The following is a 57,671-nucleotide window of genomic DNA, read 5'->3' as shown; positions in this document are numbered from 1 at the left end:
CGCGTTCCAGTGCCGTCAGGCGCGGTTCATCGAGGTGCTCGATCACTTCCGTAAGGGCGGCGGCGTCAAAACCAGCTATCCGCGCATCGCGGTAAGCCAGCGAGCCTTGTATCAGTTGAATGCGCTCCTGTTGGCGGGGCGGCATACGGTCCGTTTTTAGTTTATCCTTTGCGATTTCAAGGCTGCGGTAACTCACGTCCATGCCTAATACGCGCGAGAACTGTTTTTCTTCCAGGAGCAGCCGGAGCAGTTTGCCTTCGCCACAACCCAGATCGGCCACGGACGAGGCGCCGCACGCTAGCAACGCATCCCTTACCGCCATCAACCGAATGTCGTGGATTTTGATTTTCTCCGGCGGTATCTGCGCGACTTCCTCTTCCGTTTCTTCTCCTTCCTGCTCCATCAGCACCGCCATGACACCGGAGGCAAGTTTCCGCTGGTGTTTCAGGTAACGCATGATGATGAGCTCACGCATGGGGTGGGCGCCCAGCCAGTCCTGTCCCTTGGCAAGCAGTTTCGATACCTCTTCGCTGCCTACGAAATAATGTTTATCGTTATCGCACACCGGTATCAGTACATACAGCTGGCTCAGCAATGTACTGAGCGCGATGGTGTGGCGCAGTTTCACGGAAAAATAGCGGCTCTGGCCCCATTCGGGGAACGCGGGGTCGACGGGGATGCCGGAGGCTTCCACCGTATATCCCAGCGGCTCGAAAAGCTGCCGGAGCACGGTTTCTCCGCCACGCACGGGCAATACATCGAGCGTCACTTCGAAAGGCCAGGCTTCACCGGCCAGTTCGGGCTTGTCTTTACACCGCCCGTTCATGGCGGATGAGAAGGCCTTGGCAATCGCTCCTGACATAAATGAACTGGCTACGTAAGGCCGGTCGTTGACGTATTGTTCCAGTGCGAAATCGTTACCGGCGGGCCGGCGTACGAGCGACACGGGATCGATATCAAGCAGTAAAGCCGCGGTACATTTCTGGGGCGATACTTCGGTATAAAAAATATGTGCGATGCCGCCGGGGATGTCGGCCTCCTGTACCCGGGCGGGGTGTTTATGCAGCAGGAAGCTCAGATCATCTGCAGGGTAACGGGTTGTGCTGATCGTTAAAAGCATGGATGTAAGTATAGGCGATAAATATAAAAAAAGGGGCTGACAACTGCAGCCCCTTTGGTCGTTAATTTTGTTGCTGCCTGTTCCCCGGCCGGCTGTGCCATTTCGGTTTGTTGTTCCTTTTTTTAGCGGAAATCTGTTGTGAAGATGATTGCCGCATCTGCACCGCCGGAGCGGGTTTGATGGCTATTGCCGCCTGGCTCGCCGGGAACGGATGGTCCTTCACCACCGGAATTTCCTGCGCGATCAGTTTGGTGATATCCTTTACGTACGGAACTTCTTCTTCTTCACAGAACGACAGCGCAATGCCGCTGGCGCCGGCGCGGCCGGTCCTGCCGATGCGGTGCACGTACGTTTCGGGCACATTGGGTATTTCGTAGTTGATCACATATTCCAGGTTATCCACGTCAATACCGCGCGCGGCGATGTCGGTGGCTACCAGCACGCGGATGCGGCCGGATTTGAAATCAGTGAGCGCACGCTGGCGGGCGTTCTGCGATTTATCACCATGGATGGCGCTGGCGGAGATCTGGGATTTGTTCAGCTCTTTCGCCACACGGTCTGCCCCGTGTTTGGTTCTGGTAAATACCAGCGCGCTGGTGATGGACGCATCCTTCAATACGTGCACCAGGAGGGAACGTTTGGCGCTTTTATCCACGTGATACAGGCGCTGCTCCACTTTCTCCGCGGTGGAAGAAACCGGCGTAACGGCCACTTTCACCGGGTTGGTGAGAATGGAGTTAGCCAGGCCGGCGATCTCAGCGGGCATAGTGGCGGAGAAAAACAACGTCTGCCGTTTTTCCGGGAGTTTGGTGATCACCCTTTTCACATCATGAATAAAACCCATGTCGAGCATACGGTCTGCTTCATCCAGCACAAACTGGCGGATGTTGCGGAGGTTGATATGCCCCTGCTGCCATAGGTCAAGCAGGCGGCCGGGTGTGGCGATCAGGATGTCGGGACTGTTCCTCAGCGCCTGGATCTGCGTTTGGGCGGATACGCCGCCGAAGATCACGAGGTGTTTAAGGCCGGTATGGGCGCCATAATCACGGACGTTTTCGGCGATCTGGATGGCCAGCTCGCGGGTCGGCGTCAGGATCAGTGTTTTAATATGCCTGTCCGGCGCCTGCGCTGTCTGTTTCTCCTGGTACAATAACTGCAGGATGGGAATGGAAAACGCGGCGGTTTTACCGGTGCCGGTCTGCGCACAGGCCAGCAGGTCTTTCTTTTGCAGCACTACCGGGATGGCCTGCTGCTGGATAGGTGTAGGCGTATGATAGCCCTGGGTTTCAAGCGCACGCAATATCGGCGCAATGAGACTTAATTTCTCGAATGACAATATGTTTTGTTTTATGCTAAAATGATGCTAACAATCCTGAGCTTGATGAAAAGAGAAGGATGGCTAGATTGTATATCCACACATCATTTTAATGAACCTAACTGCAGATTTGCGGAGAGGGGATATAAAAAATCTATGCAAAGGTACGGAATTTCCCGCAAATAAGAAAACCCGCATGGATTGCGGGTTTTCAGTTTCCTCCGATAGCTGGAGAAATCAGTTGAAATTGGTGGCTGCACCCAGCTGCTGCCAGCCGTTGAGGTCGTTTTCCACGGCTACGATCTTTTGCCGGGCGAGGTCGTACGCGTCCGGGCCGAGGAACAGGTGCAGCGGCGGATGCTCCGCGTTGGCGGCGGCCAGTATCACATCGATCGCTTTTTCCGGGTCGCCGGGCTGCGCACCGTTGATCTGCTGCGTATGCAACTGCTGCGATTCGCGGGTGCTGGTGTACTCGGCGATCGGATTGGAGGGTACGGCCAGGGAACCGGATGCGAGGAAATTCGTGCGGAAATAGCCGGGGCTTACGATCACCACCTTGATCCCGAAAGGCGCCGCTTCGGCTGCGAGGGATTCTGACAAGCCTTCCAGCGCGAACTTGGTGGCGCAATAGCTGCCGAAACCGGGGAATGAACCGGTAAAGCCGGCAATCGAGGAAATGTTGAAGATGATGCCACTGCGCTGTGAACGGAGCACAGGCATCGCGTGGCGGATAACGTTCAGCGGGCCGAATACGTTGACGTTGAAATTGCCGCGGACTTCTTCGTCAGACAGTTCTTCGAGCGTTCCGAGCAATCCGTATCCCGCATTGTTCACCACCGCGTCGATGGTGCCGAAGGTTTTCACGGTTTCGCGGATGGATTGCTGCACGCTCTGTTCGTCGGCCACATCCGTTTGCAAAGGGAGGAAGTTTTCATGTTTGCCGATAGCTTCGGTGAGCGAAGACGCCTTGCGCGAAGTGGCGGCTACTTTATATCCCTGTTGCAGCAGTTTTTTGACGAGTATCAGGCCGAATCCCTGTGAGGCGCCTGTGACATACCATACTTTTTGTTGTTGTGCCATACTTGTGTGTTTTTGATAACACAAAGCTATTGCAGCAGCACGCCACGGCTGTTAATGAATTCAAACGAAAAATTGCAAAAATCAAACTGCCCGGAACGAACGGGGTGTAACCTGCGTTTTTTTCTTGAAAAAGTTATTGAAGTGAGCGGGCTCCTGGAAACCAAGACAGTAGCCGATTTCAGATACATTCCAGTCGGTATGCCGCAACAGCATTTTGGCTTCCTGCACAATCCGGTCGGCAATGAGCTCGGAGGTGGATTTGCCGGTGGTGTCTTTCAGGGCCTTGTTCAAATGGTTAACGTGTACCGATAGCTGGTTGGCAAAGTCGATGGCGGTGCGGAAGTTTACCTGCTGCACGGTGGATTCGATGGGAAACTGGCGTTCCAGCAGATCGGAAAACATCGTAGAGATACGGCCGGCGGCGTTGGTGTGGGAAGAGGTGCCGGCAATGGGCTGCAGCTTGAGGCCGGTATGGATCAGCTCCAGTGCGTAGTTGCGCAGCAGGTCGTATTTATACGTGTAATCCGATTGTTTTTCCGCCAGCATTTTCTCGAAGAGGTCGCGCACCGCCTGCACCTGCTCTTTGGGGAGGTGCACCACGGGTTGGCCGCCGGGTTTGAATACCGGGTAATCGAGGAGCCGGATGGAAGTGAACTGACGGAAAAATGCATCCGTAAAGATGCAGAAATAGCCGCCCTGGTCGTCCGAAAGATGCTCGCACTGATACGGCACTTGCGGATTGGCGAACAGGATGGCGTGCTCTTCCACTTCAATCACCTTATCTGCATAAGAATAGCGGTTTTTGCCGCTGATGAGGGCTACTTTGTAAAAATCCCTGCGGCTGTAGGGAAGTGGCTTCGGGGCCAGGCCTACAAATTCGTCCGCCTTGAATACGTTAAAATGACCGATCTCCTTCTCCAGTCCATCCGGTACCTGGAGCTGTTTGGCACGGTAAAATTCTTCCAGGGTCTGGGTCTTTTCCATATACCAAATCTACGAAGAAATGTTTTTTGACATTTTTTTTGAAAAGGAGGTGATATTTGTAATGTTTCCGGTACTATATAATAAAACCCTTCAATATGGATTGGATAACAGCTTTATACAGGGACGCCTTTCCGCATGCGGCGCGTATTGTCCGCCAGCTGGGAGGCGACCCGGAAACGGCCCGCGATTTTTTTCACGATGCCATGATCATTTACCTGGAAAAGAGCCGGAACGGCACCCTCCAGGTGGAAGTGTCGCCCAGGGCATACCTGCTGGGCATTACCAAGATATTGTGGTTGAAACAGCACCATAACCGGTATGTTCCGCTGAGCATGGCGGAACATAACCTCTCCATTCCCGCCGATTTTTACACGCCGCCACAACACCAGCCGCTGCTGGAGCGCCTCAAATCCGCAGGCGCCAAATGTATGCAGCTGCTGCAGGCGTTTTACTACGACCGGCTGAACATGACCGAGATTGCGGAGCAGTTCCGTTACAGCAGCCCTCATTCCGCTACCGTACAGAAGCACAAATGCCTCGAAAAGGTGCGGGACCAGGTGCAAAAAACCGAAGTATATGAGGAAACCGTTGCATGATATCGCTGAAATAGACCGCTATCTGCTGCATGCCATGCCGGAAGCGGAAAAGCGGCAGTTCGAAGCGGAATGCGCCCTGCGGCCAGATCTCCGGCGCCAGGTAACGCACCAGCGGCAGGCGCACCGGATGGTGCGCTGGTTTGCACGTGATGCAAGGCGGGAAAAATTGCGCGACCTGCATGAAGTATTGCTGACCGAGCCGACATTCCGGCAAACCATCGAAGAAATCTTCCGGTAACCCATTGCCGGTGTTATGTACTTATCGTGGATGCCGCCCGGCATCCGCTCAAACACGTATTGTATGTCTATCATTCCCACCGTGATCGACAGTTCCTCGCGGGGAGCTTTCGACATATACAGTCTTTTGCTCAAAGAGCGCATCATTTTCCTCGGTACTGCCATCGATGAAAACGTAGCCAACCTCATCGTAGCGCAGTTGCTGTACCTCGACAGCGAAAATCATTACCCGATCCGCCTTTACATCAACAGCCCGGGCGGCAGCGTGTACGCCGGCCTGGCGATTTACGACACGATGCGCATCTGCAAATCGCCGATCTCCACCGTGTCTGTCGGTTTTACGGGCAGCATGAGCACCGTATTGCTGACTTGCGGCACACGCGGCCAACGCTACGCCCTGTCACACGCCACCGTACATATGCACCCCACCGGAGGCGGTGCGCGCGGATATACGGAAGACGTACGGATCGCCTACCAGGAGCAGGAAAGGCTGCAAAACCAGATTTTCCGGCTGCTGGAGCGCAATTCCAATCATAAAAGGGAAGAAATCGAGGAAATGTTCCGCCGCGATAAATTCATGAATGCCCTCGAAGCAAAGGAATACGGTTTTGTGGATGAGGTGTTGGGCGATGTGAACGACCTAGTGGCCATTCTGCAACCGCCCGTGGTGGGCGACGGAATACCGGTTCAGGGATGATCGTGGATGAACTGGAAGGCCCTTCTTTCCGACCAGTAGTGTTTGCCTGAGAAGGTCACAAAACCCACATGGCCGCCGGTGGCGGGTGTTTCGAGATGGAAGAAGGGATTCTGTTCCGCCTCCTCGTACGGAAAGCTGCCCCTGCCCAGGAACGGATCATCGAGTGCGTTGATGAGGAGCGTGGGAATGCGGATGTCTGGCAGGAATTGCCGTGAGCTGTTTTTCGCCCAGTATTCTTCCGCATCTTTGAAACCGTGAATGGGAGCGGTATAGCGGTCGTCGAACTGCTGGAAGCTGCGGATTTCACCGAACCGGTCCAGCGAGATTTTTTCAGGGTAACGTTGTGCTTTAGCTTCGAGTTTGGCGCCCAGCGAGCGGATGAACCGTTTCATGTAAATGGCGTTGTGGCTTTTCTCCAGTTCGAGGGAGCTGTCTTTCAGATCGCAGGGGACGGAGATGGCTACGGCGGAACGTACGATGGACGGAATACCTGCGCCCTGTTCGCCAATGTATTTGAGGGTGACGTTGCCGCCCAGTGAAAACCCGACGAGATGGATCTGCTGGTACTGGCCGGAAGCGATGATGTGATCGATCACGGTTTGCAGGTCGCCAGTTTCGCCGCTGTGATAAAAACGCAGCGCCTCGTTGCTTTCGCCGCTGCAGCCGCGGAAGTTCATGGCGGCGGTGTCGTACCGGCCTTCATTGAAAATATTCACCATGCCGGTGACATATTGCCGGCGGGAATTGCCTTCCAGTCCGTGCAGGATGATCACGAGCCGTTTGCTGTTCACGCTGCTGATGTCGAGATCGATGAAGTCATTGTCCGCGGTGCGGATGCGCCGGCGGGTGTACTGCGCTGCTTTCACTTTCCTGAACAGGGAAGGGAAGATCGTGAGCAGATGGCGGTTCCGCAGCAGGAAGGGAGCTTTGTAATCGGTATGATGGAGAACCGGCATTTTTACGCAAAGGTAAGCAATTTGCGGCCGGGCGACGATGGGGTCCTGACCGCAAATGACATCGTATAAAAAACAGGGGAAATATCCTGGCCACCGTTTGTGGCATACAATATCCGGCACATCGCCTTGGAAGACGGCATCGCGGGATCGGACAGGCAAAGCGCGTGACATGCTCCGGACGAAATCCGGCGATCTTCAAGGCACGGCCATTGGCGGAAGAGCAACAGCAAGCGGCATGGAGTGAATTGCATACAGCAGCACCTGAAATCCCTACGGAGCCGGGATAAACGTGAACATCCACTTCACCGGGTTCTGCCAGTCGCGCCCCTCAAAGCTGCCTACGGGCGCTTTTACTTTGATGATGTTCCAGCCCTTTTGCAGGTCAACTTTCGTGGGGACCCTCGACTCATATCCTTCATCTTGAAGCGGGATTTCGGAATTCCCCTTTTGGCCCGCTTTTTTCCAATGGGGCGGCGGCACCGCGATGCCATTTACCCATACGGCGCTTTTCTTTTCATCCCATTCATTCGCGGGCGGCGAATCCGTGGCCGGCGAACGGGAGAAATTGTTGAACCCGACCCAAAAATCTTCGGTGCCTGCTTTATCGCGCCAGATTTTTGTAACGGCATACCAGGTGGTGTTCTCTTTCGGGTCGGGCAGCACGCCAGTCACCAGCGGCGCCCACCAGTGACGGAGAACGATGGTGCCTCCCACGATTTGCAGCACCGGCGCAGCATTGGTATTCACCGTGAATTCCTTTTCCAGCTGGCCACCATTATCGAACGGCCCGTACAGATTCCAGACGATGGAAGACTGTGCAGCGTAGGGGAACGGCTTGCCTGCGAAATAGGTTCCCCGGTGCTGCATCAGCCGGCTTTCGAACTCGCTGAATTCTTTTGTTTGGACAGCTCCCGGTGCCCCGATGGCAGCCAGCATGCCGTTGTGCCCGCCGCCACGCCAGGTGCGTTCGGCAAATGCGGGAATGCCGGGGTATACCGCGTTCATTTGCAGCAGATCGCTTTCATGGGCAATCTTCCGGTCGTGCCACAGGCAGAGCGTTGCTCCCAGCGTACCGGCATCGATCTTCCGCAGAAAAAGCGTGACGGGTGTTTCCAGCGGGTCGATGTGATTGAGGTACATATGCCGGGAATCTATGTACTGCAGGTTCTTTTCTACGGCGCCATCGCGCATCCACAACTGCCGGATGGTTTGCTGATGCAGGTTGCCGCCGGGGCTCCAGCCGATCGTTTTTTTACCCAGCGAATGCAGGAGTTCCGTTACCGCGGGCAGGAACTGCGGGTTGGTGATATGTACTTCGTCGCCGCCGATGTGCACATATGGCAGGTCGTAAGTGGCAACCACTTCCCGAAGAATATTTTTGACGATCGCCAACCCGCTATCTGACTGCATATCGGTTTTCATGGCGCGTTTGAAGGCGGCACTATGCCCGGGCATGTCTATCTCCGGCACGAAAGTAATATGGCGCTCGCGGCAGTATGCGATGAGCGCCTGCACCTCCGCTTCCGAGTAAAATTTTCCGTGCTGGCGAAGCATGTGCTCCGGGGCCGTGAGCTGTGGATACTGGCGGATAGCCAGCCGCCACGCCACATCTTCCGTGGGGTGGAAATGGAAGATATTCAGTTTGTAGCGTGCCATCACATCGATCTGTTGTTTCAGCAATGACATCGACTGGTAATTCCTCCCCACATCCACCATGTAGCCGCGCCATGGAAATGCCGGCCAGTCGGTAATCCGGCAAGCGGGAATGTCTTTCCTCCCGTCCATCAGCTGTTGGAGGGTCTGGATACCGTAGAACGCCCCCGCCGCATCCGCTGCGGTGATCACGATACTGTCGCGGTGCACTGAAAGGGTGTAACCTTCGGGTTTGGTGGGGCCGCGGCGGATAGCCAGGTAGCCGCCGCGGGATACCTGTTGCACACCGGCATGAGGAAACAGGGCCAGCAATTTTTTTCCTTCTTTTTCGAATGCCGCATCCATCGGGAGCAAAGCCTTATATCCGGTTGGCAGACAGCTTCCCTTGCCCCATACAACTTCCTGCGGCTGTGGAATCAGCGCGGGCTGTGCCGCGGCGGTAAAGGGTAACAACATCAGCAATAAAGAGCGCATCATCGTATATCTATTTTTGCGAGGGTAAAAATAACGGTGGAATAGCTATCTTTTTTATGCAATACGCCTATTATGTTGCGGGATATTCGCACGATAGCCGGATAAGTGGTTGCCAGGCCTGCCGTCATCGTGTTATCCCATTTCCAGGTTTTTCCCCAATCAGCGCTGATGCGCAGGGATACGGTATGCAAATCACCTCGAAAAACCATTTTACCCGCCCTGTTTGATAATGGCGCCCGCTTTTATATTTTTGGGCCAAGACAAAACGACTCGTCCGATGAAGCGATATTTTTTTACAATTGTTATGTCCTGCTGTATCGCCTTTGGTGCCACCGCACAGCAGCGGCAAACCGCAGGCTGGTTCGCGGCATTCAACACTTTCCGCATTCCCGCCAGCAAGTTCAGTGTATACATGGATGTCCAGGTTCGCACTACCGACAAATTCGAAGCGTTGCAGACGCTTATCGTGCGGCCCGGCTTAAATTATCATGTACGCAAAAACATGATCGCCACGGTGGGTTACGCCTGGATCCGGCTGCGTTCCATGTACAATAGCGCGGCCAACCAGATCGAGTTCGATTATTTGTCGGAGCACCGCATATGGGAGCAGTTCATCGTGAACCACCAGGTGGCTTTTGTTCCACTGCAGCACCGCTTCAGGCTGGAGCAACGTTTCCTGCCGAAGAGCGTGGTGGAGGAAAATGACCTGAAAAATGACGGCTTTGACCTGGCACACCGCTTCCGGTATTTCCTGCGAGGGATTGTGCCGATAGATGGCTCGAAAGCATTTGAGAAAGGCCTCTTTGTAGCCGCGCAGAATGAATTGTTCCTCAACTACGGCGACCCGACCCGCACCAATGGCAAGGTATTCGACCAGAACCGTGCTTACCTGGCCGTAGGCTACCGCCTCAGCCCGAAGTTCGATGTGGAAGGCGGTTATCTCAACCAGTTCATATCCGGCCCCGGTAGCGCAAGAATCACCTATCATGTGGCGCAGATCGCAACGTATGTGCGGTTGTAGGAGGGATAATCCAGCCGATTGTGAAGTGTGGAAGCGGATATCCAATCGGTTCATACCCGGCCGTGGCAGCGCGAGAAGCACCTATCATGTGACGCACGGTTGTAGAAGGGATAATCCAAGCCGGTTGTGAGGTGTGGAAGGCGGCTATCTCAATCAGTTCATATCCGGATCCGGCAGCGGGAGAAACACCTATCATTTAACGTACGCTTGTAGGAGGGGATAATTCGCACCGGTTGTAAAGTGTGAAGGGGGCTATTTCAACCAGTTCATTTCCGGCTCCGGCAGCGCAAGAATCACCTATCATGTGGTGCAGATCGCAACGTAAATGCGGTTGTAGGCGGGATAATCCGGCGATGATTGTGAAGTATGGAGGGCTGTGAAAGCTTTGGGTTTGCTCCACATCCGATCTCACAGTTTACTGTGGCACTTCAGCCCGCTATTGGCTGTGCGCGGAACATCGTTATAAAACAAAAGGGGGATATCAGCTGATGATATCCCCCTTTTATGTTCGTTATTCTTTTATCAGGATTTTCTCTTCCCTTCAATATTCGGCAAAAAGCCCGTGAGCAGGCCGATCAGCGGCAGGTAAGCACACACCTGGTATACGTAATTGATACTGGTGCGGTCTGCCAGTTCGCCCAGCAGTGCAGAACCTACGCCCGCCATACCAAAGGCAAACCCGAAAAACAGTCCCGCGATCATTCCCACTTTACCCGGCACCAGTTCCTGCGCGTACACGAGGATGGCGGAGAAGGCGGAAGAAAGAATCACGCCGATGAACACGCTCATCACCACCGTCCATACCAGGTTCACATGCGGCATCAGCAACGCAAACGGTGCCACCCCGAGGATGGAAATCCAGATCACGTATTTCCGGCCGATGCGGTCGCCGATGGGGCCGCCGATAAAGGTGCCCGCGGCAATGGCGAACAGGAACACAAACAGGTATACCTGGGAGTCCTGTACCGATACATGGAACTTGTCCATCAGGTAGAAGGTGTAATAACTGGTGAGGCTGGCCATGTAAAAATACTTCGAGAAAATGAGCACCAGCAGGATGAACAGCGCAAACGCCACACGGCCTTTGGACAGTTTCATCGTTTCCGTCTGTACCGTTTTTTTCTTCGGTTTGATGCGGTGCGGATTATTGAGATACCAGCGGCTGATGCGCAGCATCACCACAATGGCCAGCAGCGCCACCAGCGAAAACCAGGCGATGTGCAGCTGCCCGAAGGGCACAATGATCGCCGCCGCCAGCAAAGGCCCCAGCGAGCTGCCGGTATTGCCGCCCACCTGGAACAGCGATTGTGCCATGCCATGTTTGCCGCCCGAGGCCATGTAAGCCAGACGCGATGCTTCGGGGTGGAAAATGGCCGAACCGACGCCTACCAGCGCTACAGACAGCAGCACCATGGCGAAGCTGTGCGACAATGAAAGGCACACCAGTCCCAGCAGGGTAAATCCCATGCCGATGGCCAGGGAATAGGGCTGCGGCCGTTTGTCGGTGTACAGGCCCACCAGTGGCTGCAGAATGGACGCAGAGAGCTGGAAGGTGAGGGTAATCAGGCCTACCTGGGAAAAGTTCAGGTGCAGAGAATCTTTGACCAGCGGGTAAATGGCCGGAATGAGCGACTGGATGGTGTCGTTCAGCAGGTGTGTAAAACTAAGCGCCAGCAGTACGGAGAAAACCGTTTTTTCTGCCACATTGCGGGCCGAAGTGGCTTTGTCTTCGGCCTCCAATACAGTTTCCATTTTGTCAGATCATCTGATGTTTAAGTTAAAAAAATTATTTCACGCCGCTGCTGATACGGGTAGCCCATATGAGCGCCTGCGCGGAGTCTTTGTCTATAATGCTGTCCAGCAGTGCCTTGTGCAGATGCTGTGATTCCAGAAACGAGACGGTATCTGTATATCTGTCTTTAAACGATTGTATCAGATGGGTGGCGATGGTTTTATACAGGTCCACCATGATTTCATTCCCCGATGCCACGGCCACGGCGGTGTGAAAATCCACATCGGCGCGGCGGCAGGCTTCCACGTCATTCGCTTTGGCGGCTTCGTGCCGCTTTTTGAGGAAAGCCTTCATTTTCACGATATCTTCCTTGGTGCGGTGGATGGCGGCTTTTTCCGCGATTTTCACTTCGAGCAGCAGCCTCACTTCATTGAGGTCCTGAAAGTGGGCCCGGTTAAACCGTTGTGCCAGCGGCTCACCCAGTGCCTGCTGCGAGATCACGAAAGTGCCCAACCCCTGCTGTACCCGCACCAGCCCCGCATTCACAATCAACCTGACGGCCTCGCGGATGGTGGAACGCCCCACCCCGAACTGTTGCATCAGTTCGGGCTCGGTCGGCAACTGCTGCCCTACGGCATACGTGCCGGAACCGATCAGCTGCCGCAATTGCGCAGCCACTTCGTCCGCAAGGTTTTTACGTTGTAGAGGTTGAATGTTCTTCATCATATCATCTGATGTTTGCAAAGGTAACATAAACTTCATCAAAAAATAAAATCATTCTTTTAGATGGAGAAGTGATGAAAAGCTGCTTCAAAAACCGGCATAAAACATTAAATTTGTAGTCCTTTGTAGTCAAATAAAAATTGTTATCCAATGGCATTACCTAAATTCATGATTGCAGATGACCCGGTAACGGATCCGGATAATGAATACATCTTCCATACGGAGAAGCCGCGGTTTTTCGCCAAGCGGGTGGAGGAAGATGAGGAAGTAGCCTACATCGATATTGTAGAGGAAATTGACAACGTGGAAGAATATTTCCACGGTGAGCCCGAAAAGAAACAGGAGCTGCTGGATGAGCTGGAGGACTGGTATTATTCCTACATGGAGTGGCTGGAAGAAGACGAGGATGATGAGGACGAGGATTGAGCCGTTTTCTTTGATCTACTTTTTGAGCAGCCTGTTCCCCCTGTCAACAGCCGGGTTCCTGAGATAGTACCCGGTGGTATGGGTGCAAGCCGCATTATTTGACGCATCCGCCAGATGGGTGTCCTGCTGAATGGCGCGGACCGGATTACTCCGGTTGCATCTTAGCCAACCCTGCTTACGGGTGGCAACTCTGGCATTTAAGCCTCTTTGGGGCAGTATGATTATTGGATGTAATACTCCCCTTGTTGTTGCACATTTCCTTTTGGATTGTTGGAGCCAGTGGACACTTCTCTATAACCAACAGCGCCTTTTACTCCCGCATTGTTCCCGTTATTACGGTCATTGCCACCCAATGGCAAGCTTCGTTCAAGCCGGCGGAACGCTTTTGCTGCCGCAAATCTCCTTCCGGGGATGATTGGACGTGGGAGGGCAACCTCGTCATAACCGATAGTACTCTTTTGCTCCCACATAGTTCCCGTTGTTGAGGTAATCGCCCCCCAATGGCAAGCTTTGCTCAAGCCCGCGAAACGCTTTTGCTGCCGCATATTCCCCTCCGGGGATAATTGGACGTGGAAGGGCAACCTCGTCATAACCGATAGTACTCTTTTGCTCCCACATAGTTCCCGTTATTGAGGTAATCGCCCCCAAATGGCAAGCTTTGCTCAAGCCCGCGAAACGGTTTTGCTGTCGCATATTCCCCTCCGGGGATAATTGGACGTGGAAGGGCAACCTCGTCATAACCGATAGTACTCTTTTGCTCCCACATAGTTCCCGTTATTGAGGTAGTCACTCCCGAATGGTAAGCTTTGTTCAAGGTAGCGAAACGCTTTTGCTGCCGCATATTCCCTTCAGGGATTGTTAAACCCTGGAGGCAACTTCGTTGCCACCAACGTAATAGTTCCCGTTATTGCGGTAATCGCTCCCAAATGGCAAGCTTCAATCAAGCCGGAAGGCTTCGGTTGCCGCATCCTTCCGGTCATTGTCCGAATAAAGCACTGCCTTTCCGTGCAAGGGTTTTAATTTCTCCGCATCCCACGTCATTCAAATATTACACCCGCGAGTTATTTCCCCGATACCGCTTCACAAGCCGTAAATTTGTAACCAATACACATCCCGCTGTGTTAAATATTGAATATGATCCAGGAAAAAGAAAACAACCGTGGACTGCATCGCTGGCAAATGCAGCTGCATGAGCTGATCTACGAATCGGAGAAACCGGCAGGCAAAGCCTTCGACGTGGCGCTGCTCGCCTGCATATTACTGAGCATCGTAGTAGTGATGCTGGACAGTGTGGCCTCCCTGCACGACCGTTTCGGCGGATTTTTCTATGCACTGGAATGGATATTCACCGGCCTCTTTACCGTGGAATACATCCTGCGCCTTATCTGTATCCGGCGCCCGCAACGGTACGTATTCAGTTTCCTGGGTATCATCGACCTGCTTGCCATCATTCCCACCTACCTGAGTATCCTGTTCGTGGGCGCCCAATCCCTGATGGTGCTGCGAGCGTTGCGGCTGCTGCGCATCTTCAGGATTTTCCGCCTCGTGCATTTTATCTCCGAAATGCGATTCCTGACCGTGGCGGTCATGAACAGTATGCGCAAGATCAGCATCTTTATTTTGTTTGTGCTGACGGTGGTGGTGATCCTCGGGTCGGTGATTTACCTGGTGGAAGATGAGAATAGTGGATTCACGAGTATCCCGCAATCCGTGTACTGGGCCATTGTAACGATCACCACCGTGGGGTACGGCGATGTGGCACCTGTTACCACCGCGGGCAAAATGATCGCCAGTTTTATAATGCTGCTGGGTTACGGCATCATTGCGGTGCCTACCGGTATTGTGACCACCGAAATGGCCATCGCAGCGAGAAACAGGTCGCATTCCAACCAGGCCTGCCCGTCGTGTGGCAAAGAAGGCCACGACCATGACGCCCGCTTCTGCAAATATTGTGGGTCTGTCCTGTAGCCGTTAATTACACTGACCAAGGGCGAAATAAATGATTACAAAAACGAGCACGGTGCCCAGGCAGCCGCCTCCCAGTTTCTTGGCGCCATAACCGGCTATAATGGCTCTCCAGAATTTGTTCATATGCGCGATGTTTTTGTTTCTTTAATGTAACACTTTTTCCTGGCTTTTGATCACTTGCCGGTTTCACTATGCGGTGCATCCACCGGTTTTGATTCGGGAGAACCCCATTGCCGGAGAAAAATTGACAAAACGATAATGGAGCCCACCGCCAGAAATTCACTCTGCCAGTTCTGGAACGATTCGAACCAGAATTTCGAATTGAGCAGGTATTCCGATACGGATGCCGGCGGTTCGTGCGCCGCCAGCTGTTCGATGTTGTAGGTGCCTCTGCTGCCGATAAAATGCAATACGAACGAAACCGCGAAGAGGAAAAAAAAGGCCAGCGACAGGGAATGTTTGTAAAGCCTCAGCCACCAGCCGCCCTTGTTCACGGGCCAGGGCGCATCTTTCCCGGGTTTCGGTTCCCTGTCTACCGCCTCTTTTTTATCCAGGTCTTTGGATTCGGCAGATCCTTTCTGCCGCAATATCACCGTCAGTATCACATACATCCCCATCTGGAGAAACTCACTTTCCCAGTTTTCGAAGGTGGCCTCAAAAAAATGAGGGCTACCAAGGTATGGGCCAAAGCGCAGCGGCTCCATCCCTTTTTCTTCGAGTTCCTTGTTGAACTGCAGCCAGCCGGTATAAGCCTGCCCTATCCAGCAGATCAGCAGGATGCCGAAGAATACGATCGACAGCCCGTTGCGGTAAAGAAACGAATGTTGCTGTTTCATATCATTTGCAGATGTGGGCGGATCTGTATTTCAACAAGGTCGCATCGCTGCGGCTGTGTCAGTACGTATAACACGCATGCGGCAATGTCTTCCGCCTTCAGCATTTCCAGGTTGGTTTCTTTTTCACGCTGCTCTTCGGGCGACTGCGGCTGCATATCGGTGCCCACCGCGCCGGGCTCGATGAGGGTCACCTTAATGCCCAACGGGTTCACTTCCTTGCGCAGTGATTGAGACAGCCCCTTGATGGCGCTTTTCGTGGCCACATACAGGGAACTGCCTTTTTCTTTCGTTTCGGCGCTCATGGAGCCGATGTTGATAATGTGCCCGCTGCTGTTGCGGCGCATACGCTTGATGGCTTCGGCGGCGCAGGCGACGTACCCGAGCAGGTTGGTGTTGATAATGTATTGCCAGTCGCTGTAATTGCCTGACATGATACCGGCATACCCGAGTGCGGCGTTGTTGATCAGCACGTCGATGTCGCCGAGCGCCTCGTCTGCCTTTTCAAAAACGTACGCTACATCACTTTCCCTCGACACATCGGCGGTGATGCCGGTGATGTTTTTCTCCACGCCGGCCTTGCGGGCATCGCTCAGGGTATCATTCAGCTCATTTTCGTGCCTGCCGAAAATGAAAACCTTCGCGCCCTTCGCTGCCAGCAGCAGGGCGGTAGCGCGACCGATACCGGTGGTGCCGCCGGTTATCAGGATGTTTTTCTGCATATTTTCCATGATCAATGTTTTTTGTGTTTCTGGCGATGGGCCCGATGAATTCACCTACACACGTTTCCCGGATTATAAGTGGGAAAAGTAAAATCATCACATTGGTGCTGCTGTATCGGAGGACGCGCTACGGGTAATGATAAATGTTGCACTTTGGCCAGCATTCCTGGAGAAATCCCTGTCATATTCAACGGTAATTATTGTCTTACTTCATAAAAAATGATGCCATACGGCGCACGGCTGTTTTCCGTGGCATATGATTTGGACTTTTTCTCACAGCACTAAACCCATGATTATGAATACAAGAGACGGACGCTGCGTCAGCCTTTGGCAAAACAGCTCAAGCATATACCAGGCACGGCCCGTTACGGGCGACAATAGCTTTTATGACGTCATCATTGTAGGGGGCGGTATTACCGGTGTGAGCACGGCTTTGCAGCTGCAGGAGGCCGGTAAGAAATGCCTGCTGCTGGAGGCCAATCACCTCGGGTTCGGTACTACCGGCGGCACCACCGCACACATTAATACGCTGCTGGATACGCCATACACCACCATCGGGAAAAACTTCGGGCAGGAGAACGCTATGCGCACCGCGCAGGCGGTAAAGGATGGCCTGATGCACATCAGGCGAAACATCGATCACTACGCCATCCGGTGTGGCTTTTCTGATGCAGATGCGTATTTATTTGCACAAGATGAGGCGCAGGATAAAAAGTTGCGCGACATTGCGGCCGCCACCCTGGACGCCGGCCTCCATGTTACCACCACACCTGAAATTCCGGTGCCCGTGCCCTTTACCCAGGCTATTCGTGTGGAAGGCCAGGCGAAATTCCACCCGATGCAGTATTTGTTCGGTATCGCAAAGGCATATGAACACATCGGTGGCGCTATTATCCAGCGTTGCAGGGTAACGGGAGTTGAAAACAACGACCTGGTTGAAGTGGAAACAACGGGCGGTAAATTTACCGCAAGAGACCTGGTGTATGCCACGCACATCCCTCCGGGCGTGAATATCCTGCACCTGCGCTGCGTGCCTTACCGCAGCTATGCCATGGCGGTTACCCTGGAAGATGAACAGTACCCTGAAGACCTGGCGTACGACATGTACGACCCCTATCATTATTACCGCACGCAGGAAGTGGACGGGCAAAAGTATCTTATTGCCGGTGGTAAAGACCATAAAACGGGTGAAGAGCCGAATACGGAAAGCTGCTTCACCCAGTTGGAAGCACATGTCCGGAAATATTTCGCAATAAAGGAGATCGCATTCAAGTGGTCGTCGCAGTTTTTTGAACCGGCAGACGGATTACCTTATATCGGGCATCTTCCCGGCCAGCCTGAAAATATTTACGTGGCCTGTGGTTATGGCGGCAATGGTATGATATACAGCAGCGTGGCGGCCACCCTCATCACCAAACTCATCATGGATGAAGTAAGCCTTTATGCGGCGTTGTTCGATCCTAACCGCATTAAACCGGTGGCGGGTTTCAGCAATTTCATCAAACACAATGCAGACGTGGTTCGGCAGTTCGCCGGGAAATTATTCCCTTCGGATAAATTATTACAGCTGGCGGATCTGGCCCCGGATGAAGCGAAAATCGTGCAGTATGAAGGAAAGAAACTGGCCATATATAAAGATGCGGCCGGGCAAATCCACGCCGTCAGCCCGAACTGCACGCACCTGCAGTGTGATGTAAAATGGAATACCTCGGAACAGTCGTGGGATTGCCCCTGCCACGGATCCCGTTTCGACGCGGACGGTTATGTATTGACGGGCCCGGCGGACCGTGACCTGGAAAGGGTAGCCATCGAATCGGTCAAGAAAAGCAAAGTGTTTTAAAGCTGTTTTCAGCAAAACTGCCGCTTAAACGGGCCGTATTTGATAGAAGGGAAGAAGGTGGTGTGACAGCAGTATCGTATCGGTCAATAAACTGCGCTGTTGAGAAAAATATGAATGCATCGAACATCGAAGGAGGGCAGATAGAACCAGTCTGTTTTCACGAGCCGGTTTTTCACCCTGGTGAACAGGCTGAATTCGTAGGAGCGATTGCTTTGAAAGTAGCTGGCCGTTTGTCGCAGTTCTTCCAGGATAGATGCGCCCTTTTGCTGGGTGTTGTAATCCACATAGCACATCGGGCCTTCCGGGGTGGTAAATATGAGCCTCGATTCCATGATGTCAGGTTTTAAAATAAATAATGGAAGAGTAATGTAGCACTTTTTACCCACTTTCCGCGGCTATTAACAATTGGGCTTAAAACGACTGTAGTTCCCGTAACTGCTGTTTCTCCGGGATGCCGATGATAAACGTGGTGCCGTTATCCACTTCGCTGGTAGCGGTGATGGAGCCGTTGTGGTGTTCCATGATTTTTTTGCAGATAGACAGGCCGATACCGGTGCCTTCGATTTCGTGGTAGCTATGCAGGCGCTTGAAAACGGCAAAGATGTCTTCGAGGTACCGGTTGTCTATGCCAATGCCGTTGTCGCTCACGAAAATCTGGTAAATAGGGACGTTGACGTCTCCCGCCGTGAGCCTGCGCGCGTAGATATGTACCACCGGCGGCACCTGTTTTTTCCTGAATTTGATGGCGTTGCTGAGCAGGTTGTTGAACACCTGCCGCATCATGGTGGGAATAACGGGGATACAGGGCAGCGGGTCTACCTGGATGCTGGCCTGTGTTTGCTGGATGTTGATTTCAAGCTCAGATACGGCTTCTTTGACGATCTCGTTGAGGTCGGCTTCCACAAAATCCCAACCCTGCGCGGAATGGCGTGAAAAACGCAACAGGTCGTCCACCAGTTGCTGCATCCGGCGGGCGGCTTCGCTGATTTTAGACGTGTATTTGTCTAGCTCCGCGTCTTCGGTGGCTTTGGAGCGGATCATATCCGTGAATATCCTGATTTTCCGGAGTGGCTCCTGCAAGTCGTGCGAAGCCACATATGCGAACCGGTCCAGTTCTTCATTGACCTTCTTCAGGTGCACGTTGCTGCGGTGCAGCTGCCGGTTGAGTTCCCGCACTTTCAGCTCGGACGCTTCTTTTTCCTCTATTTCCCGCTGTAGCTGCGCATTGGCCAACAGCAGGCTTTTTTCCTGCTCCAGCAGTGAATGGGTTTTGTGGTACAGCTCCACGAACAGGCCTACTTTGATGCGGAGCAGCTGGGGATTGATGGGTTTGTAGATAAAATCCACCGCTCCCACATGGTACCCTTTATAGATGGCCTCTTCTTCATGGCTGTGCGCCGTGATGAAGATGATGGGAATGTGTTTGAGCTTTTCGCGCTGGTAAATCAGGGCGGCGGTTTCAAAGCCGTTTATATCCGGCATCTGCACGTCCATCATGATCAGCGAAAAATCAGTGTCCTGCAAAAGCGCCTTCAGCGCGGCACGCCCCGAATCGGCTTTTACGATGGTATACTGCTCCCGCTCCAGGATGGTTTCAATGGAGAGGAGGTTGTCCTGCCGGTCATCCACCACTAATATTTTTACAGGGCTCTTATTCACGGTGTGTTTGCTTTAGGCTGTTTATCTGTATAGCCAGATACGCATGAGTGACAGTAGTTGATCTATTTTCAAAGGTTTCGTTATATAGTCCGATGCGCCGGCTTCCAGGCATTTTTCCCGGTCGCCTTTCATGGCTTTGGCCGTTACCGCAATGATCGGCAGGGCGTTGTTTTTGTGCTCCCGCCGTATTTTCTGCATCGTTTCATAACCGTCCATTTCGGGCATCATGATGTCCATCAGTACAATATCCACATGGTTGTGCTCGCCGAGTATGCTCATCGCCTCCTTGCCGCTTTCGGCCGTGATGGTATTGATGTGGAACCGTTCAAATGCGGTGGTGAGGGCAAACAGGTTGCGCACATCGTCGTCTACCACCAATACCGTTTTATTGCTCAGCACATCTTTCTGCGAACGCACGTCTTCTATCATTTTCCTTTTTTCCGGAAGCAGGCTCTGATGGTTGATATGCAGCTGCAGGATGGTTTCTTCGAGCAGCAGGTCGAGTGAATTAACGTCTTTGAGTAGTATTTTATTGGCGTATTGTTTCAGTTTCGCTTTTTCGGTTTTGGAAAAATCTTTAGCGGAATACACGATCAGCGGCGTGGCGTGCTGCCGGTGGCTCGCCTGGATACTGGCCAGCAGGTCGGTGCCTTCCATGTCTGGCAGCATGTAATCGGCGATGATGCAATCGTAGGTGTGGGCTTCGAGCTGTTCCAGCGCGTGGCGGCCGTCGGTCACGAAATCGAGCTGGATGAGCTCGCCGTTTTCGAGGATGCGGGCGATCTGTGAAGCATCGGGCTGGTTGTCTTCCACCACCAGCACCTTTTTCTGCTTGCGGTCGTTCTGTGTGCTGATGGTCTGGAACAGCACGGTGAGGTCTTCGGCCTTCAGCGGTTTGAGATTGAAACTCCTTGCCCCGCGCTGCATGGCTAGCAGCCTGTTTTCTTCCCCGGATATGAGGTGGATGGGGATGTGGCGGAGGTTCACGTCGTTCTTGAACAGGTCGAGTATGCGCCATCCGCTGGCATCGGGCAGCTTCACGTCGAGCGTAACGGCAATGGGATTGTATTTGTTGGTGAGGTCGAACACCTCCCCGAAACTGATGGCCACCACTACTTTCAGCCCCATTTCATGGGCCTTTTCCTGCATGATGCGGGCAAAGCGCACATCGTCTTCGATGATCAGCACCACCTTGTCGTTTTCCATGATGTTGTTACGGTCGTCGCCGATGTCGTTGATAATCTCGTTGAGGCTCTCGAGGTCCTTGGTTTCGGGCGCTTTCGGCGCTTCGAAGGGGTGGGCGGTGATCCTTGGTTTTTCTTCCAGCTCGGTATCGGGCGTATACTGCAGCGGCAGGTACAGGGTGAAGGTACTGCCCATGCCGGCCTCGCTTTCCAGCTCGATGGACCCGCCCAGCAGATCCGCCAGGCCGCGGCTGATAGACAACCCAAGACCGGTGCCGCCGTATTTACGGCTGGTAGAACCTTCGGCCTGCTGGAATGCCTCGAAGATGATGTTCTGTTTATCTTTCGATATACCGATTCCCGTATCGCGGATCTCGAAGGCCACCACCTGCTGGGCATTGTCGAGGTTGCTGTTCTGTACTTTCCAGGTGTGGCCGGCCTCGTATACCCGCAGTTTCACTTCGCCTTTTTCCGTGAACTTGAACGCATTCGACAGCAGGTTCTTCAGAATCTGGTTGAGGCGCTGCACGTCCGTTTCGAGTGTTTGCGGCAGCTTGTCGTCGATTTCCACGCTGAAGCGGAGGTTCTTGTTTTCGGAGATATGTTTGAAAGTGGTTTCCACGAATGCGATCACCTCGTGGAAGCGGACTTTGATGAAGTCGGTGGAAATGTAACCTGACTCGATCTTCGACAGATCGAGGATGTCGTTGATCAGCTGGATGAGGTCGTCGCCGCAGCTGTGGATGGTTTTGGCGTAACGTACCTGCTTTTCGTCGAGGTTGCCGTCGTGGTTCTCGTACAGCTGCTGCGCCAGGATGAGCAGGGAATTGAGCGGCGTCCGCAACTCGTGGCTCATGTTGGCGAGGAACTCGGATTTATATTTGGAGGTGAGCTGCAGCTGTTCCGCCTTTTCTTCGAGCGAACGGCGCGCTTCTTCCACCTCGCGGTTTTTCTCTTCCACTTCGTTTTTCTGTTTCACGAGCAGGTGCGCTTTGTCCTGCAGCTCTTCATTCGCTTTGCGGAGCTCGTCGGCGAGCGACTGCGACTGCGCCAGCAGATCTTCCGTTCTGGAATTCGCTTCGATGGTGTTGAGCACGATGCCGATACTTTCGGTCAGCTGGCTGAGAAAGTCGAGGTGTGTCTGGCTGAATGCGTCGAAAGCGGCAAGCTCGATCACGGCTTTGATCTCGGTTTCGAAAAGTACCGGCAGTACGATGAGGTTGAGCGGCGGGGCGGAACCGAGGCCGGAGGATATTTTGATATAGTCGCCCGGTACGTTGGTGAGCAGGATGCGTTCCTTGTCAACCGCGCACTGGCCTACCAGGCCCTGACCCAGCGCGAATTCGCGGGCGATGTGCGATTCTTCGCCGTAGGCGTAGGAGGCCAGCAGTTTGAGTTTGGGATCATTCATGTTTTCATCCTGCTTCAGGATGTAGAACATGCCTTTTTGGGCGTTCACCACCCGCGCCAGTTCGGAAAGGATACGGTTGGTCACGGTGTGCAGGTCTTTCTGGCCCTGCAGCATCTGTGTGAAAGTGGCGAGGTTGGATTTGAGCCAGTCCTGTTCCTGGTTTCGGAGCGTGGTCTGTTTGAGGTTGGTGATCATCTGGTTGATGGTATCTTTCAGCTGTTCCACTTCCCCTTTCGCTTCCACGCGGATCATCTGCGTCAGGTCGCCTTTCGTTACGGCGGAGGCCACGGCCGAAATGGCGCGCACCTGCGTGGTGAGATTTTCGGCGAGCTGGTTCACGTTTTCGGTGAGGTTTTTCCAGATGCCGGAGGCGCCGGGTACGCTCGATTGACCGCCGAGTCTCCCTTCCACGCCCACTTCCCTGGCCACGGTGGTTACCTGGTCGGCAAACACGGCCAGTGTGTCGATCATTTCGTTGATGGTTTCGGTGAGCTGGGCCACCTCCCCGCGTGACACCACCGATAACTTCTGTTTCAAATTACCGGTGGCCACGGCGGTTACCACTTTTGCAATCCCCCGAACCTGGTTCGTAAGGTTGGAGGCCATCATGTTCACGGAGTCCGTGAGGTCTTTCCAGGTGCCGCCCACACCCTGCACTTCGGCCTGTCCGCCGAGTTTCCCTTCGGTGCCCACTTCGCGGGCCACGCGGGTTACTTCGAATGCAAAGGAGTTGAGCTGGTCCACCATGGTGTTGATGGTATTTTTCAGGTCGAGGATTTCACCTTTTACGTCGATAGTCACCTTTTTGGACAGGTCGCCGGAGGCCACGGCTTTTGTTACTTCGGCGATGTTGCGCACCTGTGCGGTGAGGTTACCGGTCATGTTGTTCACGGAGTCCGTGAGGTCTTTCCAGGTTCCGGCTACGCCCGGCACAAACGCCTGGCCGCCGAGTTTACCGTCCGTGCCCACTTCACGGGCCACGCGCGTTACTTCGGAGGCGAACGCGCGGAGCTGGTCCACCATCGTATTGAGGGTTTCTTTCAGCTGGAGGATTTCACCGCGCACGTCCACGGTGATTTTCCGGCTCATGTCGCCGTTGGCCACGGCAATGGCCACGTCCGCGATGTTACGCACCTGGGCGGTGAGGTTGCCGGCCATCATGTTCACGGAGTCGGTAAGGTCTTTCCAGGTACCGCCTACGCCGGGCACGTTGGCCTGGCCGCCGAGTTTCCCTTCCGTGCCTACTTCGCGCGCCACGCGGGTCACCTCGGAGGCGAACGCGCGGAGCTGTTCCACCATCGTGTTGATGGTGTTTTTCAGTTCGAGGATCTCACCTTTTACGTCCACCTCGATTTTACGCGAGAGGTCGCCGTTTGCCACCGCAGTGGTTACTTCGGCGATGTTGCGCACCTGTGAGGTGAGGTTGGAGGCCATGATGTTCACGGAGTCGGTGAGGTCTTTCCAGAGCCCTTCCACGCCGGGCACACTGGCCTGGCCGCCCAGCTTGCCTTCGGAGCCCACTTCGCGGGCCACGCGGAACACTTCGGAACCGAATGCGTTCAGCTGGTCCACCATGGTGTTGATGGTATTTTTCAGTTCGAGGATTTCTCCTTTTACGTCTACGGTGATCTTACGGGAGAGGTCGCCTTTCGCCACGGCCGTGGTTACTTCGGCGATGTTACGCACCTGTGCGGTGAGGTTGGAGCCCATCTGGTTTACCGATTCGGTGAGGTCTTTCCAGGTACCGCCCACGCCCTGCACTTTGGCCTGGCCGCCGAGCTTGCCTTCCGTACCCACTTCCAGCGCCACACGGGTCACTTCGGAAGCGAACGAGTTGAGCTGGTCTACCATCGTGTTGATGGTTTTTTTCAGTTCGGCGATTTCGCCGGCCACGTCTACCGTGATTTTTTTGGAGAGGTCGCCATTGGCCACGGCGGTGGTCACTTCGGCGATGTTACGCACCTGCGCGGTGAGGTTGGAGCCCATCTGGTTCACGGAATCGGTGAGGTCTTTCCAGGTACCACCCACGCCCTGCACTTTGGCCTGGCCGCCGAGCTTGCCTTCCGTACCCACTTCCAGCGCCACACGGGTTACTTCGGATGCGAAGGAGTTGAGCTGGTCCACCATCGTGTTGATGGTGTTTTTCAGTTCGAGGATTTCTCCTTTTACGTCTACGGTGATTTTGCGGGAAAGGTCGCCTTTTGCCACGGCGGTGGTTACTTCGGCGATGTTACGCACCTGTGCGGTGAGGTTGGAGCCCATCTGGTTCACGGACTCGGTCAGGTCTTTCCACACACCGCCCACGCCTTTTACGGTGGCCTGGCCACCCAGCTTGCCCTCGGATCCTACTTCGCGCGCCACGCGCGTTACTTCGGCGGAGAAGGAGTTGAGCTGGTCCACCATGGTATTGATGGTATTTTTCAGTTCGAGGATTTCGCCCTTTACGTCTACGGTGATTTTGCGGGAAAGGTCGCCGCGCGCCACGGCCGTTGTAACCTCGGCGATGTTACGCACCTGGCCGGTGAGGTTGGAGGCCATCTGGTTCACGGAGTCGGTGAGGTCTTTCCAGGTACCGGCCACGCCTTTTACCTGCGCCTGGCCGCCGAGTTTGCCGTCCGTGCCCACTTCCCGGGCCACGCGGGTTACTTCGGAAGAGAAGGAGTTGAGCTGGTCCACCATGGTGTTGATGGTGTCTTTCAGCTCCAGGATTTCCCCTTTCACGTCTACCGTGATCTTTTTGGAAAGGTCGCCCTTCGCCACGGCCGTTGTTACGTCCGCAATGTTACGCACCTGCGCGGTAAGGTTGCCGGCCATGAGGTTTACGGAATCGGTGAGGTCTTTCCATACGCCGGCCACATCCTTCACTTTCGCCTGGCCGCCGAGTTTCCCTTCGGAGCCCACTTCGCGGGCCACGCGGGTTACTTCCATGGAAAAAGCGTTGAGCTGCTTCACCATACCGTTCACTTCGGTGGCGATGCGGGCAAATTCGCCCTGCAGTTCGTGGTCGCCGATCTGCAGGGTCATTTCGGTAGACAGGTTGCCCTTCGCTACCGACCCGATCACATGGGCGATCTCTATCGTAGGGTGAACAAGATCGGAAATGAGCGTATTGATGGAGCCTACGGCCGTTTCCCAGGAGCCGCGGGCGGTACGGGGCATGGTCACGCGGTGGTTCAGTTTGCCCTGTTTGCCGATGGTATTGCGGGCGAGGTTCAGTTCCTCCACCAGCGTTTCATTCAGGGAAATAATATCGTTGAGGGTATCGCAGATCTTGCCGGTCAACCCGGTATTATCAACGGGCATACGGGCGCTGAAATTCCCGTTTTTGACTTCTGAGAGCACGTGCAGGAGCTGGCGGGCGTCGAGTTCATCATGGCCGTTCGTAGAAGGCTGTGGAATTATTTCCACACTTCGGGCGGCAGATTTGGCTGATTCCACGGTTTTTTTCCGGGTCGTCATTGTAAAGGAATTTCAGTACAGGCAATATGTTATTGAAATCGGTATGCATATTCTTGTTAACACTGATATCAAAACCAAACATTAATTTTGTATCGCGATCATATTAACCTTGATTATATGCAATTTTTAGGCCATGCCCTCAGGTCTGTTTTGCTCGCGGAAGATGATCAGGACGATCAGGAAATGCTTGCGTATGCCTTCAGGGAGATTGCCCCCCAGGTTGCTGTGATCAGCGTGCCGAACGGCAAAAAGTTTATGTCGTACCTGGAAAGCATCGGAGAAGGGGAACTGCCTGCGCTGATCATCCTGGATTACAACCTGCCGGAAGTGACGGGCGCTGAAATCCTGAACCTGCTGAAAAGCGACCGGCGCTATGCGCATATTCCGAAAATTATCTGGAGCACGTCTGCCTCTCCCGTATACCGCGCCATCTGCAAAACGCTGGGCGCCAGAGATTATATCGTTAAACCGAGCGATATGGCGACCTATTTATCCACGGCCAGGCATATGTTAACCTTCATCGAAGAGCCGATGCGCTAACATGTTATTGAATGCGGTGAGGAGATAATCCGTGTAATATTTCTGCACATGGAGCGCAGGCGCCTCACTCGCCTCACTCGCCTCCAGTTTCCCTTCGAGCAGAATTTCCTTCCTGAACGAAATGGCGTAAAAAGCAAACAGCTGATGGTCGCTTTCGGGAACGGGCGTGGCGTAACCGGTGATGGCGATTCCCCAGTCGCTGCGGAAAAGATCGGTCACATTGCGCGCCATTTCCACAGCCACCTTCCTGTCTACACAATTACACTGCTCCGCATGAATGGGCTCTACATGGAGGTGTTTATATTTCTGCCCGAGATTATAGGCTGTAATACCGCCCTGGAAAAAGCGGATGGCCTCTTCGGCGCTGGCCAGCGCCAGCTGCAATAATCCCGCGGTAACGCTTTCGGCTACGGCAATGGTCTGGTTTTTCCGGATCAGCTGATCCTTGATATGATGAAGCACGGTTTCGTCGAACATATCCTATCAGAGATAAAATCTGTGCCAGAAGCAACTGGCATTATTTTTTAACGGACATGGTATGCCTTCCACCGTAGTACAGAGCATGCATTACGATCACGATACCCATACATTGCGCATCCGCTATGTATCGGGCATGGTGTACGATTACCGCAACGTGCCGGAAGAAGTGTTCGAAGCCATGAAGGCATCGGGCTCAAAGGGACGTTTTTTGAACCAGCATATCAAAGGCAATTATGCGTTTGAGCGAGTTCCCAGAGCACGTCGGTAAACCAGCGCTTTTCGTCGAAGAAATACTGCACCGGCCGGAAGCCTGCAGCTGCGGCAAGCTGGCGGGTTTCATCAAGACTGTACTTCTGCGAAATTTCCATGAAAACGGGCTCGTCTTTTTTGAAGCGGATACTGTGGTCGCCTAGTTGTACGGTTTGGTCGGCGCGACTGATGAGATAACTTTTGCAGGCCCCGCTGATGGGATCATATACCGGGAAATGATCGAACTGGTTAATGTCGAAATCGGCTTTCAGTTCGCGGTTGATGCGTGTGAGCAGGTTGAGATTAAAATCGCGGGTAACGCCCCGGCGGTCGTTATATGCATCGAGGATCGTGCGCGGATGTTTGCGCAGGTCGAAGCCGATCAGCAGTAGATCGCCGGGCTGCAGCTGCTCGCGCAGTTTGCGGCAGAACTTCACCGCTTCGTCGGGCGTGAAGTTGCCGATGCTGGAGCCCATGAACATCACCACTTTGCGGCGGGCGGACAAATAATCCATCGCTTTCAGCATGTCCATATATTCTCCCCTGAGGCCCTGCACCTGCAATCCCGGCAGCTTCGCCGGCAGGGTGCGCTGCAGGTGGTTGATGATGTTCTCGGAAATATCGATGGGGTAATACGCCTGCTCCGGGTTGCGCCGGTGCAGTTCTTTGAGCAGGTAAAACGATTTGGACGCATCGCCGGCGCCCAGTTCCACGAGGTTGAACGGCGTGGCGCCGAGTGCGTCGGCAATGTCGCGGGTTTGGCCGGACAAAATTTCCAGTTCGCTGCGTGTGAGATAATATTCCGGCAGGTGCATGATCTGCTGGAAGAGCGCGTCGCCCGTGGCATCGTAAAAGTATTTCGACTGGAGATATTTCGGTGAGGCGGTGAGCCCTTTCAATACATCGCCATAAAAATCGTCTACGGCTGTTCTTTGTAATATGGTAGCTGTTTTCATGAAAGTCCTTTGATCTTACACCGCAAGCCGTATACCTGTCAGCTGCCAGCGGAGGTGAGGGTGAAAAAAATTCCTGTAAGTGGGGCGGCTGTGCCCCGGTGAGGTAAATTCGGAAGCACCGCGCAACACTTTCTGGTTGACCATGAACTTGCCATTGTACTCACCAACGGGGCCTGCCACGCGCGCAAAACCCGGGTAGGGCAGGTAGGCGCTTTCCGTCCATTCCCAGCGGCGCCCCCAGTCGAGCTCCGCGGCCGCCACTTCCCATTCGAATTCCGTGGGCAGCCGGCAACCTTTCCAGGCCGCATAGGCGGCGGCTTCGTAAAAACTGACGTGGGTGACGGGCTCGTGTAACGCCAGCGGCTGCAGTCCCTGCAACGTATAATGAAACCAGCTCCCTTCGATGTTGTACCAGTACATCGGGGCTTCGACCTGATTGTTGCGCACCCAGTCCCAGCCTTCGGCGTACCAGTGCTCGAACTGCCGGTAACCGCCCTGCTGCATGAATTCGAGATAAGCTTCGTTCGTCACCAGGGAGGCGGCGATTTTGCAGGGCTGTACATATACCTGGTGGCGGCCCAGTTCGTTGTCGTAACAAAAGCCGTCGCCCTGGTAACCGATGTGGTGCAGGCCCCCCTTCACCGCTATCCACCCCTCCTTCACCCGTCCCTGCTGCACGGGCAACGCGGTGTCGTAAGCGGGGAAAAGCGGGTTGTGGCCGAGGATGTATTTGATGTCCGTCCACAAAAGTTCCTGGTGCTGCTCTTCGTGGTTGCAGCCTAGGGTGATGAGCGTGCGCACGGTATCATCCACCGGTTTCGAGAGCAGTACTTCCATCGCTTCGTCTACGTATACGCGATAGCGGTAGATCTCGTTCACGGTGGGCCGGCTCAGGTTGCCCCGCTGGGTGCGGATAACGCGGGCGCCCAGGCTTTCGTAATAACTGTTGAATACAAAATTGAAGTTCGCGTCGAACTCCGTATAATTTTCGAGATAAGGTTTCAGTACCAGTGTTTCAAAAAACCAGGTGGTATGGCCCAGGTGCCATTTGGGCGGGCTCACGTCCGCGATGGGCTGCACCACGTAGTCTTCCGTGTGCAGCGGGCTGCAAATGGTCTCTGTCAGTTTTCTCACTTTCCTGTACTGTTCGATCAGGCTCATGGTGTTGTTATTTTGACCAGGTCAGAAATTGTTTCGATGTGCAGGTCTGCCGCTTTCCGGCGCTGCATCATCAGGGCGTACGCGTTGTTGAACCCGATGGGCTTCAGCCAGCGGAGGTTATACTGCTGCATAAATTGTGCCTGTACGTATTGGTACACGCTGTCTTTATCCTGCACCAGCGCCGTGATTTTATCCGCGGGGGGCTGCAGTATCACGAGCAACCCGGTGCCGGTATATTCGGGGTAAAAATCGATCTGGTTATTGGCGAGCGCATCAAAACATATTTTGGTGCCGCCCAGCCCCGTTTTGGACGATACGGCCAGATCGGTATTGCCCTCAATCAGCATGCGGTACATTTCCACGAGGATGTATTGTTCCGTGAAAATTTTCGAGCCGATGCGCACCACGCCTTTGTTGCCGTAACGGGGCGCTTTATATAACCCCTGTTGCTCCAGGAATGTTTTCGCCACGGCCTCCGGGCTCTTTTTCAGGAAATCGGCCTGGTAGTTCAGCAGCGTCATGATGGAATCGTTGATGCGGCCGCTGAGCTGGTTGAGCGTGCTTTCCAGTTCGGGGTATTGCTCCAGCAGCCCGGCGCGCACCAGCGGGGCGGCATAGTAGGGCGGGAAGATGGTTTTATCGTCGGTGAGGGTGATGAGGTCGAAGGCCTTGATGCGGCCGTCTGTGCTGTAACCGCTGATCACATCGAGTTTGTTTTCATGCATGGCCTGGTACATCACCGCGTCGTTGATCACCACATTGCGCATGTGGAGGCCATAAACTTTTTTGAGGCCGAGGTAGCCGTCCATCCGACCCATGAACTCCGGCGTAAAGCCTGCCAGCAGTTTACCGGAGGAAGCCGCCGGCAGCATGGCGAAAAAAAGAAGGGTGACACTCAGCAGGGCCACCAGGCCCAGTTTCCATTTTAATTTTTTCTGCAGCCGCCCCAGCAAAAAGTCGAAGAGCAACGCCAGCAGGGCGGCGGGGATGGCGCCGGCGAGTATCATGTGGGTATTGTTGAGGGCGATGCCGCCGAAAATGAATTCCCCCAACCCGCCGGCCGCAATATAGGCGGCGAGCGTGGCCACGCCGACGTTGATGACGGTGGCGGTCCTGATGCCGGCAATCACCACGGTCATCGACAGCGGCAGCTCCACCCGGAACAGCACCTGCCGCTGCGTCATGCCCATGCCGCGTGCGGCTTCCCTGACGTTGGCGTCCACCCCGGTGATGCCGGTGTAGGTGTTGCGGATGATGGGCAGCAGGGCGTAGAGGAATAACGCTACGATGGCCGGTTTCGGGCCGATGCCGAGCAACGGTATCATAAAACCCAGCAGGGCGATGCTGGGGATGGTCTGCAGCACGCCGGCGAAGCCGAGTACCGTTCCGGCCAGCTTTTGCCGGCGTGCGATCAGGATGCCCAGCGGCACGCCGATGGCGATCGCAATGGCCACCGACATCAGCGTGAGGTTGATGTGGGTGAGCGTTTGCTGTAAAAGTTTGCCGGACTGCGACCGGATAAATTCGAGGAATTCGTTCATAGTTTCAGGAATGTGCGCACAAAATCATTGACGGGCTGTTCCCGCAATTGGTCCGGCGTGCCCATCTGCACGATGCGGCCCTCGTCCATCAGGCACACGCGCGTGGCGAGGGTGAATGCTTCCTGCACGTCGTGGGTGACCATGATGATGGTTTTCTTTTTGAATTCGTCCAGTTCGCTGAACTCGGTACGGATCCGGTCGCGCGTGATGGGGTCGAGGGCGCCGAAAGGTTCGTCCATCAGCAGCACGGGCGGGTCGGCAGCCAGCGCCCGGGCGAGGCCCACGCGCTGCTGCTGCCCGCCGCTGAGCTGGTGGGGGTACGCATGAGCATGTTCGCTGTACGAAAGCCCGAGTTTTTGCATGAGCGTTGCCGTGCGTTCCTGGATGGCGTCTTTTTCCCAGTGGAGCAGTTTCGGCACAACGGCGATGTTTTCGGCCACGGTGTAGTGGGGAAACAATCCCGTGTGCTGCAATACATACCCCATGCCCCTGCGTAGTTGCGGCGCGGGTATGGTCGCGGTGTCGGCGCCGTTGAGCAGCACCTGTCCACCGTCCGGTTCCAGCAGGCGGTTGAGCATTTTGAGCGTGGTGGTTTTGCCGCAGCCGCTGGTGCCGAGCAGAATGAAGTTTTCGCCTTCCTGCACGGAAAACGAAACGTCCTGCACGGCGCGGGTAGTACCAAATGTTTTATGGAGGTGGCGCGCTTCAATCATTGTCCAGTGTCATAAAAAGATTATTCAGTGATTCCGCAAATGTCGGATGCGCAAATATGGTATTGCGCAGCTGTTTATAAGTGATCTTCCCCATCATCGCCATTTGCAGCACTGCCATGATTTCGCCGCCGCTGACGGACAGTACGGAGGCGCCCAGTATCTGCCCGCTTTCGGCGTCCACTACGGCTTTCATGAGCCCCCTCGTTTCGCCGGTTTCGATGGCGCGGGCCACTTTGCCGAGCGGAAGCGTGGCCACTTTCACAGCCAGGCCTTTTGCGCGGGCTTCTTTTTCCGTGATGCCGATACGGCCCAGCTCGGGGTCTGTAAACATGCAATAGGGCACGGGCCGGTTTTTGATGGAAATGTGTGCGTTGTTCAGGATGTTCTCCGACGCTACAAGATAATCATTATAGGAAATATGCGTGAAAGCGGGTCCCTTTTTTACATCGCCGAGGGCGTAGATGCCGGGCACGGTGGTTTCGAGGTATTCGTTGACGGGAATAAATCCGCGCCCGTCGGGCGTGATGCCGGTTTGGGGGAGCTGCAGCGCCGCGGTGGCAGGGGCGCGGCCGGTGGCGATCAGCCAGTGCGTAGCCGTTAATTCGCCGCCACCGGAAAGTGTGAGCCGTACGCCGCCGCCCTGCAGGGGTGCGGTACGTTCGACCGTCGTATCGGTGAGGATACGGATGCCGTCTTCTTCCAGGATTTTGTGCACGGCCGCGGCCACGTCATCGTCTTCTTTGTTCAGAATGCTGTGGCCCCTTTCGATCATCGTAACACGGCTGCCCAGCCGCCGGAAAAGCTGGCCCAGCTCCATGGCGATGTAGCCGGTGCCCAGTATGGCCAGGTGCTGCGGCACCTCCTGCAATTCGAGCATGCCGGCCGACGTGAGGTAACGTACCTGGTCGATGCCGGGAATGGGCGGTATGGCCGGCGCCGCACCGGTGTTGATGAAAATATGTTCCGCGGTGAATGCGTTGTTGACGATCTTATGCCCGGTAAAAACGCCCTGCTCCCGCACCACGTCGAGGTTGTCGGTTTTTTCGAGACTTTTTTCGAGGCCGTCCCGGAAGGAGGAGACGACTTCATTTTTTCGTTTAATCACCGCAGTTAGATCAACATCACCCGCCTGTACGGGGATGCCGAACTCCGGGGCGCGGGACACGATATACCGCATTCTTCCCACGGCGATCATGGTTTTGGTAGGCGTGCAGCCGGTGTTGATACAGGTGCCCCCGATGGCATGGTTTTCCAGTAACAATGTGCGCCGCCCTGCCCGGGCGAGTTTCTTCGCCAGGGGATTGGCCGCCTGGCCCGACCCGATAATGATGGCATCGTATTTTTTCATCCGGCAGATTTACAAAGTTCAGATAACAAGTGGTACGGTGCATTGTTTAAATCCTGCGAACTGTTGTGTATTTTTAAACATGCAAAAGTTGTTCTTCGCTGCAGCGATACTGCTGGCCGCGGCCTGTACGCCGGCCCGGCAGACTGTCAGCACCCCTCCACGCCCCAAAGCCCCTGCGGAATTCAGGGCGGCCTGGGTGGCCACCGTCGCCAATATCAACTGGCCTTCGCGCCCCGGCCTCTCTACCGCGGAGCAGCAGGCAGAAGCTGTCCGCCTGCTCGACTTCCTCCGGGAGCACAATTTCAATGCCGTTATTTTCCAGGTACGGCCGCAGGCGGACGCCCTGTACCAAAGCAGCCTCGAGCCGTGGTCGTATTACCTCACGGGCAAACAGGGACAGGCGCCGTCGCCATACTATGATCCGCTGGCGTTCTGGGTGGAAGAAGCGCACCGTCGGGGACTGGAGTTGCACGTGTGGCTCAACCCCTACCGCGCCCATCATGTGGCGGGCGGCGAAGTGTCGGACAGTTCGGTGGTCAAAAGGATGCCCGCCGACGTGGTGCATCTCAAGGAAGGCTACTGGTGGTTCGATCCTGCGAAGAAAGCGACGCAGGACCATGGCGCTGCGGTGGTGAACGATATCGTGAAAAGATACGACATCGACGGTGTGCATTTCGACGATTATTTTTATCCGTATCCGTCCTACAACGGCGATGCGGATTTCCCGGATAACGACAGCTGGGCCGCATACAAAAAAGCAGGCGGCAAACTTTCCCGCGCCGACTGGCGCCGTGATGCCGTGAACCAGTTCATCCAGCGCGTGTATGGCGATATCAAAGCGACCAAAAAACATGTGAAGTTCGGTCTCAGCCCCTTCGGCATTTACCGCCCGGGTTTTCCGCCTGCCATCAGCGCGGGCTTCGACCAGCACGACGAATTATATGCCGATGCCCGCCTGTGGCTGAACAAAGGCTGGATAGACTATTATTCGCCGCAGTTGTACTGGCCCATCGACCGGGTGGCGCTCAGTTTTCCCGTGCTGCTGGGCTGGTGGAAAGAAGAGAACAAAATGCAGCGGCACCTGTGGCCGGGCATCAGCGTGGGAAAAGACAGCTCCCGCCTCAACGTGCACGAAACCGTGAGCAAGATCATGATCACCCGCGGCATGATGCCGGACGATATGGGAGTGGTGCACTGGCACATCGGTTCCGTGGCGGATAATCCCAACATGGCGAAAGCTTTGCTGGATGGCCCTTACAAAACACCCGCACTGGTGCCGGCAAGTCCCTGGCTGAATACCGTTGCGCCGGCGCAGCCATCATTCGCCATCGAAGCGGCGGGCGACAGCATGCGCATTCGATGGGAACATCCGCGGACGGAAGAAGTGTTCCGCTGGGTGGTGTATTTGCGGTACGGAACGCAGTGGTCCTACAAAATGCCGGTTGGCAGCGAACGAACGATCGTGGTGCCGGCCGTGAACGGGAAACAACGCCTCGCCGTGGCCGGGGTAACCGCAGTAGGCCGCACGGGCAACGAAAGCGCCTGGCTGGGTAAAGCGGTAGACGTGCCCATTGTGCCGCGCGCAGGCTGGAATGCCAATCCCCCGAAACCCTTTGCGAAACATCAACCCGTCAGGATAACGATTCATCATGAAGGCACCCGCTTCGACTCCACCAAAATCGCCGCGCAGCACATCAAAAACGTGCAGGTATGGGGCATGGGGAAAGACCGCAACTGGGCCGATATTCCCTATCATTTCCTGATTGCGCCGGACGGCACGGTGTTCGAAGGGCGTGATGTGTTCACGGTCGGTGAAACCGCCACGGAATACAACCCGGCGGGCCATCTGCTGATCACCTGCCTCGGTAATTTCGAAGAGCAGCAGGTAGACCCGCGGCAACTGGATGCGCTGATCAATACTGTCGCCTACGCATGCCGGAAGTACGGTATTTCGTACGAAACGATTGCATCGCATAAAGATCATTCCAGCCAAACCAGCTGCCCCGGTAAAAACCTGTACAGGTTCATGCAGAACGATTACATCAAAGAGCAGGTGCAGGCGCTGCTGGATGCAACGGGTACTTCCGTAAAACGATAATTTCAGGAGAAAATAAAAAACGGTGCGCTTCATCAGGCGCACCGTTTTTTTTATCGGGATTCATTCCCGAGGATGGATAAAGTCTCACGACCGCACCACCACGGATGATTTCTCCGCGCCTTTCAATAACGCCACCGGTTGGCCGGCTTTCCGGATATCGCCGCCGTCGATCATGATATCCGCGCTGGCCGCGCCTTCTACCTGGAGGAACGGACCGGCCGGCGTCAGTACGCGGCAGGCGCTCAGCAGCACGTCTTTCGACCCGATGAAGCGCAGCAGCGGCGTACCGGGCGTGCCGTCCGCGCTGAAGCCGTTGATGGCGGCATCCTGCACATTGTCAAAGACGATGGCCGGGCGTGCATCGGTTTCTTCGTACTCAAAACGGACGTTCTGAAGGGTGAGCCCTTTTACATTCCTGGCATACAGGCCATAGGCAGGCGGGCCGCCGGGCAGTTTATCCCACACGCCGAAATATTCCGCCGCTACATGCGGCACTTCCTTCCCCGCCTGTTCCTTCGTACCTCCGCCTGCGTATTTCACGTGCACGTCCGTAAAGCTGATGTTTTCGAGATAATAATCTCCCATGGCGTTCAGCGTGATGCAGGAATTTTTTTCCCCTTCCCAGGTGTGCAGGTCGAAATGAATATCAGGGTGAGGGACGGGCAATTTGAGCACGGTTGCCCTGATGCCGTTGAACACGAGGTTGCGGATAAAAGGTTTGGTGATGGAAGCGCTGGCGCTGTTGTTATTGTTGCTGACCCCGCTGAAGCCGATGCCGATGGGCCCGGTCACATTCCGCATCACGATGTTGGAGAATGTGAAGTTTTCGATGGAGGCCCTGCCCGCACTGATTTTGATGGGGCAGCCGTACGTGTCGTAGATCAGGCAGTTGGACACGGCGATGTTCTGCGAAGCGCCACCCCCGAACCGGAAAATCGACCAGCGGGTGCTGAAGCTGCAATTGGTGACGGTCACGAACTGGTTGCTGCCGAACAGTGCGCAGGCATCGTCCTGGCACTGCACGTCGCAGTTCACGATGTGCACATATTTGCAATCGTTGAAATGGAAACCGTCGTTGTTTTTATTCACGCGGTTATAAATCCGGATACCGTCGATGTGCACCTGGTTGCAATGCAGGATGCGCACACAATGGTAGGCGCTGGCGGTCAGGAAGGCATTGCGCAGGTGGAGGTTGTTGCACCGGTAAAAGATCATCAGGTGCGGCCGGTCGAAGTTGCCGCCCACACCGTTTTGCCCCGGCCCGGTGTTGTCGCCTTTGCCGTTGTAGAAGGCCAGCCCGTTGCCGTCGATGGTGCCGTTGCCTTCAATGGTGAGGTTGTCGGCCTCCACCGCATAAAGGAATACGATGTTGCCGTTACCGGACGGCACGCCCTTGCCCGCGGTATAGTCCTCCCGTTTGGGACTTCCCAGCAATTTGCCGCCGGCGGAAAGGTGCAGCGTTACATGCGATTTCAGTTCGAGCGTGCCCGATAAGAATTCACCCGCGGGGATCATCACGATGCCGCCCTTCGCCAGGCTGCAGGCGTCGATGGCCGATTGAATGGCTTTTGTGTTGAGGGTTTTGCCGTCGCCTTTGGCGCCGAAGTCGTTGATGTTGTAAACCTTCACTTCATCTGCCGGGGTGGCGGTGATGTGCCCGGCGCCGAAGGCTTTGCCGGTGGCGGTGAGGCCTGCGCCCACGCCCGCGGTGGTAATGACGCCCAGCCAGTTACGGCGGGAAATGTGTTCGTTTTTCATATGTGGAATTTGTAATGCAATCGTTTGCAATACAAGTAACTAAAAAGAACTGATAAAACGAAGTTATTTACGTGGCCGGTCGGAGGCCCGCCGCACCCATTTCCATGCCTCCATCCAGATCACGGAAAGTACGCCGGCTCCGGTGGCGAGGAGCAACTGTTGAACGGCTGGTTGGCGGAACTGAAAAAATGCTGCGAAGGGAGGAATGTAAATGGTCGCCGCCGTTAACAGCACGGACACCAGCAGTACGAAACGCAGAAGCCGGTTGTGGTAACGGAATGTGTGGAGCACCGAATAGAAGAACGAGCGGTTCACGAGCGTCAGCAGAACGTTGGCGCTCATCAGCGTTACAAACACCAGCGTGCGGGTCAGGTCCTCGTCAAGCCCGCTATGTACGGCGTATTGATACATACACAGCGTGCCGGCCGTGATCATCAGGCCCTGGAGGATGCTGGTGCTGAGTTCGCGCCAGTTCAGGAATGTAACGGTGGCCGGCCTCGGCGGTTGCTGCATGGTGTTTTGTTCCATGGGTTCGTTTTCGTACACGATGGAACAGGTGGGGCCCATGATCAGTTCCAGGAAGATCACATGCACGGGTGTAAAAATGTTCGGGTATATCCAGCCGAGCAACAGGGGCAGGGTTACGGTGAGTATGATGGGAATATGGATGGATACGATGTACTGGATGGCCTTTTTCAGGTTTGCGTAGATTTTGCGGCCCATGGCGATGGCGTCCACCATTTTGGAAAGGTCGTCGTCGGTTAACACCAGCGAGGCGGCCTTTTTGGCGATCTCGGTGCCTTTATGCCCCATGGCGATGCCAATGTGCGCGGCTTTGAGGGCGGGACCGTCGTTCACGCCGTCGCCCGTCATGGCCACCACCTGCCGGTCGGCTTTCAGGGCATTGATGATGCGGAGTTTGGCGGCCGGGAACATACGGGTGAAGATATTCACTTCCTTCACCGCTTCCTCCAGTTCCCCGGCTTGCATGTTGGCAATTTCATCGCCGGTGATGGCCCGTTCGCCGCCTTTGAAGCCGGCCTGCCGGGCAATCGAAACGGTGGTGGCGGTATTGTCGCCCGTAATGATTTTCGTCCGGATGCCGGCCTCGTCGAAACTGGCGAATACACTGCCGATATTGTGTTTCGGCGGGTCGTAGAAAGCCACGAGGCCAATGAAAACAAAGGGCAGCGATTGCTGTTCCGCAGGGTATGCTGCGCCTTCAAAAGTACTGCGGGCCACACCCAGAACGCGGTAGCCCTTCCCCGCCAGCGCTTCCGTTTGCGCACGTACGCCGGCGGCCTCCTCTTCCCGCAGGCCGCAGCAAGCGAGGATAGCCTCCGGCGCACCTTTGGCGGCAATGATGCGTTCGCCCGCCGCATTGGCGAACACATGGGTCATCATCGGCGGTTTGCCTCCCAGCGGGTATTCGTGCACCATATGGAACGCGGGCCGCAGATCGGTTGGAGCCGTTTGTCCGTACGCTTTATGCAGGGCGGTTTCCATGGGGTCGAACGGTTGCGTTTCGCTGGCCCACATGGCCACGGTAATGACTTCCTGTGCGGACGCCTGGTGCCAGTTGCCGGCATCATACACCTGCCTGCCGGCGTGTGCGTACAGCGCGGCGAGCTCCATCCGGTTTTCCGTAATGGTGCCGGTTTTGTCTGTGCAGATCACACTGGCGCTGCCGAGTGTTTCCACCGTCTGCGTCTGTTTGACGATAATGCCCATCTGCATCAGCCGCCATGCGCCGATGGCCATAAAGGTGGTGAAGGCGACGGGGATCTCTTCGGGGAGGATGGACATGGCCAGGGTCAGGCCCTTCAGCAGGCTGTCGAGCACATTGCCGGAATGATAAAAGTTGATGCCCCAAACCAGGAGGAATACGCCTGCGCCGGCAACCGCCATTTTGGTGACGAAACGGCCGATCTGTTTTTGGAGGGGCGACTTCTCCACTTTGATCTGCTCCATCGATTTACCGATCTTGCCCAGCTCGGTACCGTTTCCGGTGGCGGTCACCTCGCACCAGGCCATGCCGCTGGTCACGGCGGTGCCCTGGTAAAGTACGTCGCCGCCATTCTTGCGAACGGCGAAGGCCTCACCGGTGAGGATGGATTCATTCAGGGACAGGTCTACCGCCCGCAGGATTCGCGCATCAGCGGGTACCTGTTCGCCTTCCTCCACCACCATCAAATCGCCGGGCACAATATCGGCGGTGGGTATCTGCAGCTCGCGGCCGTTGCGGATCACGCGGGCCGAAGGCTGGTTGAGTTTTTTGAGCGCCTGCAGTGCGTTGCGGCTCCTGGAGTCCTGGTACACGGAAATGGCCGACACCAGAACGATGGCGGCGGCCATAAAAATGCCCTCGCTAATTTCGCCAAGCATGAAATAAACCGCGCCGGCCGCTACCAGCAGCAGGAACATGGGTTCTGTGGCGGTTTGTCTGATCGCGGAAAACAGGCCGCTCTCTTCTTTGGACTGCAACTCGTTGGTGCCGTGCCGGAGGCGGGATTCGATGACCTGTTCGTCTGTGAGGCCGGGAGGGATTTGCATGCGCTGTTGTTTCATGATGCCGCAGCAACAACGTTGCGGCGGCGATACCGGAATATCAAAAGTCTTCCTGCTCCGAGAGCATGGCGTCGCTCATTTTCACCACGTAGTCGCGGTTTTCATTGCCCCAGCGGTCCATCGCCTCAATCACGGGCATAATGCTCAACCCGAGCGGCGTTAAAAAGTATTCGACTTTCAACGGCAGGCCGGGGTACACTTTTTTACCGAGCACACCGAGGGCTTCCAGTTCGTTGAGCTGCATATTGATCACGCGGGGCACGGCGGTAGTGATTTCGCGGTGCAGTTCGCTGGGCCGTTGCACGCCGCGGTGGATGCTCTCGATGATACAGGCTTTCCATTTGCCGCCCAGCACTTTAATGGCCACACTCACGCCGCAATCCAGGTTTTCAGGAATTTTCTTCTCGTACATACGCCTCGATATTTACGTTAAAGATACGCCATCGCCTGTTTTCAGGCGGGGTGCAGGGATAAATTTGTCCCTGCTGAATCTTTTTTCCCTTATTGACCGGGGTGCTGAATGTTCGGATGTTTGCGTCATCAAAACAAATCAGACATGAACACGAACAATTCAAAATCAGCAACGGTAATAGGTTTAGGCATGATGGGCGTAACGCTGGCACGCCTGCTGCTGCAGGGGGGGTACAAGGTGACGGTGTGGAACCGCACGCCGGAGAAAGCGGCGGAACTGGTGAAAGACGGCGCGATACTGGCGCCTGATGCGGCCACCGCCATCGGCGCCAGCCCGGTAGTGGTGATCTGCGTGTACGATTACGCGGCGGCGAACGAGATCCTGCGAAACACCGTAACGGAAGCCGCGCTCAAAGACCGCGTAATCATCCAGCTGACCACCGGCCATCCACAGGAGGCGCGCGACGCCGAACAATGGGCCAACACAATCGGCGCCCGTTACATCGACGGCGGCATCCAGGCCGCGCCTTCACAGATGGGCCGCCCGGATACGCCTATCCTCGTATCCGGCAACGAAACGGCTTATGCGCAGGCGGAGCCGGTGCTGCGGATTTTCGGAGGGAACATTTCATATCTCGGCGAGCAGGTTGCCGCGGCTTCTGCCATGGATCTGGCCACCCTGTCGAGCATATATGGCACCATGCTGGGATTTTTCCACGGCGTGCGCATCATGGAATCGGAGCATGTGCCCGTCGATACGTTCGGGAACATTGTCGGCGGCATCATGCCTACTTTCGGTGATTTCATCCGCCACGAAGCGAATGTGATCAATGCCGGCGACTATTCGATCACGGAAAGCCCGATGCGGATTTCGGTGGAAGCGGTGGAGCGTATCAGCCAACACGCCTATTCGGCCGGCATCAACACGGCGTTTCCGGATTATGCCAATCCGCTGTTCAAAAAAGCGAAAGCAGCGGGACTGATGGAACAGGAACTGGCGGCGCTGGTGAAAGTGCTGCGGTAAGCGGGTGCTCCATGCAAGGGATCTTCGCTGCCATACGGATGTTGCGCGGACAGTCTGTGAAGCCGGCTTTCAGCGAACGGTCATGCGCCGCGCTTTTCCAGGATATCTTCCGTTTGCGCCACGAGGTTACGGAACAATTCGTCCGCTTGCCGGTGTTTGATGAGCGGCGCAGCCTGTCCGCTCCAGAAAGTCACCAGGTCGTGTTTCCCCTGCGCCAGCGCCGCAGTACGCAGGCTGCTGAGAAAACGGCCATGCAGGGGGAAAGGCGCATGCGCGGTCATTTCTTCGGCAAGGCGGCTGTTCAGCCCGCGGCCCAGCCTTCCGGTAGCTACTTCCGTTAAAGTTGTGTACCGGGCCTGTTGGGAAAACAGCGCGGCTTTATGTACCGCCGGCGCGCCGGATTCTTCACAGGCGAGGAACGCAGTGCCGAGCTGCACGGCGGACGCGCCGAGTGTGAGGGCCGCTACAATGCCGCGCCCGTCTGCAATGCCGCCGGCTGCAATAACGGGAACGCTTACACCGTCTGCCACCTGGGGGATGAGTGCAAAAGTACCGGTCAGCGAACTGGCGGCCTTCCGCAAAAACGAGGGGCGATGCCCACCCGCTTCGAAGCCGGTGGCGATGATCATATCCACGCCGGCTTCTTCCAGCGCCAGTGCCTCATCCAGGGTAGTAGCGCCGCCAACGGTTTTGATGCCCTGCTTTTTGCATTCCTTGAGGATGCCCTGCCCCGGGATACCGAATACAAAACTGAAAACTGCAGGTTTGATACGCAACACCATTTCCACTTGCCGTTCGAATTGGCTCGTGACAGGCGCCGGCGGTTCGGGCAAGGGTATACCGAGCTCGTCGAAATACGGTTTGTAGATGGTCGCCAGCGCTTTGAATTCTCCGTTGCTGTAACGCGCATCGTCCACATCATTCACCCAGAGATTGAGTGCGAATGGCTGGCCGGTGAGCGTTTTGATTTCATCGCAGGCCGCGGCGATTTCTTCGGGCGTTTGTGTATACGCGCCGTAACCGCCCAATCCGCCTTCGTTGGATACCGCCGCCGTTAATGCGGGCGTGGAATAGCCGCCGCCGAACGGCCCCTGGAAAATGGGATACCGGATGTTGAGCAATTGGGTGACCGGGGTTTTATGCCACATAACAATTTTTTTATGGTTACCGTCAAAGCGTTTCAAATGTAAGGCATTTTACTGTCGCAATCACCCCGCATATTGTCTGGTTTGCCCATGTACTTTCAGCGGGATTGGTGTTAAGATTGCAGATAAATTATCAGTAAATTTATCGACTAATAACCTAACGCCATGCGACCCTTTCATTTTGTACTGATCAATTCGATCGTAGCAGCAGTTACCAATACTTTCATATGGTTCGCGGTCACCTTCTGGGTGTACCTGCAAACGAAATCCGTGATGGCCACATCGTTTATGGCGGGCATTTACATCGGCACGGTAGCCCTGTCCGGTTTTTTTCTCGGGTCGGTGGTAGACCGTTACCGTAAAAAGCAGGCGATGATGATATCGAGCGTGATGTCGCTGTTGTTGTACAGCGGCGCGGCCATCGTGTACTGGCTGGCGCCGATGGAAGAATTCAAAGATGCGGGCAGCCCTGTTTTGTGGGCGCTGATCATCATGACGCTCTTCGGTGCGCTGGCCGGCAACATCCGTAATATCGCCCTGCCTACACTGGTGACCATCCTGTTGCCGGAGCCGGAACGGGATAAAGCCAACGGCCTGATCGGCAGCGCCAACGGCACGGCCTTCCTCGTGGCCTCGATACTGAGCGGGATGGCGGTAGGGTTCATGGGCATGCACTGGACGCTGGCGGCCACGGTGGCGCTCACCATCCTAACCATTTTGCACCTGATGACCGTGTCGATCCCTGAAAAGGAAATCGTGCACACGGAAGAAAGCGGCGGCGGCAAGGTAGACGTACGCGGCACCATCAAAGCCATCCGCCTTATTCCGGGTCTGTTCGCGCTGATTTTCTTCAACACCTTCAATAACTTCCTGGGCGGCGTGTTTATGTCGCTGATGGACGCCTACGGCCTGTCGCTGGTATCCGTGCAGGCATGGGGCATTATCTGGGGCGTATTGAGCCTCGGGTTTATCGTGGGAGGGCTGGTAGTGGCCAGGAAGGGATTAGGCAAACATCCCATCCGCACGCTGTTCATCGCCAACCTCGTAATGTGGACGGTGTGCATCTTCTTCACCATTCAGTCCTCGGTCGTTTTACTGGCGGTGGGACTGTTCATTTACCTGTGCCTCATTCCGGTGGTGGAAGCCGCGGAGCAGTCGATCATCCAGCGGGTGATTCCGCCGGAGCGCCAGGGCCGCGTGTTCGGTTTTGCGCAAAGCATCGAACAGGCCGCTTCGCCGCTGACGGCTTTTATGATCGGCCCCATTGCGCAGTTCATCTTCATTCCGTTCATGACCACGGGCGCCGGTGTGGATCTGCTTGGGCACTGGTTCGGGACGGGCAGTGAAAGGGGCATTGCGCTGCTGTTCACCGTTACCGGCATCATCGGCCTGATTGTGACCACGGTGGCGATGCGCTCGCATTCGTACAAGTTGCTGGTGAAAATATAAGTTTAAACTTTTAGTTTCCGTTTCCGGATCTCGGCTTTGATCTTTTCCGGCATTTCGCGGCAGGCGCAGTGGCGCGCGTGCTCCAGGTGCCAGGCCACCCGCTGGTCGAGTGTGGCATTGACCGGCATACGGTGCGCCTGGTGCCATTCCTTGTTGAGTTTCATGGCGGAGGATTTAGTATAAAGATAAAAAGAATGTCGCATTCAGCCCATGTATTGTCGTGTTCGGCCATGTCAAAAAACCGCAGCCTGCCGTAAGTTTACATTGCAAATTCTGATGTTCTATGGTAGAGATTTTCAAAACCAATGTAGACCACCCCTGTTACGCCAATATACTGGTGTACCGCATACAGCAGGTGTTTACGGATTACACGGTGAATTTTGACCTGGAAGACTGTGACCGGATCCTGCGCATAAAAAGCGCTTCCGGCGCCATTCATCCCCTGCCGCTGATCGAGTTCCTCCAAAAACAGGGCTGCACGGCGGAGATGCTGCCGGACGATTACCCGGCGATGCCGCTTATGCAGGCGCCGTATCATTTAAGGGCGCTTCATGGATAACGTCGTATTTTTCCCCGTTCCATTTCAGGAGGGTGATATGCCGGCAGATGAAGTCGTAGTGATAGTCAAAATCCGCAGGGTCGATTTTCACGAAGGACGGCAGCGGAACGTTGCGCGCGATGGTCAGGTGCGGAATGGAAGGGCGGTAAGCGAGCGAAAATGCCGTGCAGAGTAATCTGGTGACGATGTTCACCGGATCGGGCTGTGCTATTTTTATATACAATGTTCCTGCACGGTCTTTGTGCAGGAAACTATCCGCTCCTCTCAGCCGGATATCAAAAATGGTCTTATGCTTTAATGCTGCGGCAGCCTTCGAAATGATGAGGCTGTCGTTGTCATTTTTCAGGAATTTGAACAGCGAAATATGGGCCATCGACCGCATATTGATGGCATCAAGCCCGATGCGCTCATGCAGGCGTGCCTTGAACCTCCTTACTGCATTCACAACAGCGGGAGGAGGTGAAATAACAAAAAAGTATTCCACCCGGTTATCTTCATTCCCGAACAAATCTGGTTGCATGATGTACGATACTGCTTCCGGTTTTCGGCTCAACATTCATGCCACCCGCATGGCCGGTGTGAATGCCGGCGATGCGGGTGCTGTATGCATGATTTATGATACTGCTTTCAGTTCGTGGTTCAACATCCAGGCCACGCCGTATTTGTCGGCGAGTACGCCAAACAGCGCGCCCCACGGCTGTTTGGCCAACGGATGCAATACCTGGCCGCCTTCCGCAAGTTTGGTGAAGTAAGTATTGATTTCGTCGGCGGTGTCGCATTGCAGGGCGAGCGCAATGGTGTTGCCCGGCCGGAATCCCGACGGGCCTACCATGTCGGAGGCCATCAGCACCATATCGCCTTTGATCAGGGAGGAGTGCATGATCTGGTGTTCTTCGCCGGTGGGGCAGCGCGCTTCCACGGGAAATCCCTGCACCGATTGCAACGTCAGTTCCCCGCCCAGTACATCCTGGTAATACGTCATCGCTTCCTGGCATTTGCCGTTAAAAGTGAGGTATGCAACAATTTTTGACATATGATGTTGTTTTGGACAAAACTAACGAAACCCTTGCCGGCAGGCCGCTGCCGGATACGACAATTAAAGGGGGGATTTGCGGCAAAAAATGATATCTTGTTCATCTGAAAACAAATTCCCCGCTATGAACCGGAAAGAATGCTTCAGCACGCTGCTCGTCCTGCTGTTTTGCCTTTTTGCATCCGCGCAGCACGATTCCGTGAGCGCCTCCACGCAGTTCCCTGCCCATCCCCGAATTTTATGGCTGAAAGGCGAAGAAAAAAACATCCTTCAAACCGTCAGGACAGACGCCACCTGGCGGAAAATACACGAATCGATCATGGCGGAGTGCGATGCGTTGACAGGCGCGCCTGAACTGAAAAGAGAACTGGAAGGCCGGCGTTTGCTGGGCGTATCGCGCGAAGGGCTGCGGCGGATCTTCTTTTTATCCTACGCCTGGCGGATGACGGGCGATAAAAAATACCTGCAACGTGGAGAGAAAGAAATGCTGGCGATCTGCGGCTTCAGCGACTGGAACCCCTCCCATTTCCTCGATGTGGCGGAAATGACGATGGGCGTCGCGATCGGCTACGACTGGCTGTTTGACGGCCTGCCGGAGGCGTCTAGAACGACCATCCGCGAAGCCATCCTGCAGAAAGGCCTCCAGCCTTCGCTGCTGGGCCGCAACAACGGCTGGCTCCGCGCTTCCCATAACTGGAACCAGGTCTGCAACGCCGGTATGCTCTACGGTTCGCTGGCGATCTATGAAAATGAACCTGCGCTTTCCCGCGAAATCATCAACCGGGGTCTCCGCAGCATCGTGCTGCCCATGGAAGATTACCGGCCGGATGGCGCTTATCCAGAAGGATATGGTTACTGGGGTTACGGCACCAGCTTCAACGTGCTTTTTATCAGCGCCGTGGAAAAAGCATTCGGCACCGATTTCGGCCTCACCGGTCTGCCGGGTTTCCTGAAAACGGCAGACTACCTCGAGCATGTAACAGGTACTACGGGCAACGCCTTCAACTACTCCGACGCGGGCAACGGGGGCGGCCTGCAGCCCGCGATGTTCTGGTTTGCGGCGAAGCGGAAAGAACCGTCGCTGCTCTGGGTGGAACGCGGCCGACTCGAGCGCGAAGCGCCGGGCAGACATATCAGGAACCGCCTGCTACCGGCGATAATGCTATGGGGAAACGGCGTGCGGATGAAAGATATCAGCGCACCGCAACAGCTGTTCTGGACGGGCAACGGCAAATCGCCGGTTGCGTTGATGCGCACGTCGTGGACAGACGACAAGGGCATTTACCTCGGCCTCAAAGCCGGTTCGGCCTCCGTCAATCATGCCCATATGGATGCGGGCTCTTTTATCCTCGAGGCGGACGGCGTGCGCTGGGGCATCGACCTGGGCATGCAGGACTATAACTCCCTCGAATCGAAAGGCGTCAGAATATGGGACAAAGGCCAGTACGCCCAGCGCTGGGAAGTGTACCGGTACAACAACTACGCGCACAGTACACTCACGATCAACGATTCCCTGCAAAGGGTAACCGGTAATGCGCCCATCACAAAACACAGCGCATCACCCGCGTTGATGCACGCGGTCTGCGACCTGTCTGAAGTTTATAAGGGTGAACTGCTGAAAGCCGGCAGGGGTGTTGCCATTGTCGATCAGTCGTACGTAGTGGTGCGCGACGAAGTGGAAGCGCCCCAAAAAGCCACCACCCTGCGCTGGACGCTGGTAACGCCCGCTGACGTAAACATCACGGGCGACAACACAGCGGAGTTATCCAAGAACGGCCGCAAGCTGGGACTCAGGGTTGAAACACCATTGAAGGTGCAGATGAAATCCTCACCGGCCGTTTCTAAAAATGCCTATGACGCCGCCAACCCAGGTGTTACATTAACAGGCTTCGAGGTAACGCTGCCGCCGGGTTACAGGGGCAGCATCACCGTACTGCTGGTGCCGGGGGGATTGCAACACAAAACATACCGGTTGCCGGGCGCGCTGGCGGAGTGGCCGTAACGGCGGGTTTATTTGCCATACGCTTCGCGCAGTTTCGGGAGGTCCAGTTTTTTCATCTGGAAAACCGCATTGCTCACTTTGGCGACTTTAGCGGCATCGGGGTCCTGCAGCATGTCCGTCAGTTCTTCCGGCACTACCTGCCAGCTAACGCCGAACTTGTCTTTCAGCCAGCCGCACATCTGCGCTTTCACATCGCCGCCTTCGGTGAGTTTTTCCCAGTAGTAGTCCACCTCTTCCTGTGTTTTACAATTCACCACGAAAGAAATGGCTTCGTTGAACTGGAAGTGCGGCCCGCCGTTGAGTGCGATGAACTCCTGGCCGTCGAGCGCAAATTCTATGGTCATCACCGACCCTTCGGGCATACCATGAAATTCGAAACCTTCTTTGCCGTAGCGGGCAATCCGGCCTTTTTGGGAATTTTTGAAGATGCCGAGATAAAAGTCTACTGCTTCCTCCGCATTTTTGTTGAACCAGAGGTTCGATGAAATTCTCTGTTGGGTGAGTCTCTTTTCCATGACGAGGTTTTGTTTTGTTGATACAAAAGTAGCGCGTGCCTTCCAGCCGGAGGTGGTGCGAATTCGACTTTTTGCGGGCGATTTGCGACAAAGGCGCGCCGTTTCTGCTAACGGTTGTTCACATCCTGCTTGGCATCGTCGATGTTCACGCCTTTTTTGCGGGAGGTATTTTCGGTCAGTTTGCCGAAGTTGTACCGCAAACCGATGGACAAACACCGTGCGGGCCTGTATGAGCCCGAGCGCTGGCGGAATACGGCGGTGGAAAAATTGTCGGCCGACTGCCAGTACTTATCCATGAAGTTGAGCGCCGCCAGCGACAGCATCAGTTTCTTTTTAAGCAGCCAGTAGCCGCCGCCGATGTTATAGAAAAGATAATCTCCGTTCCGTCCCTGCAACTGCAAAGGTTGCGCAGTGTAGGTCAGGTTGCTGAAGAACATGAGCCTTTCGGCCGGTTTGTACATGATGGCGCTGCTGAATGAACCGTAAGCCCCGCGCCTGTTTTCGGCGGGTTGTTTCGTGTTTCGCAGCGAAGCATAATAACCGTTGAAGTTGAGCGTGGCGGAAAACTGTTTGGCCGGGTTGAAAGATACATATCCGTTGATGCCCCAAATCCGGCTCCGGCCGATGTTGTCGTACGTCTGCGTACTGATGCCGGTAGATTCGTCAAACACGAGGTAACGCTGAATGCCGCTGTTGTTGAATGAGCCGCTGAGCGCAAGGCTGTAAGAGAATCTGCTGCTGAAGGAAGCGAGCGTGATCTCCGCATTGTTGGCGAATTCGGGTTGCAGGCGCTCGTTGCCATAAGAGATAAACAACGGGTCGCGGTTGTCTGTATAAGGGTTGAGAAATGTCAACCCGGGCCTGGCCAGCCGCCGGGAGTAGGCTAGCGACAGGCGTTTGCCGTTTTTCAGCGTTTTATGCACGGCCAGGCCGGGCAGGAAAGAATAATAGTCCTGCCGCACTGTAGTTTGCTGGTGGATGAAGTGTCCCCTTACCGACGTTTTCTCCAGCCGCCCGCCGCCTTTGATGGTGAAACCGTTTTTCCCTGTTTTATAAACCCCGGTAGCATAGGCGCCCCATACGTCCTGGCTGTATTTCAGCCGGTCGTTGTTGTCCGGGTCGGGTGTGTATTCGCCGGTCTGCCCGTCTTTGACCAGGCTCCTGTAATCCGACCGGACGCGGCGGAGAATGCCGCGGGCGCCCGTTTCGAGGGCGAAGGAGGGGGATAAGGGCACTGCATAATCGGCCTGGTAGCTGGTCTGGAAGTTCCTGCCTTCGGAGGTGTTACGGAGGAACCGGCTTTCGGAGGATGTGTTGTATTGTGCGCTTTGCAGGTTGTTTAGCTGGCGGTTGGCCTGCAGGTTCATGCCGAACGACAGGGATTTCTGCGGGTTTTTGAACTGCTGCTGGTAATCGAGCCCCACTTCACCGCCGGGCGCACCGGTTTCCTCGCCGGTTTCCAGCAGGCTCTGCTGCAGCGGGCGCAGATGATCGTCGTACGTCGTGAGGCGGCTGCGCTGCCGGGTATTCCTGCCCGATGTCTGCAGGCGGCCGTACAGGCTGAGCGTGCGCATGCTGTCCGGTTCATAGGCTATTTCGAGGTTGCCGCCGCCCATGTACCGGGTAGCGCGGGTAGTATCGGCCGACTCGCGGAACGCAAATGCGGCGGGACGGGTGAGTGCGGTGTAGTGCTGAAACCCGTGGGTATCCCAGGCGAGGTTTTTGGCGTAATACAAAAAAGAAGTAATCCCGATTTTACCGTATTTAAGGTTGAACGAAGTGTTGGGATTGATCTGGCCGAGGGTATTATAGTTCAGCGCGGTGGAACTGTTATAGCCGGCCACTTTCCTTTTGGTGATGATATTGATGAGCCCGGTGATGCCTTCGCCCTCGTACTTCGACGAAGGCTGGGTGATCACCTCTATCCTGCTGATGAGGCTGGCGGGAAAGGATTTCAGGACATCGCCAGGGTTGTGTGCGAACATCGCCGTTTGTTTGCCGTTGACGAGTATCTGGAAAGACGACTGGCCTTTCAGCTGTACCCGCCCTTCCCCGTCGACGCTGACAAACGGTACTTTCGCGAATGCATCCGAGGCGGACAATCCGGCCAGGGAAGGATCCCGGTCCACGTTGAAGATCACCCGGTCGTCTACCGCCTCCAGCAATGGTTTCGCTGCCGCAACGGTGACGCCGGCCAGTTGGGTGATGCTGCTTTGCAGCACCAGGGTGATGAGCGTGTCGTTTTGCGGCCAGGAGAACGAGGCGGTACGGGCGCTGCGGAACCCGGCGGCCGCCGCACCGATGAAATACCGGCCGGTACCCGGCTCCCGGAATATGGCATTACCGGAGGAATCGGTAACGGCGTGTTTCAGCACGGCGTTGGGGGAGTGGAGAGAAAGGGAGGCATTCGGGATGGCCGTACCTGTACTGTCGGTAACGTTTACTTTGATGTCGGCCGCGCGGGCGCTCATCGCCAGCGTACAAATTAAAATAACGGATCTGAACATGGGGCAAAACTACCCGCGAGCCGGCCCGCCGCCGGGGATTTTCTGCAAACGCCGTGATTGGTGCGATCAATGCCATGGCGGTTTTGAAACGGCCGGCCGGATTGGCAGTACGTTCCTGCCCGTTTGCCGTACAAACAGTGGCGTTTGCAGCGGGAACCCCGCTGTTCCGGGCTTTTTCCCTACTTTGCGGAGGCATGAAAAAAAGAATGCTCATTTGGGTGCATGTGCTGTTCTGGCTCTACATTTTCGTTTTTGTAGAGTTCGTGAACGTGCTCGCCCGCAAAAACAGGGTGCTGGATCCCGGTATTTTCCTTCAGCCCGTTTTTCTCAGCAACCTGGTGCTTTTTACCGGGTTTTTCTACCTGAACTATTGTTTGCTGCTGCCGGTATTTTTTAAACGGCGGAAATTCCTCCTGCTGGTATGCAGCTGGTTTGCACTTTCGCTTGTATTTGTAGGCCTTCGGTTCTGGGTGCAGGAAGATCTTTTTGTGCGCTACCTGGATATCTGCAATTATTGTTACGACGACTACAGCATACTGTGGGGCACTTATACCGTCAATAATTTTTTCCAGTGTATCAGTTACCTGATCCTGCCCGGCACCATTATCTGGTTCGTGGATAGCTGGCTCCGGTCCGAAAACCAGCGGTTGCAGCTCCAGGAAGAAAAAGTAGCGGCGGAAAGGGTGCTGCTGCAATCGCAGGTGAGCCCGCATTTCCTGTTCAACAGCCTGAACAATATCTATTCGATGGTGTTCCATCATTCCGAAAATTCCCTGCCGGCCATCCAGAAACTGTCCAATATCATGCGGTACATGACGGCAGACAGTGGTGCGGAAGATATTCCCCTTGCGCGGGAAATCAATTACGTCAAAGACTACATCGAGCTGCAGCAATACCGTAGCCGCAGCATGGCCATCGACTTTCGGCAGGAAGGCGAGCCGGAAGGAAAACTCATCGCCCCGCTCATCCTGATCTCCTTCGTGGAAAATGCCTTCAAGCACGGCGTCACCACCGACCCCGCCAACCCGGTACAGATCGGGCTGACAGTGGAAGGCAACCGGATGACGTTTACGGTGCGGAACAAAATCAACCACCATACCAAAGACCCCGTTTCCGGCATCGGCCTGAAAAACATCAGGAGCCGCCTGGCGCTGCAGTATGGCGGGCGGCACAAACTGGAGATCAGGCCCGAAGAAAATGCCTTTACCATTCACCTTGAAATATTGCTCAAAACTGTATAGCATATGATCAGATGCCTGCTCGTAGATGATGAGCCCTGGGCTTTGGACCTGATGGTCAGCTATGTATCGAAACTGCCGAACCTTCAGCTGGTGGCGGCTTGCGATAAGCCGCTGGAAGCGCTGCGCCTCGCTACTCCCGAAAAAACGGATGTCATTTTCCTCGACATCCAGATGCCCGAACTGGACGGATTGCAGTTCATGCAGGCGATCAACAACAAATGCAAGGTGGTGATCACTTCCGCCTATACCGAATACGCCATCCATGGTTTTGAACATAACGTAACCGACTACCTCCTCAAACCCATCTCGTTCGAACGTTTCTGCAAAGCCGTGCAAAAGGTAACGGAGCAACTTACGCCTGGCCCGTCCGCTCCCGCTGCTCCGCACATTTTTATCAAAACAGACCAGAAGCTGGTGAAAGTCCGGTTCGATGAGATCCTGTTTCTCGAAGGCGCGCGGGATTACGTGCTCATCCACACTACCCATGATAAAATCATTACGCTCGACAGCCTGCGGAACCTCGAAGAGGCCCTGCCCGGCAATCTGTTTGCACGGGCGCACAAATCCTACATCGTTGCGGTGGATAAGATCGACGCCATCGAACGCAACCGGATCGTGATCGGTGAGCATTACCTGCCCATCGGCGAGAGCCACAAGGCCGGTTTCCTGGCGAGACTGAACAGGGGCAGGAACGGGTAACGTTCCCGCCTGTTGATGCCGGATGCGCCCCTGTTATTTCCTTGTCACGAAATGAAGTTACACCCCGTCCGCACCCGTTTTGAAAATATTATCCGAAATGCCTCGTTTCGTTGATGAAAGCCGCCGCTGGAATGATGAGTTCCCTGCCGGTGGTATTCCCCGGAAGATCGGTGGCCACGATGTGCAGGGTGCAATCCGCCTGCGGAAGTTTTTTCAGCGTATAGGTCCATTCAAACCTGTTTGCCTGTTGTACTGCCGCTCCCTCTTCCCAGATGCTCCCGGATGCCGTAACGATCACGATGCTGACCGCCTGCACGCGGAAGTTGTCGCGGGCGTATATGCGGATGCGGGGACCGGTAATGAGCCGGAAGATGGCAGGCGCCACGCTGGCGTCCTGGAGGGCGAGGTGATAGACCGTCCGTCCCGTTTTTTTGGCTTTGGACGCGTAAACGGCCCGCAGGGATGGCGTTTTGATGGCCCTGCCTGCATATTGCTGCGCCATGCGGAAACGCCCGCGCAGCGCCAGCTGTTCGTTGCTGGGCGGTTTTGAGCTGGGCCGGGGTCGTTTGCAGAGCACTATCTTGCCGTGCATGCGGCGGAATACCACGTCGCCCAGCGTACCGCTGGCGCCGTGTGTGATGTTGTTGCTGATGGAGGTTGCCATGTTTTTTTCTGCAAAATTATTCTCATGGCCCAGGATTCATTTTGCGCGAATGTAGAAAAATTGTGCACGAATGTACATTTTCAGGGTGTTCAACGAAGGATGAACGAACCTTCACAGGGGAATGAACGAACCTTCAGAAAAGAATTGATCGTTCGTTGTAGCTTCGTTGGAGGTTCGTTCATCCTTCGTTGAACACCTAAGTGCGCAAGTGGTGCTATCTGCTTTCAATTGACTGATTTGCAATGGAATAGAAACATTCCGGCATTGCCCGGGCCATCAGCGCAGCCTGACGGAATGCAGTACAGGCCTAGATATCATCCACGTCGATGCCCTTCTTCGCCAGCATGGCTTTGATTTCCGGCAGGTTTTCCGAGTGAAAAAGCGTCATCTTTCTGAGGTTCTTAAAATGCCGGGTATCGTCGAAGTCGGTAATGTTGAAAGTACTGTCTTCCCCGTCCCAGAACCGCAGCACCTGCCCGTAAATCTCATCGCCCCCTTCCTGCACGATTTCCGTGATTTCGTCCGCGTACTTTTTATCGATCTCCAGGTCTTCGAACCAGGCCGTTACTTCGGGGATGAATTCATACCCTTCATCTTCGATATCGATTTCCCTTTCCGCGTGGTTGTTGACAAAGTCGTAGAGATCGAAAGCGGGTTGCAACAGTTTCTTGTCGTACATCAGGTGCTGGATAACGGCCAGCTTGAAGTTGAAGTCGGCGAATTCGATTGTTTCACCCTCGACTTTCCGGTGCCTGTATTTTTCAGTGTCTTTGGGCGGCGGCGGGGTGTAATGGCTGATATTGACCTGCGTAAGGTCGCCGCCTTCGATATCGAACCAGACCTCAAAGTCATGTACGATCAGCGTACCGCCTTCGTCGTACTTTGAAATTTTCTTCGCTTCCCGGATGTGCTGCTGGTAATAATCTTTGTACTGTGTTTGTTCTATCAGGAGCTGGGCGTTGAAGGGAGACGCGGGGGAAAAATCATAGTTTCCCGGCTTAATATCCAGCGTGAGCGCTTCCACCGCCTGCCCGTTTTTGGAATAGGCGAGGATGCCGAGATCATCCCAGGTGTAGATGTGATTATGTTTCTTTTCGTTGTGCCGGGCGTTGCCCAGCAGGTGTTGCAGTTTTTCGATGTGCAGGGGGAACTGCATGGCCTCTCCGTTGATGAGCAGGGTATTCCCGAGGAGTTGTATTTGCATGGTGTTTTGCGGGTTAAATGCAGGTAAACTTACGGAATTTGACGTAAAACCTAGCACCCCCGCATACTACTGGGGTCTGCTGGTGAATGAACTTCGCCGGTTTCCCTGCCGGATTCAAGGCGGTAGCCGCCAGATTCAGGGACAACCGGAATGGTGGTGACAAGAAGACGGATTTTTGTTCCGTCAACAATTTTAACTGGTTATAAACACACGACAAATGCGGCAACTTCTTTTTCTTATCATCGCCCTGGCAGGCAATTTCAATACCCGGGCACAGGATGGTTATGTGCTTCAGGGGCAGGCAGACACTGCTTTAAATGGCCAGTACATTCATCTTTATGGCATCGACTGGTCTGATCTGAATCCCAAAATCGCGGATTCCGTTCAGATTACGAATGGCAGGTTTCAGTTTAAGGGCAAACTGAATACGCCCGGCCTGCTGATTTCGCTTTATCTGAAGGGGAATCGTTTTGCGTTCACGCAGCTCTATATACAGAACAACAAAATGACGGTACAACTGAAAGGGACCCACTGGTACAAACGCGAGAATTCGCTGCTGTCGAATGCCCCGTACAACGACGATTGGCGTAGCCTGAAGACGGCAAGGGAAAAGGCCGATTACAACCTGGGCTTCCTGCGTCATCAAATGGACAGTATCCAAAGAGCGCGGCCGGACACCACCCTGGCCGACATGGCGGAACGAGGCAAGGTGCTGGAGCGGCAGGTGGTGCTGGTAGAGAAACAGTGGGTCCGGGAGCATCCCGCCTCCTATATCTCCCTGATCACCCTGGCCTATTCCCTTTTCCGCAAGCTGGAGATCGACGAACTCAGGGGCCTTTACGGCGGACTGCCGACAGCGCTGCAACGTTCTGTGGAAGGTGTTGCGCTGAAAGAAAGGATAGCGCATCGCGCGGCTATACAGGTGGGTAACATGGCGCCCGAATTTGCCGTCAAAGATACATCGGGCAATATTTTCCGCCTGAGCGATGCCAGGGGGAAATACGTGCTGCTGGATTTCTGGGCCTCCTGGTGCGGGCCCTGCCTGGAGCAGGTACCCGTTCTGAAGAAGTTCCACGAATTGAATAAAGACAGGAACCTGAAGATCATCGGCATTTCACTGGATACCGACAGTTCCCGCTGGCTGGCCGCCATCCGGCAGCATGACCTTAACTGGCTGCATGTGTCGGACCTGCAAGGCTGGAAGAGCGCAACCGGAAAATTATACAATGTCCAGGCCATTCCGCAGAACATACTGATCGACCCCCAGGGGAAAATCGCGGCTATCGACATAGACCTGTCAAAATATTCCCTGTGAGCAGTTGCTCCGGGAAAGAATAATCCTGAAAATTGATTTATATTTTCGATGATGAACCGATTCGTCAGCATTTTCGCCACTCTTCTGCTTGTCTGTCTTTCCTTCGTCCCCTCGGGCGCGCAGCAGCGCCTCGGTATGACGCACATGACCTATAACGATTCCTCTGCCATCTGCCTGAAGAATAACTACATGGTCAACAAGGATGTGAATTACCAGCCATACGATATCAGGCTGCCGTTCCGGGATCAGCACTATGTTGTATATGGGCGCCAGCTGGATATCCTGGCTTTCCGGATGGAGGAACTGCTCAGTAATGGCGGATGGTCGGTGTCGGGCTCGTTTCGGGACACGTTACCGGAAGATGCGCACATCTTCAAGCTGGAAACCATGGAATTCTGCTTCAGGAGGAATGGTGTGCTGGAAATGGACTGGTCGAAGGTGAAGGCCGCACCGCCGTATATCGATACCTACCAGGTACGCGTCATGGGCCAACCGGCTTCAACGTTCCATCGCCAAAGCCTGCTTTTATACCGCACCTTCCTGCAGAACGGCGACAGTGCGATCCTTTCGTTCCGTCATAACGGCGCCGCGCCTTTTCTGACGGCGCACTTCAAAAAAGAAGACCCCCAAGAAACGCCTCCGCGGCTGATGTTCCGTCGCGATGTGGACAATGGCACGTTGACTATTGAAGATTTTGTGAAGGATATGTTTTCGGGAGGAGCCCTCACAAAACGAGCCATGGGTGATGGTGATGATTTTTATGCCGAATGGCCCGGGGCTGCGGAGTACGGTAGGGTAACCCGGCTTTTACCGGGCACCAGGGCTGCTTTCGTTTTCAGCGGCCGGAAAGACATCCCGAACGATTCGGCCTTCGAGTACCGGTTGCTGGCAGGCAGCCACCGGGAGGGCTCCTGGCGGAAATCCAATAACGTGATCTTCGTCAGCGGATTTGAAGCAGGCAATGAGTACCGGCTGGAAGTCCGTTATGCCGACAAGCCGCACCTGGTTTGTGCGCAACGTTTTTATGTACCCGGTTACTGGTACCAGCAATGGTGGTTCAGAATTGCGGCGGCAGTGTGCCTGCTGCTGCCGGCAGGGCTGTTGTTCCTGTTTTTCAGGAACCGCCGGCAGAGGGCACTACAGGCAGCCCATCTCTCCAGGGTGAGGGCATTGTATACCCAACTGAACCCGCATTTCATTTTTAACGCGCTGGGATCCATCCAGGGCCTTCTCAACGAAGGGGAGCAGAAGAAAGCAAACATGTACCTTTCCGGTTTTGGCAGCCTCCTCCGGCATACGCTTCACAGCAGCGAAAAATCCATGACGGATCTGGGGGAAGAATTGGAGCACCTGCAGCGTTACATTAACCTCGAACAATTGAGGCGGCCTTTTACATACGCCCTGTCTGTGGAGCCGGGCCTTCACCCCGTCAACATTGAAATGCTGCCCCTCTTCTTTCAGCCCGTTGTTGAGAACGCCATCAAGCACGGCTGGCGGGGCAAAGACAATGTGCTTACGCTGACCATTACCGTCGGCGCCCGTGGAAACGATCTTCTTGTGCATATCCGCGACGACGGCAAGGGGTTTGACACCACGCAGCGGCATAGGGGCAAAGGGTTGCAGCTGACGTATGAAAGAATCGCCCTTTTTAACCAGATGCACCACGGCAAGAAAATTGAGGCGGACCTGCAAAGCGACGGCACGGGTACTTCATTCCATTGTAAATTCATAAATTGGCTCGATGATTAGAGCGCTCATTGTCGAAGACGAACAACATAACAGCAACAACCTGCGGCATCTCCTGGAAAAATACTGCGGCAACGTGCATGTTGCCGGTACTGCCGCAGATGCTTTTGAGGCCCGGGAACGGATTGCCGGGCTGCGCCCCCAGCTGGTATTCCTCGACGTGCAGCTACCCGGTAAAGATGCCTTCGCATTGCTGCAGGAGCTCGGCCAGTACGACTTCGAGGTGATATTCGTTACCGCCTACAGTGAATACGGCGTCCGGGCCATCCGGTTCTCCGCGATCGACTACCTGATGAAGCCGGTAGATATTGACGAGTTGAAACATGCCGTAGACAAGGCCGCAAAAAAAATCGCCCAGAAAACGGAAAACCTCAATCTCCGGAACCTGTTACATTACCTGCAGAATACCCATAACAAACAGGAGCACCGCATTGCCATTTCTTCGCTGAAGGAGATGCGCCTGGTGGCCGTAAACGAGATCATCCGCTGCCAAAGCGAAAACTCCTATACCTTCTTTTACCTGTCAAACGGGGAGAAAGTGCTTTCTACCACATCCATCGCCACCTATGAAGAGCTGTTAAGTAATTACGGGTTTATCCGGTGCCACCAGTCGCACCTGGTGAACCGTAAATTCGTCCGCAGTTTTTTGCGCAGC

50 protein-coding genes (2 of these 50 running past the window's edge) are annotated in these 57,671 nt (G+C 55.0%); 19 read left to right on the top strand and 31 right to left on the bottom strand.

What is annotated here, in order from left to right:
* From EGT74_RS06095 to EGT74_RS06080, 4 genes are all read right to left on the bottom strand, one after another.
* Window positions 1-1,120, bottom strand: partial view of a 3' terminal RNA ribose 2'-O-methyltransferase Hen1 gene (locus tag EGT74_RS06095; protein ID WP_123845632.1) — the 5' portion only. 260 nt of this gene lie to the left of the window's left edge; 1,120 of the gene's 1,380 nt are visible here — the first part of the coding sequence; it begins with the start codon at window positions 1,118-1,120; the stop codon falls past the left edge of the window.
* 61 nt (window positions 1,121-1,181) lie between these two features.
* Window positions 1,182-2,456: a DEAD/DEAH box helicase gene (locus EGT74_RS06090; RefSeq protein WP_123845631.1), complete on the bottom strand. Its 1,275-nt coding sequence runs from the start codon at window positions 2,454-2,456 to the stop codon at window positions 1,182-1,184.
* A 216-nt stretch (window positions 2,457-2,672) separates the two neighbouring features.
* Window positions 2,673-3,515, bottom strand: a complete 843-nt coding sequence (locus EGT74_RS06085) for an SDR family oxidoreductase (RefSeq protein ID WP_123845630.1) — start codon at window positions 3,513-3,515, stop codon at window positions 2,673-2,675.
* Between the two features lie 81 nt (window positions 3,516-3,596).
* Window positions 3,597-4,499 carry a helix-turn-helix domain-containing protein gene (locus EGT74_RS06080; protein ID WP_123845629.1) on the bottom strand — a complete coding sequence of 301 codons (903 nt, stop codon included), beginning with the start codon at window positions 4,497-4,499 and terminating at the stop codon, window positions 3,597-3,599.
* 95 nt (window positions 4,500-4,594) lie between these two features.
* Here EGT74_RS06080 and EGT74_RS06075 point away from each other — a divergent pair, with 95 nt between their 5' ends.
* The 3 genes from EGT74_RS06075 (at window position 4,595) to EGT74_RS06065 (ending at window position 6,029) form a co-directional block, all read left to right on the top strand.
* Window positions 4,595-5,095, top strand: a complete 501-nt coding sequence (locus EGT74_RS06075) for an RNA polymerase sigma factor (protein ID WP_123845628.1) — start codon at window positions 4,595-4,597, stop codon at window positions 5,093-5,095.
* Window positions 5,076-5,333: a hypothetical protein gene (locus tag EGT74_RS06070; protein WP_123845627.1), complete on the top strand. Its 258-nt coding sequence runs from the start codon at window positions 5,076-5,078 to the stop codon at window positions 5,331-5,333. Before EGT74_RS06075 ends, EGT74_RS06070 begins: the two co-directional genes overlap by 20 nt.
* A gap of 63 nt (window positions 5,334-5,396) precedes the next feature.
* A complete protein-coding gene (locus EGT74_RS06065) occupies window positions 5,397-6,029 on the top strand; it encodes a ClpP family protease (RefSeq protein ID WP_123845626.1) in 633 nt (210 codons plus the stop codon).
* On the opposite strand, the gene EGT74_RS06060 is transcribed toward EGT74_RS06065, so the two are convergent.
* Window positions 6,020-6,985: a YheT family hydrolase gene (locus EGT74_RS06060; protein WP_123845625.1), complete on the bottom strand. Its 966-nt coding sequence runs from the start codon at window positions 6,983-6,985 to the stop codon at window positions 6,020-6,022. The genes EGT74_RS06065 and EGT74_RS06060 overlap by 10 nt on opposite strands.
* Window positions 6,986-7,255: 270 nt before the next feature.
* Entirely contained in the window at window positions 7,256-9,115 is a 1,860-nt protein-coding gene (locus EGT74_RS06055) for a beta-N-acetylhexosaminidase (RefSeq protein ID WP_246008129.1), read from the bottom strand.
* Between the two features lie 301 nt (window positions 9,116-9,416).
* On the opposite strand from EGT74_RS06055, the gene EGT74_RS06050 reads away from it, so the two are divergent.
* Entirely contained in the window at window positions 9,417-10,133 is a 717-nt protein-coding gene (locus EGT74_RS06050; RefSeq protein WP_158618023.1) for a DUF2490 domain-containing protein, read from the top strand.
* Between the two features lie 522 nt (window positions 10,134-10,655).
* Here the strand turns inward: EGT74_RS06050 and EGT74_RS06045 are convergent.
* Window positions 10,656-11,885, bottom strand: a complete 1,230-nt coding sequence (locus tag EGT74_RS06045; protein ID WP_123845623.1) for an MFS transporter — start codon at window positions 11,883-11,885, stop codon at window positions 10,656-10,658.
* 34 nt (window positions 11,886-11,919) lie between these two features.
* Entirely contained in the window at window positions 11,920-12,591 is a 672-nt protein-coding gene (locus tag EGT74_RS06040; protein ID WP_123845622.1) for a FadR/GntR family transcriptional regulator, read from the bottom strand.
* 147 nt (window positions 12,592-12,738) lie between these two features.
* On the opposite strand from EGT74_RS06040, the gene EGT74_RS06035 reads away from it, so the two are divergent.
* A complete protein-coding gene (locus EGT74_RS06035) occupies window positions 12,739-13,014 on the top strand; it encodes a hypothetical protein (protein WP_123845621.1) in 276 nt (91 codons plus the stop codon).
* A gap of 221 nt (window positions 13,015-13,235) precedes the next feature.
* Here the strand turns inward: EGT74_RS06035 and EGT74_RS27045 are convergent, their stop codons facing one another.
* On the bottom strand, window positions 13,236-13,484 hold the full coding sequence (locus tag EGT74_RS27045; RefSeq protein ID WP_123845620.1) for a hypothetical protein: 249 nt from the start codon (window positions 13,482-13,484) through the stop codon (window positions 13,236-13,238).
* A gap of 664 nt (window positions 13,485-14,148) precedes the next feature.
* Between EGT74_RS27045 and EGT74_RS06025 the strand changes: the two genes are divergently transcribed.
* Window positions 14,149-14,982, top strand: a complete 834-nt coding sequence (locus EGT74_RS06025) for an ion transporter (RefSeq protein WP_123845619.1) — start codon at window positions 14,149-14,151, stop codon at window positions 14,980-14,982.
* Between the two features lie 173 nt (window positions 14,983-15,155).
* Here EGT74_RS06025 and EGT74_RS06020 read toward each other — a convergent pair whose 3' ends face one another.
* Together EGT74_RS06020 and EGT74_RS06015 are read right to left on the bottom strand one after the other, a co-directional pair.
* Window positions 15,156-15,818 (bottom strand): DUF6766 family protein, encoded by a 663-nt coding sequence (locus tag EGT74_RS06020; protein ID WP_123845618.1) that lies wholly within the window; start codon window positions 15,816-15,818, stop codon window positions 15,156-15,158.
* Window positions 15,815-16,546 (bottom strand): SDR family oxidoreductase, encoded by a 732-nt coding sequence (locus EGT74_RS06015; RefSeq protein WP_123845617.1) that lies wholly within the window; start codon window positions 16,544-16,546, stop codon window positions 15,815-15,817. The genes EGT74_RS06020 and EGT74_RS06015 overlap by 4 nt, the downstream gene beginning before the upstream one ends.
* A 286-nt stretch (window positions 16,547-16,832) precedes the next feature.
* Between EGT74_RS06015 and EGT74_RS06010 the strand changes: the two genes are divergently transcribed.
* Window positions 16,833-18,377 carry an FAD-dependent oxidoreductase gene (locus tag EGT74_RS06010; protein ID WP_123845616.1) on the top strand — a complete coding sequence of 515 codons (1,545 nt, stop codon included), beginning with the start codon at window positions 16,833-16,835 and terminating at the stop codon, window positions 18,375-18,377.
* 83 nt (window positions 18,378-18,460) lie between these two features.
* Here EGT74_RS06010 and EGT74_RS06005 read toward each other — a convergent pair whose 3' ends face one another.
* The 3 genes from EGT74_RS06005 to EGT74_RS05995 all read right to left on the bottom strand — a co-directional run bounded on the left by EGT74_RS06005 (window position 18,461) and on the right by EGT74_RS05995 (window position 26,090).
* Window positions 18,461-18,709 carry a hypothetical protein gene (locus tag EGT74_RS06005; RefSeq protein ID WP_123845615.1) on the bottom strand — a complete coding sequence of 83 codons (249 nt, stop codon included), beginning with the start codon at window positions 18,707-18,709 and terminating at the stop codon, window positions 18,461-18,463.
* A 79-nt stretch (window positions 18,710-18,788) separates the two neighbouring features.
* Window positions 18,789-20,036, bottom strand: coding sequence for a sensor histidine kinase (locus EGT74_RS06000; RefSeq protein WP_123845614.1), 1,248 nt, complete (start codon window positions 20,034-20,036; stop codon window positions 18,789-18,791).
* Window positions 20,037-20,057: 21 nt separating this feature from the next.
* Entirely contained in the window at window positions 20,058-26,090 is a 6,033-nt protein-coding gene (locus EGT74_RS05995) for a HAMP domain-containing protein (protein WP_123845613.1), read from the bottom strand.
* 117 nt (window positions 26,091-26,207) lie between these two features.
* Between EGT74_RS05995 and EGT74_RS05990 the strand changes: the two genes are divergently transcribed.
* The gene (locus EGT74_RS05990; protein WP_123845612.1) at window positions 26,208-26,630 is read left to right on the top strand and encodes a response regulator; all 423 of its coding nucleotides are present in this window, start codon (window positions 26,208-26,210) and stop codon (window positions 26,628-26,630) included.
* Here EGT74_RS05990 and EGT74_RS05985 read toward each other — a convergent pair.
* On the bottom strand, window positions 26,601-27,107 hold the full coding sequence (locus EGT74_RS05985; RefSeq protein WP_123845611.1) for a CinA family protein: 507 nt from the start codon (window positions 27,105-27,107) through the stop codon (window positions 26,601-26,603). The genes EGT74_RS05990 and EGT74_RS05985 overlap by 30 nt on opposite strands.
* A gap of 61 nt (window positions 27,108-27,168) precedes the next feature.
* On the opposite strand from EGT74_RS05985, the gene EGT74_RS05980 reads away from it, so the two are divergent.
* Complete coding sequence (locus tag EGT74_RS05980; RefSeq protein ID WP_123845610.1) at window positions 27,169-27,378, top strand: KTSC domain-containing protein; 210 nt, start codon at window positions 27,169-27,171, stop codon at window positions 27,376-27,378.
* Here the strand turns inward: EGT74_RS05980 and egtD are convergent.
* Genes egtD through EGT74_RS05955 form a run of 5 tightly spaced genes read right to left on the bottom strand, consistent with a single transcriptional unit; the run spans window position 27,332 to window position 33,078 of the window.
* Window positions 27,332-28,315 carry an L-histidine N(alpha)-methyltransferase gene (gene egtD / locus EGT74_RS05975; RefSeq protein ID WP_123845609.1) on the bottom strand — a complete coding sequence of 328 codons (984 nt, stop codon included), beginning with the start codon at window positions 28,313-28,315 and terminating at the stop codon, window positions 27,332-27,334. The two genes, EGT74_RS05980 and egtD, sit on opposite strands and share 47 nt — an antisense overlap.
* 15 nt (window positions 28,316-28,330) lie before the next feature.
* Window positions 28,331-29,476, bottom strand: a complete 1,146-nt coding sequence (gene egtB, locus EGT74_RS05970; RefSeq protein ID WP_123845608.1) for an ergothioneine biosynthesis protein EgtB — start codon at window positions 29,474-29,476, stop codon at window positions 28,331-28,333.
* A complete protein-coding gene (locus EGT74_RS05965) occupies window positions 29,473-31,017 on the bottom strand; it encodes an ABC transporter permease/substrate-binding protein (RefSeq protein WP_123845607.1) in 1,545 nt (514 codons plus the stop codon). The genes egtB and EGT74_RS05965 overlap by 4 nt, the downstream gene beginning before the upstream one ends.
* On the bottom strand, window positions 31,014-31,730 hold the full coding sequence (locus tag EGT74_RS05960) for an ABC transporter ATP-binding protein (protein WP_123845606.1): 717 nt from the start codon (window positions 31,728-31,730) through the stop codon (window positions 31,014-31,016). Before EGT74_RS05960 ends, EGT74_RS05965 begins: the two co-directional genes overlap by 4 nt.
* Window positions 31,723-33,078 (bottom strand): mercuric reductase, encoded by a 1,356-nt coding sequence (locus tag EGT74_RS05955; protein WP_123845605.1) that lies wholly within the window; start codon window positions 33,076-33,078, stop codon window positions 31,723-31,725. The genes EGT74_RS05960 and EGT74_RS05955 overlap by 8 nt, the downstream gene beginning before the upstream one ends.
* A gap of 79 nt (window positions 33,079-33,157) precedes the next feature.
* Between EGT74_RS05955 and EGT74_RS05950 the strand changes: the two genes are divergently transcribed.
* Complete coding sequence (locus tag EGT74_RS05950) at window positions 33,158-35,176, top strand: family 10 glycosylhydrolase (RefSeq protein WP_123845604.1); 2,019 nt, start codon at window positions 33,158-33,160, stop codon at window positions 35,174-35,176.
* Between the two features lie 84 nt (window positions 35,177-35,260).
* On the opposite strand, the gene EGT74_RS05945 is transcribed toward EGT74_RS05950, so the two are convergent.
* From EGT74_RS05945 to EGT74_RS05935, 3 genes are all read right to left on the bottom strand, one after another.
* Entirely contained in the window at window positions 35,261-36,934 is a 1,674-nt protein-coding gene (locus EGT74_RS05945) for a glycoside hydrolase family 28 protein (protein ID WP_123845603.1), read from the bottom strand.
* Window positions 36,935-36,997: 63 nt separating this feature from the next.
* A complete protein-coding gene (locus EGT74_RS05940; RefSeq protein WP_220392817.1) occupies window positions 36,998-39,487 on the bottom strand; it encodes a cation-translocating P-type ATPase in 2,490 nt (829 codons plus the stop codon).
* Between the two features lie 55 nt (window positions 39,488-39,542).
* A complete protein-coding gene (locus EGT74_RS05935) occupies window positions 39,543-39,914 on the bottom strand; it encodes a winged helix-turn-helix transcriptional regulator (protein ID WP_123845601.1) in 372 nt (123 codons plus the stop codon).
* 144 nt (window positions 39,915-40,058) lie between these two features.
* On the opposite strand from EGT74_RS05935, the gene EGT74_RS05930 reads away from it, so the two are divergent.
* Complete coding sequence (locus tag EGT74_RS05930; RefSeq protein ID WP_123845600.1) at window positions 40,059-40,937, top strand: NAD(P)-dependent oxidoreductase; 879 nt, start codon at window positions 40,059-40,061, stop codon at window positions 40,935-40,937.
* An 80-nt stretch (window positions 40,938-41,017) separates the two neighbouring features.
* On the opposite strand, the gene EGT74_RS05925 is transcribed toward EGT74_RS05930, so the two are convergent.
* A complete protein-coding gene (locus EGT74_RS05925) occupies window positions 41,018-42,085 on the bottom strand; it encodes an NAD(P)H-dependent flavin oxidoreductase (protein WP_123845599.1) in 1,068 nt (355 codons plus the stop codon).
* 162 nt (window positions 42,086-42,247) lie between these two features.
* Between EGT74_RS05925 and EGT74_RS05920 the strand changes: the two genes are divergently transcribed.
* A complete protein-coding gene (locus tag EGT74_RS05920; RefSeq protein ID WP_123845598.1) occupies window positions 42,248-43,531 on the top strand; it encodes an MFS transporter in 1,284 nt (427 codons plus the stop codon).
* Window positions 43,532-43,533: 2 nt separating this feature from the next.
* Here the strand turns inward: EGT74_RS05920 and EGT74_RS27010 are convergent, their stop codons facing one another.
* Window positions 43,534-43,695, bottom strand: a complete 162-nt coding sequence (locus EGT74_RS27010) for a hypothetical protein (RefSeq protein WP_181954732.1) — start codon at window positions 43,693-43,695, stop codon at window positions 43,534-43,536.
* 119 nt (window positions 43,696-43,814) lie between these two features.
* Between EGT74_RS27010 and EGT74_RS05915 the strand changes: the two genes are divergently transcribed.
* Window positions 43,815-44,090 carry a hypothetical protein gene (locus tag EGT74_RS05915; RefSeq protein ID WP_123845597.1) on the top strand — a complete coding sequence of 92 codons (276 nt, stop codon included), beginning with the start codon at window positions 43,815-43,817 and terminating at the stop codon, window positions 44,088-44,090.
* Here EGT74_RS05915 and EGT74_RS05910 read toward each other — a convergent pair.
* Both EGT74_RS05910 and EGT74_RS05905 read right to left on the bottom strand, forming a co-directional pair.
* Window positions 44,050-44,610 carry a 2'-5' RNA ligase family protein gene (locus tag EGT74_RS05910; RefSeq protein ID WP_158618022.1) on the bottom strand — a complete coding sequence of 187 codons (561 nt, stop codon included), beginning with the start codon at window positions 44,608-44,610 and terminating at the stop codon, window positions 44,050-44,052. The genes EGT74_RS05915 and EGT74_RS05910 overlap by 41 nt on opposite strands.
* 93 nt (window positions 44,611-44,703) lie before the next feature.
* Window positions 44,704-45,123, bottom strand: a complete 420-nt coding sequence (locus EGT74_RS05905) for a VOC family protein (RefSeq protein ID WP_123845595.1) — start codon at window positions 45,121-45,123, stop codon at window positions 44,704-44,706.
* 124 nt (window positions 45,124-45,247) lie between these two features.
* Here EGT74_RS05905 and EGT74_RS05900 point away from each other — a divergent pair, with 124 nt between their 5' ends.
* On the top strand, window positions 45,248-47,125 hold the full coding sequence (locus tag EGT74_RS05900) for a heparinase II/III domain-containing protein (RefSeq protein ID WP_123845594.1): 1,878 nt from the start codon (window positions 45,248-45,250) through the stop codon (window positions 47,123-47,125).
* A gap of 8 nt (window positions 47,126-47,133) precedes the next feature.
* Here the strand turns inward: EGT74_RS05900 and EGT74_RS05895 are convergent, their stop codons facing one another.
* Entirely contained in the window at window positions 47,134-47,640 is a 507-nt protein-coding gene (locus tag EGT74_RS05895; RefSeq protein ID WP_123845593.1) for a VOC family protein, read from the bottom strand.
* A 107-nt stretch (window positions 47,641-47,747) separates the two neighbouring features.
* Window positions 47,748-50,147: an outer membrane beta-barrel family protein gene (locus tag EGT74_RS05890; protein ID WP_123845592.1), complete on the bottom strand. Its 2,400-nt coding sequence runs from the start codon at window positions 50,145-50,147 to the stop codon at window positions 47,748-47,750.
* Between the two features lie 194 nt (window positions 50,148-50,341).
* Between EGT74_RS05890 and EGT74_RS05885 the strand changes: the two genes are divergently transcribed.
* Together EGT74_RS05885 and EGT74_RS05880 are read left to right on the top strand one after the other, a co-directional pair.
* Window positions 50,342-51,388 (top strand): sensor histidine kinase, encoded by a 1,047-nt coding sequence (locus EGT74_RS05885; protein ID WP_158618021.1) that lies wholly within the window; start codon window positions 50,342-50,344, stop codon window positions 51,386-51,388.
* A 3-nt stretch (window positions 51,389-51,391) separates the two neighbouring features.
* Window positions 51,392-52,087, top strand: a complete 696-nt coding sequence (locus EGT74_RS05880) for a LytR/AlgR family response regulator transcription factor (RefSeq protein WP_123845590.1) — start codon at window positions 51,392-51,394, stop codon at window positions 52,085-52,087.
* Window positions 52,088-52,175: 88 nt separating this feature from the next.
* Here EGT74_RS05880 and EGT74_RS05875 read toward each other — a convergent pair whose 3' ends face one another.
* Both EGT74_RS05875 and EGT74_RS05870 read right to left on the bottom strand, forming a co-directional pair.
* On the bottom strand, window positions 52,176-52,751 hold the full coding sequence (locus EGT74_RS05875) for an Ig-like domain-containing protein (protein ID WP_123845589.1): 576 nt from the start codon (window positions 52,749-52,751) through the stop codon (window positions 52,176-52,178).
* Window positions 52,752-53,058: 307 nt separating this feature from the next.
* On the bottom strand, window positions 53,059-53,955 hold the full coding sequence (locus EGT74_RS05870) for a DUF6892 domain-containing protein (protein ID WP_123845588.1): 897 nt from the start codon (window positions 53,953-53,955) through the stop codon (window positions 53,059-53,061).
* A gap of 217 nt (window positions 53,956-54,172) precedes the next feature.
* Between EGT74_RS05870 and EGT74_RS05865 the strand changes: the two genes are divergently transcribed.
* The 3 genes in view from EGT74_RS05865 to EGT74_RS05855 are tightly spaced (at most 48 nt apart) and all read left to right on the top strand, a layout consistent with a single transcriptional unit that may run on beyond the window.
* Window positions 54,173-55,270, top strand: a complete 1,098-nt coding sequence (locus EGT74_RS05865) for a TlpA disulfide reductase family protein (RefSeq protein ID WP_123845587.1) — start codon at window positions 54,173-54,175, stop codon at window positions 55,268-55,270.
* Between the two features lie 48 nt (window positions 55,271-55,318).
* Window positions 55,319-57,019 (top strand): sensor histidine kinase, encoded by a 1,701-nt coding sequence (locus EGT74_RS05860; protein ID WP_123845586.1) that lies wholly within the window; start codon window positions 55,319-55,321, stop codon window positions 57,017-57,019.
* Window positions 57,012-57,671, top strand: partial view of a LytR/AlgR family response regulator transcription factor gene (locus tag EGT74_RS05855; RefSeq protein ID WP_123845585.1) — the 5' portion only. It continues 93 nt past the right edge of the window; only the first 660 of its 753 coding nucleotides appear in the window; the start codon lies at window positions 57,012-57,014; its stop codon lies beyond the right edge, outside the window. Before EGT74_RS05860 ends, EGT74_RS05855 begins: the two co-directional genes overlap by 8 nt.

The sequence above is a fragment of the Chitinophaga lutea genome, from assembly GCF_003813775.1.
GTDB lineage: Bacteria > Bacteroidota > Bacteroidia > Chitinophagales > Chitinophagaceae > Chitinophaga > Chitinophaga lutea.
The sequence above is the reverse complement of the archived record's forward strand: the minus strand, read 5'-3'. Positions and strand labels throughout refer to the sequence as shown.

Coding starts and splice junctions, on each gene's coding strand:
- EGT74_RS27045 (WP_123845620.1), bottom strand. CDS start 13,484: ATGTGGGAGCAAAAGAGTACTATCGGTTATGACGAGGTTGCCCTCCCA.
- EGT74_RS05875 (WP_123845589.1), bottom strand. CDS start 52,751: ATGGCAACCTCCATCAGCAACAACATCACACACGGCGCCAGCGGTACG.
- EGT74_RS05930 (WP_123845600.1), top strand. CDS start 40,059: ATGAACACGAACAATTCAAAATCAGCAACGGTAATAGGTTTAGGCATG.
- EGT74_RS27010 (WP_181954732.1), bottom strand. CDS start 43,695: ATGAAACTCAACAAGGAATGGCACCAGGCGCACCGTATGCCGGTCAAT.
- EGT74_RS05980 (WP_123845610.1), top strand. CDS start 27,169: ATGCCTTCCACCGTAGTACAGAGCATGCATTACGATCACGATACCCAT.
- EGT74_RS06005 (WP_123845615.1), bottom strand. CDS start 18,709: ATGGAATCGAGGCTCATATTTACCACCCCGGAAGGCCCGATGTGCTAT.
- EGT74_RS06055 (WP_246008129.1), bottom strand. CDS start 9,115: ATGATGCGCTCTTTATTGCTGATGTTGTTACCCTTTACCGCCGCGGCA.
- EGT74_RS06045 (WP_123845623.1), bottom strand. CDS start 11,885: ATGGAAACTGTATTGGAGGCCGAAGACAAAGCCACTTCGGCCCGCAAT.
- EGT74_RS05965 (WP_123845607.1), bottom strand. CDS start 31,017: ATGAACGAATTCCTCGAATTTATCCGGTCGCAGTCCGGCAAACTTTTA.
- EGT74_RS05880 (WP_123845590.1), top strand. CDS start 51,392: ATGATCAGATGCCTGCTCGTAGATGATGAGCCCTGGGCTTTGGACCTG.
- EGT74_RS05940 (WP_220392817.1), bottom strand. CDS start 39,487: ATGCAAATCCCTCCCGGCCTCACAGACGAACAGGTCATCGAATCCCGC.
- EGT74_RS06040 (WP_123845622.1), bottom strand. CDS start 12,591: ATGATGAAGAACATTCAACCTCTACAACGTAAAAACCTTGCGGACGAA.
- EGT74_RS06065 (WP_123845626.1), top strand. CDS start 5,397: ATGTCTATCATTCCCACCGTGATCGACAGTTCCTCGCGGGGAGCTTTC.
- EGT74_RS05865 (WP_123845587.1), top strand. CDS start 54,173: ATGCGGCAACTTCTTTTTCTTATCATCGCCCTGGCAGGCAATTTCAAT.
- EGT74_RS06080 (WP_123845629.1), bottom strand. CDS start 4,499: ATGGAAAAGACCCAGACCCTGGAAGAATTTTACCGTGCCAAACAGCTC.
- EGT74_RS05945 (WP_123845603.1), bottom strand. CDS start 36,934: ATGAAAAACGAACACATTTCCCGCCGTAACTGGCTGGGCGTCATTACC.
- EGT74_RS05955 (WP_123845605.1), bottom strand. CDS start 33,078: ATGAAAAAATACGATGCCATCATTATCGGGTCGGGCCAGGCGGCCAAT.
- EGT74_RS06025 (WP_123845619.1), top strand. CDS start 14,149: ATGATCCAGGAAAAAGAAAACAACCGTGGACTGCATCGCTGGCAAATG.
- EGT74_RS05900 (WP_123845594.1), top strand. CDS start 45,248: ATGAACCGGAAAGAATGCTTCAGCACGCTGCTCGTCCTGCTGTTTTGC.
- EGT74_RS05910 (WP_158618022.1), bottom strand. CDS start 44,610: ATGCAACCAGATTTGTTCGGGAATGAAGATAACCGGGTGGAATACTTT.
- EGT74_RS05985 (WP_123845611.1), bottom strand. CDS start 27,107: ATGTTCGACGAAACCGTGCTTCATCATATCAAGGATCAGCTGATCCGG.
- egtD (WP_123845609.1), bottom strand. CDS start 28,315: ATGAAAACAGCTACCATATTACAAAGAACAGCCGTAGACGATTTTTAT.
- EGT74_RS06075 (WP_123845628.1), top strand. CDS start 4,595: ATGGATTGGATAACAGCTTTATACAGGGACGCCTTTCCGCATGCGGCG.
- EGT74_RS05990 (WP_123845612.1), top strand. CDS start 26,208: ATGCAATTTTTAGGCCATGCCCTCAGGTCTGTTTTGCTCGCGGAAGAT.
- EGT74_RS06015 (WP_123845617.1), bottom strand. CDS start 16,546: ATGGAAAATATGCAGAAAAACATCCTGATAACCGGCGGCACCACCGGT.
- EGT74_RS05960 (WP_123845606.1), bottom strand. CDS start 31,730: ATGATTGAAGCGCGCCACCTCCATAAAACATTTGGTACTACCCGCGCC.
- EGT74_RS05935 (WP_123845601.1), bottom strand. CDS start 39,914: ATGTACGAGAAGAAAATTCCTGAAAACCTGGATTGCGGCGTGAGTGTG.
- EGT74_RS06050 (WP_158618023.1), top strand. CDS start 9,417: ATGTCCTGCTGTATCGCCTTTGGTGCCACCGCACAGCAGCGGCAAACC.
- EGT74_RS05995 (WP_123845613.1), bottom strand. CDS start 26,090: ATGACGACCCGGAAAAAAACCGTGGAATCAGCCAAATCTGCCGCCCGA.
- EGT74_RS05870 (WP_123845588.1), bottom strand. CDS start 53,955: ATGCAAATACAACTCCTCGGGAATACCCTGCTCATCAACGGAGAGGCC.
- EGT74_RS05950 (WP_123845604.1), top strand. CDS start 33,158: ATGCAAAAGTTGTTCTTCGCTGCAGCGATACTGCTGGCCGCGGCCTGT.
- EGT74_RS05905 (WP_123845595.1), bottom strand. CDS start 45,123: ATGTCAAAAATTGTTGCATACCTCACTTTTAACGGCAAATGCCAGGAA.
- EGT74_RS05920 (WP_123845598.1), top strand. CDS start 42,248: ATGCGACCCTTTCATTTTGTACTGATCAATTCGATCGTAGCAGCAGTT.
- EGT74_RS05860 (WP_123845586.1), top strand. CDS start 55,319: ATGATGAACCGATTCGTCAGCATTTTCGCCACTCTTCTGCTTGTCTGT.
- EGT74_RS06085 (WP_123845630.1), bottom strand. CDS start 3,515: ATGGCACAACAACAAAAAGTATGGTATGTCACAGGCGCCTCACAGGGA.
- EGT74_RS05890 (WP_123845592.1), bottom strand. CDS start 50,147: ATGTTCAGATCCGTTATTTTAATTTGTACGCTGGCGATGAGCGCCCGC.
- EGT74_RS06020 (WP_123845618.1), bottom strand. CDS start 15,818: ATGAAACAGCAACATTCGTTTCTTTACCGCAACGGGCTGTCGATCGTA.
- egtB (WP_123845608.1), bottom strand. CDS start 29,476: ATGAGCCTGATCGAACAGTACAGGAAAGTGAGAAAACTGACAGAGACC.
- EGT74_RS06070 (WP_123845627.1), top strand. CDS start 5,076: ATGAGGAAACCGTTGCATGATATCGCTGAAATAGACCGCTATCTGCTG.
- EGT74_RS05915 (WP_123845597.1), top strand. CDS start 43,815: ATGGTAGAGATTTTCAAAACCAATGTAGACCACCCCTGTTACGCCAAT.
- EGT74_RS05925 (WP_123845599.1), bottom strand. CDS start 42,085: ATGTGGCATAAAACCCCGGTCACCCAATTGCTCAACATCCGGTATCCC.
- EGT74_RS06010 (WP_123845616.1), top strand. CDS start 16,833: ATGAATACAAGAGACGGACGCTGCGTCAGCCTTTGGCAAAACAGCTCA.
- EGT74_RS05885 (WP_158618021.1), top strand. CDS start 50,342: ATGAAAAAAAGAATGCTCATTTGGGTGCATGTGCTGTTCTGGCTCTAC.
- EGT74_RS06060 (WP_123845625.1), bottom strand. CDS start 6,985: ATGCCGGTTCTCCATCATACCGATTACAAAGCTCCCTTCCTGCTGCGG.
- EGT74_RS05895 (WP_123845593.1), bottom strand. CDS start 47,640: ATGGAAAAGAGACTCACCCAACAGAGAATTTCATCGAACCTCTGGTTC.
- EGT74_RS06035 (WP_123845621.1), top strand. CDS start 12,739: ATGGCATTACCTAAATTCATGATTGCAGATGACCCGGTAACGGATCCG.